At 45.6% G+C, this 53,480-nt stretch carries 40 protein-coding genes and 1 pseudogene; 22 read left to right on the top strand and 19 right to left on the bottom strand.

Annotated elements, in window-relative coordinates; translation table 11 throughout:
* Positions 1–106 precede the first annotated feature (106 nt).
* Together J7545_RS02035 and J7545_RS02040 are read right to left on the bottom strand one after the other, a co-directional pair.
* Positions 107–925 (bottom strand): hypothetical protein, encoded by an 819-nt coding sequence (locus tag J7545_RS02035; RefSeq protein WP_318699303.1) that lies wholly within the window; start codon positions 923–925, stop codon positions 107–109.
* Positions 926–1,748: 823 nt separating this feature from the next.
* Positions 1,749–2,261, bottom strand: a complete 513-nt coding sequence (locus J7545_RS02040; RefSeq protein WP_318699304.1) for an RNA polymerase sigma factor — start codon at positions 2,259–2,261, stop codon at positions 1,749–1,751.
* 397 nt (positions 2,262–2,658) lie between these two features.
* Here J7545_RS02040 and J7545_RS02045 point away from each other — a divergent pair.
* The 4 genes and pseudogenes from J7545_RS02045 to J7545_RS02060 form a co-directional block, all read left to right on the top strand.
* Positions 2,659–3,012: pseudogene (locus J7545_RS02045) on the top strand (DEAD/DEAH box helicase); the annotation flags it as partial.
* A 189-nt stretch (positions 3,013–3,201) separates the two neighbouring features.
* The gene (locus tag J7545_RS02050) at positions 3,202–3,435 is read left to right on the top strand and encodes a HypC/HybG/HupF family hydrogenase formation chaperone (protein ID WP_318699306.1); all 234 of its coding nucleotides are present in this window, start codon (positions 3,202–3,204) and stop codon (positions 3,433–3,435) included.
* A gap of 298 nt (positions 3,436–3,733) precedes the next feature.
* Positions 3,734–7,294, top strand: a complete 3,561-nt coding sequence (nifJ, locus tag J7545_RS02055) for a pyruvate:ferredoxin (flavodoxin) oxidoreductase (protein ID WP_318719066.1) — start codon at positions 3,734–3,736, stop codon at positions 7,292–7,294.
* A gap of 97 nt (positions 7,295–7,391) precedes the next feature.
* A complete protein-coding gene (locus J7545_RS02060; RefSeq protein ID WP_318702123.1) occupies positions 7,392–8,402 on the top strand; it encodes a dihydroorotate dehydrogenase-like protein in 1,011 nt (336 codons plus the stop codon).
* Positions 8,403–8,573: 171 nt separating this feature from the next.
* On the opposite strand, the gene J7545_RS02065 is transcribed toward J7545_RS02060, so the two are convergent.
* From J7545_RS02065 to J7545_RS02085, 5 genes are all read right to left on the bottom strand, one after another.
* Complete coding sequence (locus J7545_RS02065; protein WP_318719067.1) at positions 8,574–9,440, bottom strand: Uma2 family endonuclease; 867 nt, start codon at positions 9,438–9,440, stop codon at positions 8,574–8,576.
* Between the two features lie 40 nt (positions 9,441–9,480).
* Positions 9,481–10,149, bottom strand: a complete 669-nt coding sequence (locus tag J7545_RS02070; protein ID WP_318702125.1) for a DUF4033 domain-containing protein — start codon at positions 10,147–10,149, stop codon at positions 9,481–9,483.
* A 7-nt stretch (positions 10,150–10,156) separates the two neighbouring features.
* Positions 10,157–11,527, bottom strand: coding sequence for an aldehyde dehydrogenase (locus J7545_RS02075; RefSeq protein ID WP_318702126.1), 1,371 nt, complete (start codon positions 11,525–11,527; stop codon positions 10,157–10,159).
* Positions 11,528–12,240: 713 nt separating this feature from the next.
* Positions 12,241–14,718: an AAA-like domain-containing protein gene (locus J7545_RS02080; RefSeq protein WP_318719068.1), complete on the bottom strand. Its 2,478-nt coding sequence runs from the start codon at positions 14,716–14,718 to the stop codon at positions 12,241–12,243.
* Between the two features lie 36 nt (positions 14,719–14,754).
* Entirely contained in the window at positions 14,755–16,584 is a 1,830-nt protein-coding gene (locus tag J7545_RS02085; protein ID WP_318702128.1) for an AAA-like domain-containing protein, read from the bottom strand.
* 507 nt (positions 16,585–17,091) lie between these two features.
* Here J7545_RS02085 and J7545_RS02090 point away from each other — a divergent pair.
* A complete protein-coding gene (locus J7545_RS02090) occupies positions 17,092–17,535 on the top strand; it encodes a rhodanese-like domain-containing protein (protein WP_318702129.1) in 444 nt (147 codons plus the stop codon).
* Between the two features lie 174 nt (positions 17,536–17,709).
* Here the strand turns inward: J7545_RS02090 and J7545_RS02095 are convergent, their stop codons facing one another.
* On the bottom strand, positions 17,710–18,372 hold the full coding sequence (locus J7545_RS02095; protein ID WP_318702130.1) for a PEP-CTERM sorting domain-containing protein: 663 nt from the start codon (positions 18,370–18,372) through the stop codon (positions 17,710–17,712).
* Positions 18,373–19,248: 876 nt separating this feature from the next.
* Between J7545_RS02095 and J7545_RS02100 the strand changes: the two genes are divergently transcribed.
* Positions 19,249–19,410 (top strand): hypothetical protein, encoded by a 162-nt coding sequence (locus J7545_RS02100; RefSeq protein ID WP_318702132.1) that lies wholly within the window; start codon positions 19,249–19,251, stop codon positions 19,408–19,410.
* A 20-nt stretch (positions 19,411–19,430) separates the two neighbouring features.
* Here the strand turns inward: J7545_RS02100 and J7545_RS02105 are convergent, their stop codons facing one another.
* Both J7545_RS02105 and J7545_RS02110 read right to left on the bottom strand, forming a co-directional pair.
* Positions 19,431–20,564: a transposase gene (locus J7545_RS02105; protein WP_318702133.1), complete on the bottom strand. Its 1,134-nt coding sequence runs from the start codon at positions 20,562–20,564 to the stop codon at positions 19,431–19,433.
* A 294-nt stretch (positions 20,565–20,858) separates the two neighbouring features.
* Positions 20,859–21,374 (bottom strand): hypothetical protein, encoded by a 516-nt coding sequence (locus tag J7545_RS02110; RefSeq protein ID WP_318702135.1) that lies wholly within the window; start codon positions 21,372–21,374, stop codon positions 20,859–20,861.
* Between the two features lie 187 nt (positions 21,375–21,561).
* On the opposite strand from J7545_RS02110, the gene uvrB reads away from it, so the two are divergent.
* Positions 21,562–23,550: an excinuclease ABC subunit UvrB gene (gene uvrB, locus J7545_RS02115; RefSeq protein WP_318702136.1), complete on the top strand. Its 1,989-nt coding sequence runs from the start codon at positions 21,562–21,564 to the stop codon at positions 23,548–23,550.
* Between the two features lie 167 nt (positions 23,551–23,717).
* Here the strand turns inward: uvrB and katG are convergent, their stop codons facing one another.
* From katG to J7545_RS02140, 5 genes are all read right to left on the bottom strand, one after another.
* Positions 23,718–25,880 carry a catalase/peroxidase HPI gene (gene katG / locus J7545_RS02120; protein ID WP_413038628.1) on the bottom strand — a complete coding sequence of 721 codons (2,163 nt, stop codon included), beginning with the start codon at positions 25,878–25,880 and terminating at the stop codon, positions 23,718–23,720.
* 233 nt (positions 25,881–26,113) lie between these two features.
* Positions 26,114–26,443 carry a low molecular weight protein tyrosine phosphatase family protein gene (locus J7545_RS02125; RefSeq protein ID WP_318702138.1) on the bottom strand — a complete coding sequence of 110 codons (330 nt, stop codon included), beginning with the start codon at positions 26,441–26,443 and terminating at the stop codon, positions 26,114–26,116.
* An 87-nt stretch (positions 26,444–26,530) separates the two neighbouring features.
* Positions 26,531–27,559 (bottom strand): dihydroorotase, encoded by a 1,029-nt coding sequence (pyrC, locus tag J7545_RS02130; RefSeq protein ID WP_318719069.1) that lies wholly within the window; start codon positions 27,557–27,559, stop codon positions 26,531–26,533.
* 78 nt (positions 27,560–27,637) lie between these two features.
* Complete coding sequence (locus J7545_RS02135) at positions 27,638–29,305, bottom strand: BCCT family transporter (protein ID WP_318735836.1); 1,668 nt, start codon at positions 29,303–29,305, stop codon at positions 27,638–27,640.
* A gap of 295 nt (positions 29,306–29,600) precedes the next feature.
* On the bottom strand, positions 29,601–30,110 hold the full coding sequence (locus J7545_RS02140) for a pyridoxamine 5'-phosphate oxidase family protein (RefSeq protein ID WP_318702141.1): 510 nt from the start codon (positions 30,108–30,110) through the stop codon (positions 29,601–29,603).
* Between J7545_RS02140 and J7545_RS02145 the strand changes: the two genes are divergently transcribed.
* The gene (locus tag J7545_RS02145) at positions 30,085–30,786 is read left to right on the top strand and encodes a PLP-dependent aminotransferase family protein (RefSeq protein WP_318702163.1); all 702 of its coding nucleotides are present in this window, start codon (positions 30,085–30,087) and stop codon (positions 30,784–30,786) included. The genes J7545_RS02140 and J7545_RS02145 overlap by 26 nt on opposite strands.
* 142 nt (positions 30,787–30,928) lie before the next feature.
* Here the strand turns inward: J7545_RS02145 and J7545_RS02150 are convergent, their stop codons facing one another.
* A complete protein-coding gene (locus tag J7545_RS02150) occupies positions 30,929–32,113 on the bottom strand; it encodes a GNAT family N-acetyltransferase (protein ID WP_318702142.1) in 1,185 nt (394 codons plus the stop codon).
* A gap of 91 nt (positions 32,114–32,204) precedes the next feature.
* Positions 32,205–32,900: a RibD family protein gene (locus tag J7545_RS02155; protein WP_318702143.1), complete on the bottom strand. Its 696-nt coding sequence runs from the start codon at positions 32,898–32,900 to the stop codon at positions 32,205–32,207.
* A 368-nt stretch (positions 32,901–33,268) separates the two neighbouring features.
* Between J7545_RS02155 and J7545_RS02160 the strand changes: the two genes are divergently transcribed.
* The 3 genes from J7545_RS02160 to J7545_RS02170 all read left to right on the top strand — a co-directional run bounded on the left by J7545_RS02160 (position 33,269) and on the right by J7545_RS02170 (position 35,915).
* Positions 33,269–34,042, top strand: coding sequence for an RNA polymerase sigma factor SigF (locus J7545_RS02160; protein WP_318702144.1), 774 nt, complete (start codon positions 33,269–33,271; stop codon positions 34,040–34,042).
* Between the two features lie 160 nt (positions 34,043–34,202).
* Positions 34,203–35,075: a hypothetical protein gene (locus J7545_RS02165; protein WP_318702145.1), complete on the top strand. Its 873-nt coding sequence runs from the start codon at positions 34,203–34,205 to the stop codon at positions 35,073–35,075.
* Positions 35,076–35,162: 87 nt separating this feature from the next.
* Positions 35,163–35,915 carry a hypothetical protein gene (locus J7545_RS02170; RefSeq protein WP_318702146.1) on the top strand — a complete coding sequence of 251 codons (753 nt, stop codon included), beginning with the start codon at positions 35,163–35,165 and terminating at the stop codon, positions 35,913–35,915.
* Between the two features lie 299 nt (positions 35,916–36,214).
* On the opposite strand, the gene J7545_RS02175 is transcribed toward J7545_RS02170, so the two are convergent.
* On the bottom strand, positions 36,215–37,393 hold the full coding sequence (locus J7545_RS02175; RefSeq protein WP_318702147.1) for a homospermidine biosynthesis protein: 1,179 nt from the start codon (positions 37,391–37,393) through the stop codon (positions 36,215–36,217).
* 853 nt (positions 37,394–38,246) lie between these two features.
* Positions 38,247–38,606, bottom strand: coding sequence for a Dethiobiotin synthetase (locus J7545_RS02180; protein WP_318702149.1), 360 nt, complete (start codon positions 38,604–38,606; stop codon positions 38,247–38,249).
* Between the two features lie 122 nt (positions 38,607–38,728).
* On the opposite strand from J7545_RS02180, the gene J7545_RS02185 reads away from it, so the two are divergent.
* The 11 genes from J7545_RS02185 to J7545_RS02235 form a co-directional block, all read left to right on the top strand.
* Positions 38,729–39,874 (top strand): DegT/DnrJ/EryC1/StrS aminotransferase family protein, encoded by a 1,146-nt coding sequence (locus J7545_RS02185; protein WP_318702151.1) that lies wholly within the window; start codon positions 38,729–38,731, stop codon positions 39,872–39,874.
* Between the two features lie 57 nt (positions 39,875–39,931).
* On the top strand, positions 39,932–40,849 hold the full coding sequence (gene crtB / locus J7545_RS02190) for a cyanoexosortase B (protein WP_318719070.1): 918 nt from the start codon (positions 39,932–39,934) through the stop codon (positions 40,847–40,849).
* Positions 40,842–41,570 (top strand): cyanoexosortase B system-associated protein, encoded by a 729-nt coding sequence (locus tag J7545_RS02195; protein WP_318702153.1) that lies wholly within the window; start codon positions 40,842–40,844, stop codon positions 41,568–41,570. The genes crtB and J7545_RS02195 overlap by 8 nt, the downstream gene beginning before the upstream one ends.
* A gap of 7 nt (positions 41,571–41,577) precedes the next feature.
* Positions 41,578–42,873, top strand: a complete 1,296-nt coding sequence (locus J7545_RS02200; protein ID WP_318702154.1) for a polysaccharide biosynthesis/export family protein — start codon at positions 41,578–41,580, stop codon at positions 42,871–42,873.
* Positions 42,874–42,948: 75 nt separating this feature from the next.
* Complete coding sequence (locus J7545_RS02205) at positions 42,949–45,231, top strand: polysaccharide biosynthesis tyrosine autokinase (RefSeq protein WP_318702155.1); 2,283 nt, start codon at positions 42,949–42,951, stop codon at positions 45,229–45,231.
* A gap of 153 nt (positions 45,232–45,384) precedes the next feature.
* Positions 45,385–46,413: a permease gene (locus tag J7545_RS02210; protein ID WP_318702156.1), complete on the top strand. Its 1,029-nt coding sequence runs from the start codon at positions 45,385–45,387 to the stop codon at positions 46,411–46,413.
* A gap of 9 nt (positions 46,414–46,422) precedes the next feature.
* Entirely contained in the window at positions 46,423–47,205 is a 783-nt protein-coding gene (locus tag J7545_RS02215; RefSeq protein WP_318702157.1) for a TIGR03943 family putative permease subunit, read from the top strand.
* Positions 47,206–47,224: 19 nt separating this feature from the next.
* Positions 47,225–48,730 (top strand): hypothetical protein, encoded by a 1,506-nt coding sequence (locus J7545_RS02220; RefSeq protein ID WP_318702158.1) that lies wholly within the window; start codon positions 47,225–47,227, stop codon positions 48,728–48,730.
* A gap of 135 nt (positions 48,731–48,865) precedes the next feature.
* Positions 48,866–50,617, top strand: coding sequence for a pentapeptide repeat-containing protein (locus J7545_RS02225; RefSeq protein WP_318702159.1), 1,752 nt, complete (start codon positions 48,866–48,868; stop codon positions 50,615–50,617).
* Positions 50,618–50,768: 151 nt separating this feature from the next.
* Positions 50,769–51,227: a hypothetical protein gene (locus J7545_RS02230; RefSeq protein WP_318702160.1), complete on the top strand. Its 459-nt coding sequence runs from the start codon at positions 50,769–50,771 to the stop codon at positions 51,225–51,227.
* Positions 51,228–51,335: 108 nt separating this feature from the next.
* The coding region (locus J7545_RS02235; protein ID WP_318719071.1) for a hypothetical protein at positions 51,336–53,480 on the top strand (2,145 nt) is incomplete at its 3' end.

Here is a 53,480-nt window from a genome sequence, read left to right on the forward strand (position 1 = left end):
GCTTTTTCCATGAAGTGAAGCTTAGTTAAACTCTTTCTTACATTAGATCACAAATATTGTAAAATAGGAGAATCCGATAGATTAGAAAGCAAGAAAAGCCGTCCTTTTAGGACGGGGTTTTCAACCCATTTTTCTGATAAGCAAAAACTTTATCTTGTTGAAAATTGCTTAAACTTGCCGGCTTTATGCTTAACGACCCAACTAACCTTTCGTAATCTACCAGAGTAGGATTGGGACCAGCACTTTGAGGTGGCTCTGGAAAAGCCGTCGAACTTTCAATTAATTCTCGCCCTAAAAGTTTGGTAATTTCCTGGAGATGTCCGTACAATTCGCGATTGTTTTCCTCGACCTCTTCAGCTTGTTCGATGTCGCCAGCACTTAAAAAAATTGGAGACTCTTCCTCTATCCTCTTGCTTAACCAAGCATCTATTTCTTTATCAATCTTGTCAAACTCATCTTCCTCCCTAAAATTGCCTTCCAACTGAACGTCATTTGCAGCTTTAGGATACCCTTGCCATCCCTGGCCAGTATCTCCTAATCCCAGAGTTGATTTTAGTTTTAAAACAGCATTTTTTAGCTCTTCTTCTCCCTCAGCAGCTTTAATTTCTTCGCTAATCGACTCTAACGAATCAATTTCAGCCCCACTCCAACCAGGTGCACTCATAGGAGGCTTGCTTTTCTGACTCGCAATACTTGCGATTACTGAACTCAGCCATTTTTTATTGGGAAGTTCATCTTTTGCAGGCAGTTTAGGTAGTCCTGGAATTAGGCTAGGTGGTGCATCTGTCATAGCTAGAGGAGCTAGAACTTGGTAGTCGTATTCATATTTATTAGACAAAATAAGCCTATTGGCAAAAGTTCCTTGTGCCAAAAACGTTACAATGCGGTATATCGCTTTGGTAACTTCTCGCGTTAAAAAATTCACCCTTTTACTCCTTAAAAAACCCTGGTTGTCAGATTTGTAGAACCTAAAGCAGATTCTACGCCCTCGGTCAGCAACGTCTTGGAGACAAGCTCTATCGCTCCTTCTATTAATAAGACTATTTTGGGTGGCAGTTTATGAACTTTTCTACCTAAAAATAGAGAAAATTTCTTTCTTAAGGAGGACGACCGGGCCATTTTCCCGATAACAGGGCGATTTTTTCCGTAGGTAAGCTGCTGGGAACCGGAACCCAAGGCCCCCTGAAAGGCAGAGAAAGAAGCTGGGTTTTACCAAATACCGATCGCCCCTTACCGATTAACCTTTTTTTCCCGCGTCCAATCTGGCCTGACGCAAAATAGCACCAGACCCATCTCCCGGGCAATTCAAATTGATATCTATTCTTAATCCCAGGACTTACCCATGGTTGACGAAAATTCGACGTTTGAGATTGCTTCGCTGTCGCTCGCAATGACAGAAATACGTTTTTTTGCGTAAGTCCTACCAAAATAGCCCCGACTGCCTGGGGTCGAAGAATCAAGTCCAACTTACTCCATCGCAATTTAGATTTGAGCCAGGGTTCGGGACTTACGCACAAGGAACAACGTTTGGGCCTTTGAGATTGCTCTCTCCTCGGCAACGACAGAAATGACCGTTGGAGTTCTTCTTTTGGCCTCAGTTCTGCTGGATTAACCCTTGTTGGGTTCCCCTTCGCTTCACCCAACCTACCAGAGGCAGGTTCCCCCACCGACAACTCATCCGCACTCGTCCCTTCCACATCCGCTGCCAACGAAGAACTAGAGTCCTCTGCCACTCCGTCATACTCGTTCTATCGCTCTCGCAAAATGGCCCTGGCATTAGAAACCCGCTTGCGGGCAGTCCCCTGAGAAATGGCCAACCGTTCCGCTATCTCCTTGTAAGACAGTTCCTCCTTCCAGTAGAGAAAAAAAGTCTCCCGCAACTTGGGAGATAAATTATTTACCTCTCCCTCAAAAAAAAATTCGAGATCTTGCCGCGTAGCGGCAAGATCTGGTTCTTCTTCCTGGCTAACCCATAGCTCCTCCACAATCTCGAAGACCAAGCGATCGCGCTTTTTAAGCAGGTTCGTGCAAAGATTATTCACCAATCTGACCAACCACCCCTTCACATTATCAATAGCTTTGCTGCTGGTTCGCCAACCCTCCCTAGCCCTAAGCATAGCCATACTCAGAGCATCTTCCGCCTCCGTTTGGTTCCCTCTCATGCGTCGGAGACAGCAACGGTAGAGACAGCCTTGATACTGTTGCCACTCCCGCAAAAACACCGAATCAATACCTACAGTTCTTTTGTACCTATCTAGCATCTTTGTAACTACGTCTCCTTTCGGATACAAAAAAATTAAGTTAGGCACCCCGGTTTTATCAATTTTCTGTTTGCAATTTTGTTACTTCTATTTTAGGCTCCAGGCTTGCTGTCGTCAACAACCCAAGTCACTGTCAAATTTAAAAAAGTCTTGGCAGAAGTGCCATGGACATTAGTGGAGTCAAGCACCAAACATGGAATCGAGTATTTTGGTGGGCTATTAAACAGTAGACAGTAGTTCAGGCTTCTAGCCTGATTAAGGTTAATCTAAAACTAGCTCGATTTTGAGCCAGACGAAAGAGACAAACTTGACATCGGAATTAACGGGCGATCGCCAGCAGCGTTATAACAACAACGAACTTATGACGTACTTCTACCTCTTTGAGTTGTATATTCATATGCCTAATGAACTCCGACAACAAGCCTTAAACTTTCTACGCATTGCTCTCAACAACCCCGTAGCAGAATTCAGAGAGGGACAATGGGAAGCCATTGAAACCCTAGTCGAAAATCAAGCTCGTCTCCTGGTAGTACAACGCACCGGTTGGGGCAAAAGTCTAGTCTATTTTCTCGCAACTCGCCTTCTGCGCGATCGAGGAAATGGCCCCACCCTCCTCATTTCTCCCCTACTTGCCCTCATGCGAAATCAAATCGCCGCCGCCTCCAGAATTAACATCAAAGCCGCTACCATTAACTCCAGCAATACAGAAGAATGGGAATCAGTAACAACGGAGCTACTCACCGGAAACATTCTAACGAATATAGCATCGCGAAGTGCTGTATTATTCAACTTCTAGGTGCAATATCCTGCCCACCCTACGATAATATTATTAAAAAAAAACTGAATTTTCCTTCTACTTCCCCATTGTATGATACTCCTAGCAAGCAAGCATTTATCTTAACGAATGCTTAAAAGAAGATTAAATCTAAAGAGGTGGAAAATGTGTTTAGCAGTGCCTGGAAAACTTATTAGCATCTCTGGTGAAGATCCCCTGACAAAAATGGGTCGCGTTAGCTTTGGAGGCGTAATCAAAGAAGTCAGTTTAGCCTATGTCCCCGAAGCTCAAATCCATGACTATGTATTAGTTCACGTCGGTTTTGCCCTATCAATTGTCGATCAAAATGAAGCTGAACAAACCCTAGCTGATTTACAACAAATTAATACATTCAGTTAAATAAGATTAAGAACCTATTCCAAACTGTAGGGACTTATTACATGATCGGAAAAGAATTGACTGGACTAGGAACCAAACAAATTACCCGAAAATAATCCCTGCACAATCCTAGGGTTTGCACCATTGAACTTCTCAGGAGAGTGCAAGTTTTCACCCCGATAAAATTCCGATCGAGAAAAACAATGAAATGATTGTTTTAACTCTCGAAATTAGACCCCCAACCTAGGGAAAAAGGTCAACAGCCCCTGAGCTGTGTCCATTCATCTTCAGTCGTAGACCGAAAGGACTCGAATTACCTATGAACACCAAAAACTATGCAACACTAGACGGCAACGAGGCAGTAGCCCGTGTTGCGTACAAACTCAACGAAGTCATTGCCATTTATCCCATTACTCCTTCCTCTCCGATGGGAGAATGGGCAGATGCCTGGATGTCGGAGGGGCGGCCGAACCTATGGGGAACCGTACCCTCAGTCGTAGAAATGCAAAGTGAAGGAGGAGCCGCAGGAGCAGTCCACGGATCGCTACAGGGGGGGTCTTTAACGACGACCTTTACCGCATCTCAAGGGTTGCTGCTCATGATTCCCAACCTCTACAAAATTGCTGGGGAACTAACGGCAGCCGTATTGCATGTTGCGGCTCGTTCGGTTGCGGCTCAAGCTCTTTCAATTTTTGGGGATCATTCCGACGTAATGGCGACGCGTGCCACTGGTTGCGCTTTGCTGTGTTCGGCATCGATACAAGAAGCTCATGACTTAGCGCTGGTGGCTCAAGCGGCTTCCCTGAAGTCCCGTGTGCCCTTTATCCACTTCTTCGATGGTTTTCGGACTTCCCACGAAGTGCAAAAGATCGAACTGCTCGAAGAGAGTGTCCTGCGGGCAATTATTGACGATCGCACCGTCTACGACCATCGATCGCGCGGCCTAACCCCCGATCGCCCCGCTCTGCGCGGAACGGCTCAAAATCCGGATGTTTACTTCCAAGCCAGAGAAAGCGTCAACCCCTTCTATGATGTCTGCGCCGAAGAAGTGCAGAAAGCCATGGATCGGTTCGCCCAACTAACAGGACGCAGATATCAACCCTACGAATACCACGGCGCACCCGATGCCGAGCGCGTTGTCATTCTCATGGGTTCCGGCTGTGAAACCGCCCATGAAACCATTGATTATCTCGTCGCTCAAGGGGAAAAAGTAGGCGTGCTAAAAGTGCGCATGTATCGCCCCTGGGACGGCAGTAAATTCATTAGCGCTCTTCCCGAAACTGTAAAGGCGATCGCCGTTTTAGACCGCACCAAAGAACCCGGCGCATCCGGCGAACCCCTGTACTTAGATGTGGTGACTGCCTTCTACGAAGCCACTTCGACTCCGCTCAGTGAACGGAGTGTGCCTAAAATTGTGGCTGGACGCTATGGCTTATCTTCCAAAGAATTTAACCCAGCCATGGTCAAGAGCGTCCTCGACAACCTCAGCCAAGAGTCACCGAAAAACCACTTTACTGTTGGCATCAACGACGACTTAACCAACACCTCTCTAGAGTACGATCCCAGCTTCTCTATCGAACCCGATAGCGTCGTGCGGGCGATGTTCTACGGTTTGGGTTCCGATGGTACAGTTGGAGCCAATAAGAACTCCATTAAGATTATCGGCAACGATACCGATAACTATGCCCAAGGCTATTTTGTTTACGACTCCAAGAAATCTGGCGCGGTAACCGTCTCTCACCTACGATTTGGCCCCGATCGCATTCGCAGCACCTATCTGATTACCCAAGCTAACTTTATTGGCTGTCACCAATGGACTTTCTTAGAAAAACTCCAAGTGTTGGGATCGGCAGCACCCGGCGCAGTCTTCCTACTTAACAGTCCCTACGGTCCAGAAGAGGTCTGGGATAAACTCCCCTTGGAAATCCAAGAAGTCATCGTGCGCCAAGGTCTGAAGTTCTATGTGATTAACGCCAACCAGGTAGCGCGGGAAACCGGCATGGGAAATCGGATCAATACCATTATGCAGACCTGTTTCTTTGCCTTAGCGGGAATTTTACCCAGGGATGAGGCGATCGCCAAAATTAAGAAGGCGATCGAAAAAACCTATGGTAAGAAAGGGGCAGAAATTGTTCAATTGAATATCAAAGCTGTCGATCGAACCCTGGATAATCTCTATGAGGTCAACGTCGGCGGTGCCAATAGCAATCTGCATATTTTACCCGCCATTGGAGACGCTGCTCCCCAATTCGTGCGGGAGGTGGAAGGGGTAATGCTGGCACGGCAAGGAGATAGCCTACCCGTCAGTAAGCTCCCCTGCGATGGAACCTATCCCACCGGAACCTCGAAATGGGAAAAACGGAATGTAGCTCAAGAAATTCCGGTTTGGGACCCGGATGTTTGCGTGCAATGTGGCAAGTGTATTGCTGTTTGTCCCCACGCCACGATTCGCGGTAAAGCCTATGATGCCGGTTCTTTAGCCAATGCACCGGAAAGCTTCAAGTCTATCGATGTCAAAGATAAGGCCTTTGCCGGACAAAAATTTACCATTCAAGTGGCTCCCGAAGATTGCACGGGATGTGGCGTTTGTGTCGATATCTGCCCGGCGAAGAACAAATCCATGCCCTCGAAACGGGCAATTAACATGGAGTCTCAGTTACCCTTGCGGGAACAAGAGAGCCAAAATTGGGACTTCTTCCTCGGACTGCCCAATCCCGATCGCGCGGCCTTAAACTTAGAACGTATTCGCCAACAGCAATGGCAAGAACCCCTGTTTGAGTTCTCTGGAGCCTGCGCCGGTTGTGGGGAAACGCCTTATATTAAACTAGCAACCCAGTTATTCGGCGATCGCATGGTCATCGCTAACGCCACTGGTTGTTCCTCTATCTATGGAGGTAACTTACCCACCACACCTTACAGTGTGAACAGTGAAGGTCGGGGGCCGAGTTGGTCCAATAGCCTGTTTGAAGATAACGCCGAGTTTGGTTTAGGCTTCCAGTTGGCCATTTCCAAACATCAAGAATTTGCCTGCGAACTGGTGCAAAAATTAGCCGGCATCCTAGGGGATAACCTAGTCAGTCAAATCCTCAATAATGGCCAAAAAACCGAAGCGGATATCTACGAGCAACGGCAATATGTAGCCCAAGTGAAAGAACTCCTCGCCGGTAATACCGACCCAGACGCGCAGCAATTGCTCAGTTTAGCCGATTATTTGGTGAAAAAATCCATCTGGATCGTTGGCGGTGATGGTTGGGCTTACGACATTGGCTATGGTGGTTTAGACCATGTGCTGGCATCCGGCCGGAATGTGAATGTTCTGGTGATGGATACGGAAGTATACTCCAATACGGGCGGTCAATCGTCCAAAGCCACCCCCAGGGGAGCCGTCGCTAAATTCGCTGCCGGTGGTAAACCTGCGCCCAAGAAAGATTTAGGTCTGATTGCCATGACCTACGGCAATATCTATGTGGGTTCTGTGGCTCTAGGGGCGCGAGATGAACATACCCTCAAGGTCTTCCTAGAAGCTGAAGCCTATGACGGCCCCTCCTTGATTATTGCGTACTCCCACTGTATCGCCCATGGTATTAATATGACCACTGGTATGAGCCATCAAAAGGCAATTGTAGAAAGTGGTCGCTGGTTGCTCTACCGCTACGATCCCAGACGCACGGAGGCAGGTGAAAATCCCCTACAGTTGGATTCGCGATCGCCCAAGAAAGGCGTTAAAGACTCCATGTACGCCGAAAACCGGTTCAAGATGTTGACCAAAACCAAACCAGAAGACGCAAAACGCTTATTGAAAGAAGCGCAACAAGATGTCAATACCCGGTGGGAAATGTATAAATATCTCGCCGAACGGAGTCTGAAGTCGGAAGAGTAACTCCCTTGGAGTAGGAGATGGGGAGATAGGGGGAAATTCCCTATTCCCTATTCCCCATTCCCTATTCCCCATTACCCATTACCCATTACCCATTACCATGGATTTAACCACAACCTATTTAGGTCTCAATCTGCGATCGCCGATCGTTCCCAGTGCTGCCCTACCCCTCTCGGAAGATATCGACACCATTAAACGTCTCGAAGATGCCGGTGCTGCTGCCGTTGTCCTCCATTCCCTCTTTGAAGAACAACTGCTGCGAGAAAAATTTGAACTGCACCATCACCTCGAATATGGCACAGAAAGCTTTGCTGAAGCCCTATCCTATTTCCCAGAACCTGACGAGTTTCACGTCGGCCCAGAATTGTACTTAAAGCACATTCGCCAAGCCAAAGCAGCCGTCAATATTCCCATTATTGCCAGTCTCAATGGCTTTTCTTCTGGTGGATGGGTGGAATACGCCAAACTCATGCAAGACGAGGGCGCAGACGCGATCGAGTTAAACATCTATTATGTCCCCACTGACTTTGACATGAGTGGCGCACAGGTAGAACAAAACTATATCGACACCTTAAGCGAAGTCAAAAAAGAAGTCACCATTCCCATTGCTCTCAAACTTAGCCCCTTTTTCAGCAACATGGCCAATATGGCCAAACGCTTTAGTGAAATCGGAGCAGATGGGTTAGTGCTGTTTAACCGCTTCCTCCAACCAGACATTAACGCCGAAGATTTAGAGGTAGAAGTCGGTTCTGTCCTCAGCAGTACCCATGACTTGCGCTTGCCCATGCGTTGGATTGCCATTCTTTATGGTCGTATTGATTGCGACCTAGCTGCCACCAGTGGCGTACAACGGGGTCATGATGCGATTAAACTCTTGATGGCTGGCGCATCAGTCACCCAGGTTTGCTCTACCCTGCTCCGTCATGGAATTCACCATATCCAAGTGATGGAAGAAGAAATTAACCATTGGATGGAAGAGCATGGCTATGAGTCCGTGAAGCAAATGCAGGGTTCTATGTCCCAACTCCATTGTGAAGATGAGTCTGCCTATGAACGGGCGCAGTATATGCGGGCGATTACGTCTTATACTCCAACCCATAGTTTAGTCTAGTTCACAACTCAACATAGACCGCAGGTAGGGGCTTTTTCGCCCCTACAGATTTTGTGTAAACACACCAGCTTAACCTGCTATATAGAACAGCTAAAAGCTCCATCAAGTCTATTGTTTGCTCCCCCTATCTCCCCATCCCCCTATCCCCCCATCACAGCGCAAAGCACTGTATCATTCCCACTGACTCACCTCTTCAACCGATAATCCCAAGGCTTCAGCAACTTGCTTGGTACTCAAACCCATACTCAACAGCCGAGGAATAGCTGCTTGCTGGGCACCTTCAGCACGGTTAGCTCGTTGGTTAGCTCTCTCCGCTTCTTGCTGGGCAAGACTAGCTTCCTGCTGGGCACGATTAGCTATTTCCTCTGGCGTGGGAATCCAATTTCCCTCTGCATCGTACCAGCGTAACCATTGTCGTTTTAATCCATGGTATTTCCCGAACCATAATCCTAGTCCTAATTCTAATTCCGGAAACCAGAATTTCGATTCAGTCAGTTCTTGCTCTTGATAGCGATTTCCTTGCAGTTGAAAAACTTGCAACTTGTCTCGATAGCGGTCAAAAACAATATAGTAGGGAATACCAAGAATTTGCTCATAGACTTCCCATTTGGTTGGCTGTTTTCCCTGTCGCTCGGTTTTACCTAAGTCTTCATTGCGGGTTCCTGGGGAGAGTAGTTCCATCATCACAATCGGTGGCACTTCTTCTTGCCAGAACACATAACTTAACCGAGCTTCGGTTTCATCGTACAGGTGAGGCACTCCTACGACAGCATACCAATCCGGTCGCTTGTACCATAGGGTATGTTCGGGGTCATAGTAGAGATTTAAGTCTCCAGCAACTAAGATTTGTTCGGGGGGATAGGTTGGAGGATGAAATGTGGCACTACAGAGTTCTGCTTGCCACAGATGATACAGGTCAGGCAATCCAGAATCTCCTATTTCTTCACTAGGCAGATCGTACATGGTGGGCAGGGTTCCTTTTCCAGGGAAGGGAGGAGAAACCCGTTTGAAAATAGTTTCGGTGGGAGACATGGTCATGGAGTTTAGGTTGGGTGCTTGTATTGTAACAATTTACTTATTACTTATTATTTAACCTATCGCGCACGCGAGGACAGGGTTCAGGCTTCACGGAGGCGATCGCACAATGATCTTTTAAGCAAGATTGCTCAAAGGCGGCTTCTTGTTCTAAAGGTTGGGGATATTGTCCAAATACCATTTCGCAACTGAAATCTTCAAAGTTGGGAGTCATGGTTAAGGGAATGCCAAATTGCTGGGTAAAAAAGTCTTGAGTCGGGAGTTTGCACATATTAATGCACATTCCCACACATCCGCTTTGTTCTAAATAGCGGCATTTTTTAATCTGAACTGCGCTTTTTTGTTGCCGAATCGTTTGATTTTTATTCTTTATTTCTACTGTCTTCGTTTCACACGGACCAACTAACCATTCAAATAAGAGCGTTGCAAACCAGGCATTGGCTTCACACACCCATTGGGTAGGGGAGGTCAATGTCCGGATAATGGTTAAAATGGGAGCAGGAATCAGGGAATTTAAGACCTTTTTCACCAATTGTTGTTGTTCTAAGGAATTGCGTCCCTGCATGATTTTCTGGGATACATCAACAAAGCCTTCATAGCCTATTTTTGAACTACCTTTACCCACCACAGCAGCCATTTTGCGGGTAAAAAGGGCAATAAACAGGCGATCGCACAGATTATCGTGGTAAGAGGTAGGTTCAGGCACAGTCATGATGCGGTTAATATCTCAGGAGTCTTTTCAACAGTTGGAGCTTGTTGCCATAGGGGGGATATCGCAAGTTGAGATCCAGCCAAAACCAGCGTCTTAAGACACTTTTGTAATGGCTAAAGGTTTGAAAGCTGGCCAATCCATGATAGCGGCCCATGCCACTTTGTCCAACTCCTCCGAACGGCAGTTGGGGAATGTTGAACTGTAAAACTGTATCGTTGAGAGCGACAGTTCCCGATGAAACCTGTTGTAGCACTTGGCGCTGAACTCGGGAGCGTTTGGAGAAGAGATAGAGAGCGAGGGGTTTGGGACGTTGATTGATTTCGGCGATCGCCTCCTCAATCTCACCATAGTCTAGAATCGGTAAAATTGGTCCAAAAATCTCCTCTTGCATCACCAAGGAATCCCAGGTTATTCCATCAATCAAAGTGGGGGCAATATAGCAAGTTTCCGCATTGGTGTGCCCTCCACAAAGAATATTCCCTTCTTGCAGTAATCCCTGGAGATGGTTAAACTGTTTGTCATTCACAATGCGGGCATAATCTGGACTTTCTTCCGGGTTTTCACCATAGAAAGCTTTAACTTCAGACAGCATCGCTTGAATTAGATCGGCTTTAACTCGCCGATCTACCAGCACATAATCTGGAGCAATACAAGTTTGTCCGGCATTGATAAATTTACCCCAAATAATCCGCCGCGCTGTGCAAGCCAAGTTACACTCTCGATCCACAATACAAGGACTTTTTCCTCCCAACTCTAACGTCACTGGCGTTAAGTGTTTCACCGCGGCTTCCATGACGATTTTGCCAATTCTAGAACTACCCGTAAATAAAATACGATCGAATTTCTGGGCTAAGAGTTCTTGGCTGACTTCGGCATTTCCTTCGAGTACAGCAATATAGTTAGGATCGAAATTTTCAGTAATGATTTCTGCTAAAATTCCGGAAGTCTTGGGGGCTATCTCCGAAGGCTTAACCACAGCACAATTTCCCGCTGCTATTGCTCCCACCAGGGGCGTTATCGCTAAATTAAACGGATAATTCCAAGCAGAGATAATCAGCACTACACCTAAGGGTTCCGGATAAATTTCGCCGACAGAAGGCCACATCACGAAGGGAGTGAAGGTGCGTTTCGGTTTTACCCATTGATTTAAGTTCTTTAAGGCATAATCAATTTCGGCGATCGGGCTAAATTCATAATAACCCTCTAATTTAGGTTTATTTAAATCCTCTTTCAATCCAGCCAAGATTTTGGATTTATTTTGCTCAATTACCGCCCTCAGCCTTTGAAGCTGAGATTTCCGAAATTTTAAGTCTCTGGGTTGCCCAGCTTGGAAAAATTCCCTCTGTTTAGCAATCAGTTTTTCACAGTTCATTTTCATAACCAATGCTGGGATTGGGTATACCGGGTTAAATTATCCATCTTCTGAGCATATCTAACCACAAGGATAGCGATCGCCTGTCAGTTTACCATTCAAGCGATCGCTGTTCTGTTATCCTTCATCGCTGAGAGTCCCTTCAAGCCTGGGGATGTCCCTCCTGATGACTCCTCTCCCAGCATCGCTCCAGAAGGATTAATTGATAGCGATACCAAAATTGCTGGGGACTCCAGATCGTGGGAGACTCTGGGTTAAACAAGGGTTGCTGAAGATAAGCCCATAATGGGAGCCAAAAGGTGTAATAGTTAAACTTCATGGTTATCTAAACGGTTAAGATGGTGAGATTTACAATGACAGTCCACCTAGATGGCAGGTGAGTCAGGATTGAGCCGTTATATCCCTTCCTTTCTCTACTGTGCCAAACTCATCGGCAGACTTGCTGAAATGTTGCATTCTTTGACAAAACTTGACATTTAACTTAAAACTCCACCGATCAAGTCGAGAACAGGCGAACCCCTTCCCCAAACAGAAACAGGTTTCAATCCAATCCTCCTGGAGTCACCACCCACAAAAGGCTATAGTCGGACATTGACTTGGAAAAGTTCCCGTAACGCTCCATCGGATAGATACAGAGACAGCTATCTTGCTAATTTCCCCTCTCTATTGTCTATTGTCTAACCTGCACAGCTCATTCTTTCAGCAAACCCTAAATCAAGTTATTTGAGATAGTTTTGAATAGAAGGGACATCGAGGGTTTCATTATTAATCACTAACGCGATATTGATATTTTCCAGGAAATTAACAAACCATTGAATTTGATCCAGAGGCTTAGACTCATAATAATTGAACCACTGAAATAATTGTCGTCCTAAATTAGATTGACTTTGTCCAGAAATCAAAACGATTTTCAGCAACAAAGCGCTAGTTTTGAGTTCCCCTAAGCTCGCAATTAAATTAATAAAAATATAGTGGTTTGGATCGTTGGGACTCTCAATCAAAAACCTCAATAGTCTCTCGCAAGTTTGATTGAGCAACAGTGAATTAAATCCTTCATTATCTTGTTCGGGCAATAAACTTTTGAGTTGTCGTCTTAATTTGAAATTAAATTGCTGAGACCGAAAATCAGCATCAATTGCGGTAATGATATACTGATAAAAATCATCTTTAAATTCTTGATATGACTCAACTTGTTCTGTGTGTTCTAGGAATGCTCTAGCTAAATCTTTATAACTAGAAGTTCCTTCCACTTTTCCTGTAAACTGTTTAATCGCTAAATACAAATCCTGGTCACTAAGCAGAGTAGGATTAGCAAAAGGCTTTTGACTGGCTACACCTGATGTTTTTTTAATTAAATATTTGGCATATTGGGATAGACTAAGTTCAAATTCCCATTGCCGTTCTGCTTGAATTTCTTGCAACAGTTGTTGGTGTTCCCTTGAGCTACTAGAAGACACGAGAGAATAGCGATAGAGATAAGGGTATCGATGAATTTGGGTTTTGAGTGGAGAAGTTAAAATGGGCGATAATTTTGATTTAGAATCAGATTTATTTTTAATTAAAATACGCAGAAATTGATAATCTTCAGTTTCCTCAAACTCTTTAACTGTTGCGTGAATAATCGGCTCAACAAAAAGCTTGTCGATCATTTTGTATTCATGACTTTCGCAAAACCGATCGACCATCTTTTTGAGTTGGTCAACATATTTAGGCAAAGGAGAAGAATAAGAATATTGGTTTTCTTTTTGCTGATTGAACAGGGCAATTAATCCAACAATGGCAATTTTTGATGCAGCGCGCATTTGCCAATGATTGATTAAAATATAAAAACAGCGATTCAAGATTTTGTTAAACTGATGTTGTTCGGGGACTTGAATAACTAGCCGTCGAATAACCGCACTGATTTCAATATCTGGATATCCAATAACTTCAATCAACAATTTATGAACTCTTTGAATCATCACAGCCGGAGATTCTTCTTGCACCCAATACAGAAGATGATCGTAAAGAGTTTGTTCATCTGATAAACATTTCTTGGTCAATGATTTAACGGATTTATCCGGGCTATACCCCAGACAACTCTCCAGCCATTTAAAGTTAAACGTATCGGCATAAATTTGGTTATAAACTCTGAGGATAGGACGAGCATAGTGATGGCCAAATGGTAATTTAATCGCTAAACCACTCAACCGTAGTTCAGTTTGCTGTGGGCTCTCTTCTGATGGAATTTCACCTTGCTTTAAAATTTGCCAATATAACTCTAATAAAGACTTTCGATTGGGACTTTCAAGCAGGCGATCGCGAATAGATCTGAGGTGTTCTGGTTCATCTTGAGTTTCCCAATTATGGAGGATTTTTCTATAAACCAACTGATGGACTGTTTTGCGTTCTTGATTGAGAGAAATAAAGTTATCTCCATTAGCAACTAAATGGCATAATTTTTGAGTTAAAAATGGCTTCCCTCCTGTCCAATTTAAAATGGATTTGAGAACCGTTTTCGGGTCTCTTGCTTTCATAACCAACCCTTCTGCCAACCCTAAACAATCTTGAAATTGAAATCCAGTGAGCTGAATTTCTAGACCCATATCAAAAGGACTAATTTCAGGTTGAGAAGTGAGTTCTGATGGACTGGCAACACCCAGCAAAACCCAAGTGAGGCGGTGATATTCTAGATTTTTTTTTCGATTTTGATAGCAAGATTGAATTAATCCAAAGAATTCATTAATTGGGAATTTTAAGCCCAAAACACTATCAATTTCATCGACAAAAATGACAATATTATGGGGGATATGAAATAAAATGACTTCAGTTAACAATAGACGCAGCCGCTCGACGGGAGGAAAAGAGAGGCGATCGCGCCACCATCTGGGTAAATTTACTTTATCAACTAAATTAAAGCTACTTAATACCGAATAGGCAAAGGCAGCATACCATTCTTCTGTGGTGATATTGCAGCTAAAAATAGCAGTTAAATCGACTACCCCACAAACAATTCCCCGATTTCTGAGTAGCTCAATGGTGCGGACTCGTAAAGAGGATTTTCCCATTTGCCGGGAGTTGAGAACATAGCAAAATTCTCCCGCTAGAACCCCGCGAAATAAATCAGCATCGGCTTGACGAACCACATAAGTTGGAGAATTCAGGGGTAAGCTACCACCAAATTGATATTCATACATTTTTGTAAATGTGTTATTCATGACTCCCCTAGATAAACGCACCACACTGAAAAAAAATCAAGAGAGTTGAACTCGAAAATATTGACGATATAAATTACATCTAGGAATGACATTATGACCTTGTAAATGGATTAAACCCATGCTGTGTAACTTAAATGCTTGGATGGATTCGAGTTGCATTTCTTGGGGACTGATTACCACTTTTTTGAGGGCTTCTTTTAAAACAGAATGGTGATGTAAATTCCATAAGTGTCGCCTTAAATGATCGCTATATAAACCCGCATCAGTAGCCGCTGTTTCTAAGACCGTTTTTAAGGTTATTTCGTGGCGAGCAATATGGTAGAGTGCTAATCGGACTAAATAGGGATGTCCTCCTACCATAGACATGAGCTGGTTTACTTCTGAGATTGTCCAATCTAAGCCATGACGATGAGCGAGTTCGAGAATTTTCTCAGGGGGAAATTCGGGGAGTTCAATGGGTAAGCCGACATTAAAGGGGGATTGGTTAATACTCATGGGAACATAGACTTCTGTGGAATGGACAACGACTAAGCGTAGTTGTTTCCAAATCTCTCGGTTTTTCCCTTCTTCATGCCAGGCTCGCAGGAGACTAAAAAAGTCTGAGGCAATGTCGGGAAAAGAGAAAACAACATCGACTTCATCTAATCCTAAAACTAAGGGAGATTCGCAGTAGGGAAGAATATAGTTCTCAAAGTAGGATTTGCAGGCAACTTTGGCTCCAAAAATGCTGTTCCAATGCTCTTCAAAGTTAACGGGGAGGTTGATTTGCAGGCTAATATTGGCACAAAACCATTTGAGAAAGAGTTCAAGATCGGTGAAGACTTTGCTGTCGGCAAGTTGAAAACTGAGGGGAACGGTGGCATAGTCAACGGTGCAGGCATGGTGTAGAATTCGAGCCATAAGGGAGGTTTTTCCCATTTGTCGAGGTGCTTTGATGCGAATTAAGGCTCCGGGTTTTTCGATCGCCTCATAACATCGTGTTTCAATTCTGGGCCGTTCGATATAAAATGCTGAAGCCAGCTCTACTTGTCCTCTGGGTATTTCGGGTTCGGCAATGGGTTGGGGGGGAGATTTGGGTAAGATAGCGTAGGATTGATTGGTGGGTTGCTCTGGGGGAGAGAGTTCGTTCATCTGCTGGCGATCGCCCTCAGCCAAAAGTTGCAATAGGGTTTTAATTAACTTGGGGGTATCATCTGGCGATCGCCATCTTAACCTCGGTAAGTCCTGTAAATATCCCCGCAAGTCGTGGTTAAGCAAGCTAAATGAATTCTTGATTTCTAACGGAATAATATGGGGGAGTCCCTGCTGACGAGATTCTTGTAAAGACTTGACAATTCGCACCTCTTCGGTAATCATTTCACTCACCGCAGAAAGAGGCGAAAGCAACAGTAATACCTCTTCACAGGTATTCAGTTCTCGGTAAATTTGTTGCAAGCCATTTTTGGCCATCCGCAGGCAATTATCGGCTAAAGTCACCGTATAACCAGAGTTTCTCAGGGTTTCGTAGAGCTGGGAAATCAGGCTTAAAGGCGGATCGGTGGGACTTTGATAGTAACTGAGCAGGATATGATGTTTTTGGGGTTGGAGTTCCCGGTTGGTTTTCAGCGCTTCCCCAATTAACTCTGGACGATATTTGGCGATCAGGGCAACTAATTCCCCACGACGGGAATATCCCGCTTCTTGCGGATCGACATCTCCCAAAAACGCATCACAGATATGTTGGATATGTTTGCGTACCGTCACCGGTTGAATATAAAGCTGTTCGGCGATCGCCGTATCTTCTTCACCGGCTAACACTTTCAGCAGCACTTCTTGTCGCCTAGGGGTAAGATTAGCAAAGGATTGGATAAACTGAATCTGGTTCATCAGATTACACAAAGAAACAACACATCGGGGATGAGACGATGGCTCTAAGAGAACCCGAATCTTCTTCTATTGTTTATTAATATCGTCAGAACTGCCACTGAGGACAATTGTGTATGCAAACACCACATCACAGAGCAATGGGTGAAAATTATCGCTTCTGTGAATCTTGCTTACACAAAACCCCCTCATCTCCCTAACGTCAGTCATAGTAGAAGCATCAGAGTCATCATTGTCCTGTTTGGTCTGACCTTCGGGTTTGCCTATCCTTGAGACGAATCTTTATGAGTTGCTTGAACCTAGGGTGAGTTGAGTTTTTATATAGCGCTCAACTCCTCAGAGATAGTAAGGCTTTGAGGATCTCTGCTCCTTTGATGCTAAGTCGTGTTCCAAACTGATGTGCAGGCTACTTGATTGCAGTCTGCACTATTTTTTTTAAAGGACGTTATAGAATATCGAAACAATCATATACCACAACCCTATTCCCTAGCGCGAAGCACTATATCTCTTATGCAAACGAAACGCTGGATTTTAGTTCTATCAAGTTTATATTTAAGTGCGACGATCGCCGGTTGCGCTCTTCCGGGTAATAGCCAAGAGGCGATCGCCGAAATTAGTGTGACTCAAGTCAGACAACTCGCGGCTGACCAGCCCGGAACTTTAGCCGAACAAGCCCTATTTATTGATGTGCGCACCCCTCAAGAATACGCCCAAGATCGCATTGGAGAGAGTCCTTTAATTCCCCTAGCAGAAATTGAATCAGGAGAAGCGATTGAAAAAATTCGTCAATTAGCCGGCGATCGCCTGGTTATCCTCTATTGCTTCTCTGGAGTTCGCTCCGGTATCGCCCAACAGCTCCTAGAACAAGCCGGTATTGAAACCGTCAGTCTAGAAGGAGGCATTCAAGCCTGGCGGAAAACCATTCCTGCAACCACAGAAGCCAACCTCTTTTAATCGGCAGTCGGCAGTAGAAAAACAACCGGTTTTCCCCTATTCCCCATTCCCAAGGGCTAAAAAATAGGGGGTGAGGTTCACCCCCTCATCCGATCTACAAATTTTACTGAAAGCACTCAACGCATCTATTGTTAATCAGGAGAAATCTATTAAGAACTCAACTATCCCAGAATGTTATTTACTGGATCTTCTCTTCATACCGAACATGCCAGCAGCCAGCAGACCTAAAGCAGCAGCAGCACTAGGTTCAGGAACTTCATTGGGAGGATTATATGGCTCTTCTCCACCATCGTAAGCCCAGAAACTACCATGAGATAAACCTTGAGCTTTACCTTTCTTATTAACTGAAACACCATCAGTGGTGAATGTCCCGTCAAGCCTACCCGAATCGAGTTGTGCTTGACTGATTTGGAAATTTTCAAACAGGTAAACACTGTAGCCTGTAGACGATTTGAAGCTTACGGCGAATGTTGCCGTTAAATCGTTTCCAAACAGTTGGTCTAGATTCTTCGTTAAAGACCATGTGGCATCAGTAGAACCATTATCTGCTTGAAATCCGAAGCTTCCACCATCACCATCTGATTTGCCATTTAGCGACCAGTCGCTGCTAAAACCGTAGGAACCAAATACTGTTCCATCGTTGAGGTAGCCTTCTAGAGTTCCTTTATTTCCTGTATCATTACCTCCAAACTGCCCTCCACAAGCAGTGTAGTTGATACCCTCAAGGGTGATATCGGAAAGCCCGCAGTCGAGGGCTTGAGCATCAACAACAGAGAAGCCAACGAACGTAGTAGCTATTAGTGTAGAACCAATTAAGGTAGAGATAGCAGATTTCATTATTATATAACTCCTAGAACTTAACAGTTGGCATCAGCAGCTCATTTTGCTGTCTTTGCCTCCTGATATTCCTATGATAGGCAAGCAATAGAGGAGTGTCCACAGAAAAAAACACATTTTACTGACTCTTCATGTTAGAGCGTTTTTTTATGATTTTGAGGTTAATTTTCCGTAGTTTACGGATACCTTGAAAAGCTGAAATTCTTGTTTTCTGGGGACTATGGGCAAAGAATTGCTGATTTTTACGGAATTTATCCCAGGGATTTTCAGTTTAGGAAAAGATCTACTCTTTTGGACTCCGTACCTATTCCTGCGTTTCTGCGGATAACCGAAATTAAACATCCGTATTTCTGTATTGAGATCGGATTAGAGTCTGACTGCCTCTTCTGTTGATCGTGAACCTCCCCGTCGCTAGGAGATCTAAAGGAGCCACAACACTGGCTTCAGGAATTGCCTTGGGAGTTGGACTAAAGTCAAAGGAAGCGATCGCTTTCCTCATCATTCTATGGTAGACCGGTCTTTTGAGAACTTCTACCGGGAAAACTCTGGGAAAATCAGAGTTTACAGACTCTTCATATTCATCGATCATTACATAGAGCCATATGAAGTTTTGATGAAGATCGAGACGCTTATAATTCCCTATTCCCAGAGAAAAAACCTGGACAGTACGACTGACTCAGCCACTACTCGGGTCAGGTCGTGCGATCGCACGACCTGCTCAAAAACAAATGAGTAAGTTTTGAGATTTATGAAGAGCTGAATGGGGTAGGATGTACGATTTAATGACTTTTTTGTATTTTGAGATACAGTTTTGAAAATTGATTTATGGTTGGAAAAGATGCAAGTGCCTCTACCCTGAGGTCAGGAGTTTGAAGGATGTCCATCTTAACTCAATCGCCAAAGGCGATCGCCACTCAATCCGGTTTTACTTCCTTTTCGAGTCCCCTCCAGTCCGATTCCTGGATTATGCTAACGGAACGCCCCAGCCATTGGGCCGCAGATGAAGCCCTATTATTATGTAACCAATCCCCGGGCTAAAGCGACGGGGCTTTCTAGCCCTAACCTGTTACTCTGTCTAGCAGAGAGCAAGACAGCAGGCTGGCGCTTTCGAGGCGGGTTACAACGCCTCCAAGACGTTTGATATTGTTGGCTCCATTCAAGTCAGCGTCACCTTTCCATCCGCAATACCCACACTTGAAAGTCTTGCCAGAACGGTAAGACTTTCCTTTTTCGGGGTGGATGTGCAGGCATCGATGACAAGTCTGGCTGGTGTACGCAGGATTCACCAGAACAACGGGGACACCTTTAGCCGCTGCTTTGTAGTCGATAAACATCCTGAGTTGATAGAATGCCCAACTATTGGAACGCCTACGCTCAGTTTTGCTTCTTAGCTGCTGGTTGGTACGCTCCCGAATCCCGGTCAAGTCTTCCAGCGCAATCGCTTGATTCGCTGAGTATGCACACTCAACAATCCGTTTACTAATGTTGTGGTTTACCCATGTCTGATAACGCTTCTCTCTGCCAGATAGCCGTTTCAGCAGTCGCTTACTGCTCTTTGTGCCTTTCCATTGGATAGAAGCTCGACGAAGAGCAAACCTATCTCGCTTCGCTTTTACCTCATTCCCTGAAAACCTCTCCCCCTCTGAGCTAATCGCTAAGTCTGTACGCCCCAGGTCAACGCCTTTAACCCCCGAATCATTGATCGGCTCAGGGGTTTCGTCCTTGACCTGGACGTGCAGGTAGAACAGTCCATCCCGGTGTTTGCAAAGCGTGGCTGACGTAGGGGTATGTCCCTTCAGTTTACCGATCTGGTAGTTACCGAGAACCATTGGCATAACCAATCTGCCATCGACTGTTGTCAGGCTGGCAGATTGGTCTTTTTCTCGATAGCTAAAGATACGAGCGTCATAGTCCGCTGATGTGGACTTGAAACTCTTCACTGGCTTGCCTACCTTACGGTTGGCAGCCACCCTTGCACAAACCCTTACAGCCAAATTCGCCGACAAGCCAAATTGACTGCGGATTTCTTTATAGGTCTCTGCCTGAATCCGGTTCTTATTCTTGATTTGGGGGTTTACAGTTTCATTGACGTAGTTGCAAGCCTCAGCAAACGCCACCAGAGTTTTATCAAGCTTTTGAGCTTGTTCTGGCGTGGGGTTAAGCTGGCAAACTATCGTCAACGTTTGTTTCATGGCTATATTATTAATTCACCTAGGTGAATGCAGGCGACTAAACTCGCCGTTCGTTTTTCCTCCCCGCGAAGACAGCGACGGGGAGGAAAAACGTATCGGAGGCTTTACGTGAAGTTTCGCCAGGTGAATGGATGAGCTGGGTTCCCAACTATGGAGAATATCTGATTCATTTTGCTTAAGCCGTTCTCATTAACCATTATCAGCGCAAAGCGCTATACACAAAAAAACCTGGGCAGTACAACTGACTCAGGTTTGTGCTTGTAGACTAACAGATGGCTGGTTATGCGGAAATGTTTAGTCAAGATATCCCATTAAATCGGGCCCATCAATATTGTTATCCGCAACCGGGCGATTTCCCATTACCGTAATGGTTTGGCTGATTTTTAAATCGGTGGTAGATACGGGACGATTCCCAGACGTGGCGAAGGTTTCCTTAATCTTCAGTCCAGTGGAGATGATGGGACGAGTACCAGCAGAAGATAGGGTACTGTTCACTTGCAGATGACTCGCTTCAATGGGTCGATTCCCCGGAAGGGGCCCCACTTGGAGAGCATTACTAATTTTCAGATCCGTTGTCCCCACCGGACGGTTTCCGGGTAAGGGTGACAAACGAGTCGCTTGCTCGCTAATGGTAGCTGTTGCTTCTGGCTTAGAGCCAAGTTTCAGGGGTTGAGTCATCGGAGTTTTTTCCTTATCTTGAGATGTCACAGGTTTGGGAGTCTCAGCGGCACTGGATGAAGCCGGTTCGGAGGATTGGTCTGGAGTTGCACTGCTGCTGATCGTTGTACCGTTATTGGTTTTATCGCTCATAACCCATTGCCTTTTTACCGCTCACAGAGGTTTGTCTATATAGGGGCAAATGATAGACGTAAGAAACTTTAAAAAAAGTTTAAACTCTTTCTAGTTTACGAAAGACTGTGCAAAAACACAAAAATCTGTAAATAAATGTAATCATAGATTAAGCTGGTTGTTTTGGTTTCTTAATCGGTATCATTAAATGGACGGATTTAAGCTAGATGCACCTTTTGAGCCAACGGGAGATCAACCCCAGGCGATCGCCCAATTAACCCAAACCCTAAACGGCCGACATCGCTATCAAACCCTTTTGGGAGCTACGGGAACGGGAAAAACCTATACCATTGCCCAGGCGATCGCTAAAGTCGGCAAACCGACGTTGGTTTTAGCCCATAACAAAACCCTAGCGGCCCAACTTTGCCATGAATTGCGTCAGTTTTTTCCCCACAATCCTGTGGAATATTTTATCAGTTATTACGATTATTATCAACCAGAAGCCTATCTTCCCTTAAGCGATACCTACATTGAAAAAAGCGCCGCTATCAATGAAGAAATTGATATGCTCCGTCATTCAGCAACCCGCTCTTTATTCGAGCATCGATATGTAATTGTTGTCGCTTCTATTAGCTGTATTTATGGTTTGGGAATGCCAACTGAATACCTCAGAGCAGCCATTCGCCTAGAAATCGGACAAGAAATCGATCAACGGCAACTATTGCGAGAACTCGCCACGATTCAATATACCCGCAATGATACCCAACTAAGTCGCGGAAATTTTCGGGTAAAAGGGGATATTTTAGAGATTGCCCCAGCCTATGAAGACTGGATTATTCGAGTTGAGTTTTTCGGCGATGAAATCGATCGCATCTACTATATCGATCCGACCACCGGAAATGCCTTGGAATCCTGCAATAGTCTGAGTATTTATCCCGCTCGTCACTTTGTCACTCCCAAGGAGAAAGTTGACATCGCTTGCGAACAAATTAGGGCAGAATTAAAAGAGCGCATTCAACATTTAGAAACCACCGGGAAATTAGTGGAAGCCCAACGCTTAGACCAGCGCACCCGTTATGATGTAGAGTTATTACAAGAAGTCGGCTATTGTAATGGAGTGGAAAACTATTCCCGCTATTTAGCCAATCGGCAACCAGGAGAACCCCCAGAGTGTTTAGTCGATTATTTCCCAGAAGATTGGCTCTTGGTGATTGACGAATCCCATGTCACCGTGCCCCAAATCAGAGCCATGTATAACGGCGATCGCGCACGGAAAAGTGTGTTAATCGATCATGGTTTTCGCCTCCCTAGTGCCGCCGATAATCGCCCCCTGAAAGCGGAAGAGTTCTGGCAAAAAGTCAATCAATGTGTCTTTGTTTCCGCCACTCCCGGAGATTGGGAATTAGACCTATCGGAAGACCGAATTATTGAGCAGATTATTCGCCCTACAGGAGTAATTGATCCAGAAGTTTTAGTTCGTCCCATAGAAGGACAAATTGATGATTTGCTTGGTGAAATTAAAGCACGAGTTAAGCGCAAAGAACGGGTGTTAGTAACGACGTTAACCAAACGGATGGCGGAGGATTTAACCACCTATTTACAAGAGCGCTCTATTGAGGTGCGCTATCTGCATTCCGAGATTCAAGCCATTGAGCGGATTGAAATTTTACAAGACTTACGGGAAGGGAAATTTGATGTTTTAATTGGGGTGAATTTATTGCGAGAAGGTTTGGATTTACCGGAAGTGTCCCTAGTCGCTATTTTGGATGCCGATAAAGAAGGCTTTCTACGGGCCTATCGTTCCCTGATTCAAACCATCGGTCGGGCGGCGCGTCACGTAAATGGACAAGCAATTTTATACGCCGATCGCCTGACAGACAGTATGGAAAAGGCGATCGCCGAAACCGAACGTCGTCGTGGCATTCAAATGGCCCACAATCGACTCCATGGCATTACCCCCAAACCGATCAAAAAATCTGCAGACAACAGCATCCTGGCGTTTCTAGACATCTCTCGTCGCCTCAATGCCCAGGGGGTAGACCCCGGTCAAGTTGCTCAAGATGCAGTCCCCTTAGAAGAGATTCCAGAACTCATTCACCAATTGGAAACCGAGATGAAAACTGCTGCCCAGAACTTAGAGTTTGAAAAAGCGGCTCAATTGCGCGATCGGATTAAATCCTTGCAAATGAATAATTAACAAGGCATATCAAGTTGCGATCGTTAGATAACGTCAGTTTTGGTTAAGGGCATTTTGTGGCTGATTTGATGAAAGAAGGGGAAGTGCAGCCCAAAACAGAATAAGGGTTTCAGCTTATCCAAAACTGACGATATTTCCCTCAACAGCGCGGGAAGGCATCCCCAAAGTTAGGCTAATTCAAAGCGGTCAGCATTCATGACCTTTGTCCAAGCTGCCACGAAGTCTTGCACGAACTTGGCTTTGTTGTCATCCTGGGCATAAACTTCGGCATAGGAACGAAGGATTGAGTTGGAGCCGAAGACCAGATCCACTCGTGTCGCCGTCCACTTAACCCGATCGGTCTTGCGATCGCGGATTTCATACCGGTTCTTACCAACAGGTTTCCACAGATAGTTCATATCCGTTAGGTTTGCAAAGAAATCATTGGTTAATACCCCTTCTCGCTCCGTGAACACACCATGCTTAGTGTCGCCATAGTTGGTTCCCAGCACGCGCAGACCGCCAACCAGCACCACCATCTCAGGAGCAGTTAAACCCAACAGTTGGGTGCGATCGAGCATCAACTCTTCGGCGCTAACAGCGTAGTCCTCCTTGAGCCAGTTACGGTAGCCGTCATGGATAGGTTCTAGCACAGCAAACGATTCGACATCAGTCATCTCGTCCGTTGCGTCGCCACGACCTGGAGAAAAGGGAACCGTAACCTCAAAACCAGCCGCCTTGGCCGCCTGTTCGATACCGACGTTACCAGCGAGGACAATGACATCGGCAACACTGGCACCCGTATCGGCTGCGATACCTTCCAGGACAGCCAGCACTTTGGCCAAACGCACCGGTTCGTTGCCTTCCCAATCCTTCTGCGGGGCCAGACGAATCCGTGCCCCGTTAGCCCCCCCGCGCTTGTCCGATCCCCGGAAGGTTCGGGCGCTATCCCAGGCAGTAGAGACCATTTCGCTAATGCTCAGACCACTAGCGGCAATTCTGTCTTTGACTGTCTGAACATCATAGTTTGTGTTTCCGGCAGGAATCGGATCTTGCCAGATTAAGTCCTCTTGCGGCACATCAGGGCCGATGTAACGAGTTTTTGGCCCCATGTCACGGTGGGTCAGTTTGAACCATGCCCGTGCAAAGACTTCAGAGAAGTATTCGGGGTCGCGATAAAAGCGTTCGGAAATCTGCCGATATTCAGGATCGATCTTCATCGCCATATCGGCATCCGTCATGACTAGGTTGCGGCGAATTGTGGGGTCTTCAACATCAACAGGTTTGTCTTCTTCCTTGGTGTTGATGGGTTCCCACTGCCACGCACCTGCCGGACTTTTCTTCAGTTCCCAATCATAATTGAGGAGCATCTGGAAATAGCCGTTATCCCACTGGGTAGGATAGGTCGTCCAGGCTCCTTCAATACCACTGGTTACGGCATGGCGACCTATACCGCCATTGGTCTTGTTGACCCAACCCAAGCCCTGTTCTTCGATATCGGCGGCTTCGGGTTCTGCACCAACCAACGCAGCATCACCGTTACCGTGGCATTTACCTACTGTGTGCCCCCCAGCGGTAAGGGCGACGGTTTCCTCATCGTTCATGGCCATGCGACCAAAGGTCACGCGCACATCATGGGCGGTTTTGAGGGGATCGGGATTGCCGTCTACGCCTTCAGGGTTGACATAGATCAGCCCCATCATCACGGCAGCCAACGGATTTGCGAGATCGCGATCGCCAGAATAGCGACTTTGGGGATTGTTGCTGGGGGCGAGCCATTCCTTTTCTGCACCCCAGTAGATATCTTTTTCGGGATGCCAGATATCTTCCCGTCCAAAGGCAAAGCCAAAGGTTTTTAGCCCCATGGATTCATAGGCGATGGTACCTGCGTAAGCAATCAGATCCGCCCAACTGAGCTGGTTACCATATTTCTTTTTGATCGGCCAAAGCAGACGACGTGCCTTGTCCAGGTTGGTGTTATCCGGCCAGGAGTTGAGGGGTGCAAATCGCTGATTACCCGTACCCACACCACCGCGACCATCAGCAATACGATAGGTCCCGGATGCGTGCCAGGTCATGCGGATCATCAACCCACCATAGTGACCCCAGTCGGCTGGCCACCAGTCCTGGCTGTCGGTCATCAGGGCATGTAGATCTTGTTTGAGCGCAGCTACGTTAAGTTTCTTCACTTCTTCCCGATAGTTAAAGTCTGCCCCCATCGGATTGGTCTTGCGATCGTGCTGACTCAAAATATCGAGGTTGAGGGCCTTGGGCCACCATTCTACGTGGGCCACACTAGTTGTGGTCATACCCCCGTGTACCACCGGACATTTACCGCTGGTGGTTGTCACATTGTCATTCATTATTCTATTTCCCGGTGTGGCTTACAATATGTATATTATAGTTAATTCGATTAACACTAGGTTTTTCAAAACACATACAGCGGTCGCCAATCAAATGCCGTTTTTCCATCAGGATCGACAATACCCACTCACTTAAACTGTTGTCTCTCAACCTAACGTTAGACAGAATCATGGCAATGGATTCGTCTTTATCCTCACACCCATAACGCCAGACTATCTCATCAAAAAGTTCCCAACAGAGGTAGAACTTTCCGCTTCAATAATTCTACTAAAGCTGGCTCCATATATTCGTACTCATCAGCAATATCCAAGCAGACTACTCGTTTATTCTTGAGCCACGGCTGGAATTTTTTTGAGAGTTTTCTGCGATGAGACTCCTCCATAACAAAAATAATATCGGCCCACTCGATCTCTTCAGTACCCAGAGGGATTTCAGCTCCTCGATCTATGCCGGCTGAATCGACCTCTAATCCTTCATACTCAGCGAATATTGCTTCGGCTGTAGGACTGCGTAGCTGATTTTTACTGCAAACGAAAAGTAATTTCACCATTGACACCGAGCAAGCTTATCTTGATTGGATTAGCAATATCTGAAGCAATATGGCGCTAAAACCTATATTACGAAACAATATATCCCGTCAAACCATTTTCCAGGTCATCTCCTGTCCTGCGCGTAAAGGTACTAGCCCAGATTTGGTAAAGGGGACTTCATCGGGAATGCGCCAAGTTGTTTTGGTTAAGGTAATCTGTTCGGTATTGCGCGGAAGTTGATAAAAATCTGGCCCGTAGAAACTGGCGAAGGCTTCTAGTTTATCGAGGGCATTAACGCTCTCAAAGGCTTCTGCGTATAATTCCAGGGCGTGGAGGGCGGAAAAGCAACCAGCGCAGCCACAGGCACTTTCTTTACTGGTGCGGGTATGGGGGGCGCTATCTGTGCCGAGAAAAAATTTGGGATTGCCGGATGTGGCGGCTTGTAGAAGGGATTGACGATGGGTTTCCCGTTTCAAAATGGGTAGGCAATAAAAGTGGGGATTAATACCGCCTTTGAAGATGCGATTGCGGTTAAATAAGAGATGTTGGGGGGTGAGGGTTGCGCCGATATTGTCCGCTTCGAGGACATATTCCACGGCATCTGAGGTGGTGATGTGTTCTAGTACGACGCGCAGTTGGGGAAATCGCTGTCTGAGGGGAATTAAATATCGCTCGATAAAGACTTTTTCGCGATCGAATACATCCACGTCTGGATCGGTGACTTCTCCATGGAGTAATAAGGGCAAGTCTACTTGTTGCATGGTCTCAAAGACGCGATCGCACTTCCGAATATCTGTAACCCCGAATTCTGAATTGGTTGTTGCCCCAGAGGGGTAGTATTTCACCGCTTTCACAAACCCGGAGTCCTTCGCTTTAACCATCTCTTCTGGGCTGGTATTATCCGTGAGGTAGAGTGTCATCAATGGCTCAAATTCTTTGCCTGGGGGAATGGCAGCGAGAATGCGATCGCGATAAGCGGCAGCATCGGCGAGCGATCGCACTGGGGGCTTCAAATTAGGCATAATAATCGCACGGGCAAACTGTCGCACGGTATAGGGTAAAACGGCTTTTAGCGCTTCACCATCCCGCAGATGGAGATGCCAATCATCAGGTCGAGTCAAGGTAAGCTGTTGCATCTTCCCATCATAAACTGGATTGGATCTCCATGGATTAGAGATCCCTAGTTCCAAAATCGAAACTAGGAATCAAACTGGCTAGTAAATGGGGCCCTTTTCAATCGGTTTCTGTACGGTTTCAATCTGAGTCTGCCCTGTAGGGGCTGCTGCTGAACTTGATTTCAACTTAATCACAGCGTATTCTTCCCCAAGTCCTCGATAAAGGCTGTAGCACATTACCAGCAGAACAATCGCAAAGGGCAACCCAGTGGTAATTGCAGCCGTCTGTAAGGCCGTCAAACCTCCTCCTAAAAGCAACACGGCTGCTACCACACCCTCCATTGCCGCCCAGAATACTCGCTGAGGCACAGGAGAATCTAATTTTCCACCCGATGTTAAGTTATCGACAACCAGGGAACCGGAATCAGAGGAAGTTACGAAAAACACAACCACCAAAATAATGCCGACAAAAGAGGTAAGACCTGTTAAGGGCAGTTGCTGTAGCATCACAAATAGGGCTGTGGCTACTTCAGCATTAACAGCATCTGCAATAATGCCAGGACTATCACCCAATTCCAGGTTTAGTGCAGTTCCCCCAAAAACTGACATCCAGAGGAAGGTGAGCAGCGACGGCAACAGCAACACACCTAAGATAAATTCCCGGACTGTACGCCCTTTGGAAATACGGGCAATAAAAATCCCCACAAATGGAGACCAAGAAATCCACCATCCCCAATAGAAAACGGTCCAGCTATTTTGCCAACTCGTAGATTGGAAGGTTTCAGTCCAAAAGCTGAATGTGGGTAAGGATGCCAGATAAAATCCTGTGGTTTGTACAAATGTACCCAGCAGGAAAATGGTTGGCCCAGCTAATAGCACAAAGACCATCAGGATGGCAGCCAAAATCATGTTTAATTCACTCAACCGACGGACTCCAGCGTCGAGACCTGACACAACTGATGCGGTAGCAAATCCAGTGATAATAGCAATCAGAACAACTTGAACTGGAGCGTTAATGGGAAGATCGAATAAGAAATTGAACCCAGCATTCACCTGTTGTACTCCAAATCCCAGGGAGGTGGCTAAGCCGAACAGGGTTGCCGTGACAGCCAAGACATCAACAACATTGCCCATCCAACCATAAATGCCATCTCCCAATAGAGGATAGAATACAGAGCGGACGGTCAGGGGCAATCCACGGTTATAGGCAAAAAAGGCCAGTGCCAGGCCAACTAGAGCATAGATACCCCAAGCATGAAATCCCCAATGGAAAAAGGTAATACTTAGGGCCTGTTGCGCTGCATCGTTGGTTCCTGGTTCAATCGTTCCTAAAATCGTCGGTGGCGATTGGAAGTGGTAAATCGGTTCAGCCACACTCCAAAACATTAACCCAATCCCCATGCCAGCGGACAGCAGCATGGCAAGCCAGGCAAAGGTGGGAAACTCAGGACGAGCATCCTGGCCACCGATGCGGACTGAGCCAAAGCGACTCAGGGCCAGCAGTATGGCCACACTCAGATAAATACTGACGGCTAAGATCAGAAACCAGCCCATTCCTTCAGCAATAAAGGTTTGAATTTGTCCAAATGCCGTTTCAGCCGGTTCTTTGAACAGAACAGTCAACAGGACAAACAGTAGGATTAATATCCCGGAGGTGATAAAAACCTCTGGATGAAAATCAAATCCAGGAAAGCGGGTAATGTTGGTATCTCCGGGTGTTCGGTGAGGGTTGGACAGATGAGATCGCTTGTTTGATGGATCGTGCATGGAAATTTCAGTCAATCCTCCTTAAAGTAGTTGCATGTTGGCTACAATGTATCATCTTTACGGGATTTCTCTGAAATTAAACTCTGCTCACTCCTAATCTGGTTTTTTGCCAACAATGAAAACGCCTTGATCTTTGGCTGGTTGCCATTGATAATCATCTAAATCTTCACTGGCACAATCAAGCATTGCAGTGTCTTCCAATACCCATTACCTAACGCGAAGCGCTATAGTTTTGAGCAATCAACTTATGGTTGGAGCGATCGCGCACCAGAACAGAGCAAACAAAGTTATGCTGTTATGCACCTCGATGATAATTCAACAGGTTCTCAGGGACGGTAATATCCGATCGCAGTTGAGAATCGGGAATGGGAACGCCAGAGGACAGTTTCAGGGGTAATTGTCCTGCCCAGATCGGTAGCTCATAGTCGGCAGTATCATCCTTGGGATCTCCACTGCGGACTTTGGCAGAGCCTTCTTCAATGGGGAAAGCCAATACCGTTGTTGCTTTCATTTCAGCCGGTGTCGGTTGGCGGGCTTGTTCCCATTGCCCGGGGACAATGTGTTCGGATAGGATTTTGAGAGCGTGCCGCTTTTCCTGCTCATCATCAACCAATGTGGCACGACCAAACAACATCACCGAGCGATAATTCATGGAATGGTGAAAGAGCGATCGCGCAATGACAATGCCATCCAATATAGTGGCACTCACGCAAATCTCAATGCCCTGCTCTAAATTCTTGAGCATTCGACTGGCTACGGCTCCGTGGATATAGAGGCGACTGGATCGAGATCGCCATCGATTCAAATTTGTCTATGTCACGCCGTCCCATCAATTTCCCACTGGGGCAACTCTCTCGCTTTCTCGACGACTCGCTCTACTGCAATGGGCGCAACAAACCGAAACCCTCGTCCTCGAAGATGACTATGATGGTGAATATCGTTATGGCGATCGCCCCATTCCTGCCTTACAAGGACTCGATCGCCACAACACCGTCATTTATGTGGGGACTTTTTCTAAAATTCTCTTTCCTTCGTTGCGCCTGGGTTATCTAGTCGTGCCAACGGCTTGGATACCCCTGGTGAGTCGGGCAAAATGGCTGTGCGATCGCCATTGTTCCATGCTAGAGCAATATGCCCTCACCGATTTTTTTACCGAAGCTTACTTTGAACGACATATTAGACGAAGGCGACATCTTTACAATAAGCGCCGCCAAGTATTAGTAAAAGCCTTGAACGAGAATTTTGGGAGCAGAGTTTCGATTTTGGGAGACAATGCGGGGATTCATTTAATGGCGAAATTAGAAACCGATTTGCCTGACGATCGCATCATTCAACGGGCAGCAAGTGTAGATGTCGGCTTGATTAGCGCCCGGGGTTATTATTTGGCTGCTCCTAACTCAGGGGAGTTTATTTTTGGCTACTCTCAGCTCAATGAAACTCAGATCGAAGAGGGGATTCGGGCGATCGGCCAAGTTCTATAGCCGTAAAGACATTACAGCACTTTTCTCTTCTATGAGATGCATTAATGACTGTTTTTAACGATCGCTAAAATAGCAAAAAGCTCCATCAAGTCTGTTGTTTACTCCCCCTATCCGTCCATAACAGCACTTTGCGTTCTATCCCTCAATAGGGGTGTTGAACCCAGTCTTGAGTCTGATTAAACGGTAACTCTTCATTAATGGCATCAATTTGTAATTGCTCGGCTTCATTGATTTGATCGATGTGGGTTTTCATGATTTGCATTAATCGTTGATTGTAAAATCGATGCAGGCTATGGTGAGGAGTCGCGGGGAAGCCGCGCCGCTTCTTGTGTCGTCCTCCAGCACCGGGATCGAAGCGTTGAATGCCGTTGGCGATCGCCCACTCAATAGGTGTATAATAACAAGCATTAAAGTGCAGGCAATCCAATTCTTCAAAACTGCCCCAATAGCGTCCATAAAGTTGATCGGCTTTAGTGACACAAAAAGACATCCCCACCGGTTTGCGATCGTTCCCTTCCCGATAAGCAGCACTTAATACCAGGCGATGGCGATAATGATCGTAAAGGCGCTCAAAAAAGGTCTTGGTTAAATATTTGCTCCCCCACCAGCCAAATTGATCGCAGTGATGGCTATAAAAATGGTACATATCCGAGAGCAGATTATGGGTAATTTCTTCTCCATTGTGGACTTTCATGGTTAATTGGGCTTTTTGAATGGCTTTACGCTCGCGTTTAATGTTGCGCCGTTGATTGGCATTAAACATGCCCAAATAATCATCAAACGTCTGGAAGCCTTGATTATGCCAAATACTGCTATGGTGCAACCAGCCAGAAAAGCCATATTTTTGAATCATTGGTTTCCATTGAGGATCGACATACAGGAAATTACAACCGGAAATCTGATGGCGATCGCAAAATTGGTCAATGGCAGCAACCATAATCTCCGTTAAGCTCTCCTCATCCTCGGCAGGATCGACCAAAAACCGATAGCCCAATGCGGGTGTAAACGGACTCATCCCCAACAACTTCGGATAATATTCAATTCCCAGACGATAAGCCAGATCTGCCCATTGGTGATCGAAGACGAACTCACCATAGCTGTGACCTTTGACATATAATGGAGCCGCAGCGACCAGAGTGCCATCGTGCCATACTGTTAAATGACAAGGTTGCCAACCCGCTTGCGCCGTAGCACTCCCCGACGCTTCCATATTATGTAACCATTCCCACTCCAAAAACGGTGTTTTTAACGGTTGCGCCAAAGCATCCCATTCCTGTTGAGACACTTCAGAAATTTGTGAAATCCAGCGAATTGAATATTGACGCATGAGACAACTCAATCATTAATCATTAATAGTTAAACAATTAAACAATTAGGGGAATCGACTATCCGCCCCATCCTCTCCTATGACCTATTACCTAATTTAATTGATAGTGTAAAAACACCTCTTGTCCTACAGGGTGAGCCGAGAGGAGAGTTAGGGATTTGGGTACACTTAAGCCTAACCCATCTACCGGAGTAGGGGCAGTTGCGCCACCTAAAAGGACTGGGCATACGGTTAACCATAATTCATCAATCCAATCTCCCGCGAGTAAACTTGCTACTAGCGCTCCTCCTCCGAGGATAGCCAAGCGCTTGAGATGTAATTGGGCGAACTGGACAAAAATCCCATTCCAATAGAAGCCCCCTTCATGGGTAGGAGCGGTGAGAATGCGGTCAAATTGTGGTGCTAATTCGGGTTGATTTTGCCAGGGAATGGCTCCCTCTGGGGTGGTGAGCAGCCATCGGGGAACGGATTGTTGAAAAAAGCGATAGGAAACATCAAGATTGCCAGTTTGAGACACTACAATTTGTACGGGTTGGGGCGGCTCTTGCTGTTGCTGGCGTTGCTGTAGAAGTTGGAGATCGGAAATACTCAGAGTTGTGCCATAGGCGCGTAGGGTTCCTGCACCGAATAAGACAGCATCCACTTTAGCAATTTGTTGTTCGAGATGGGCTTTATCCGCCGTAGAACCAAACCGGGCAGGAGAACGGTCTATGTCAGAGATTTTGCCATCGGCACTCATGGCAAGAATAGCTGTAATGTGGGGGCGATCGACCGCAAAACCCGTCATAGTATAGTCCTAAGTATAGGAGTAAGAGCTTTCAGAAAGTATACAATATGTTGCTTAATGTTGCTCTACAGAAAAATTTGCTTGCCTCCAAGGGAAGATGCTTGATAGGCTAGGGATGGGAAAGTAAATTCAGGGATTAAGCTTCTTATCCCTCAATCCCCATATCAGAAGCAGGGTGCAAATGATCTCGAGTAATCCTTAACCTCAAAATTGTGATGAAGAACACAGTTAGGTCTATGGTGAAATCATAGCCTAAATTACAAAAATCTTTAGACTATACAGTGAGTGCTATATTAATCATATTTTAGGATGACCTCGTAAATTAATGTTCTAACGTTCAAACATCTACCAAAACCCAACTCAAGATAATGGCAACTCCAGCTTCCCAAGATATAAAATATGAAAATATTGATTGGCTCTCGGCTTATCAACAAAATCCTTCCCTAGAATTGCGGAATAAAATTGTCAAATCGAATATTGGTTTAGTCAGGAAAGAAGCCCATCACTGGATGCACCAATGCAGTGAAGGATATGATGATTTACTTCAAGTTGGGTGTATTGGTCTCATTCGAGCTATAGAACGATTTGAACTGGGCAAAGGCCATGCCTTTAGTTCTTTCGCGATTCCCTACATTCGGGGTGAAATTCAACATTATTTGCGCGATCGCAGCAATACTGTCCGTATTCCTCGACGCTGGTTAACGATACAGCGCCAAGCTGAAAGTACGATTCGGGATTTACAAGTTAAACTCAACCGCTATCCCAAAGATCTAGAAATCGCTGAAGCTATGGGCTTATCAGTAGCAGAATGGCACGAGGTGAAACTTGCTTCTAAAAATCGCTCGCTACTCAGCCTAGATGCTCCCGTCACAGATGAAGGCGAACAAGCCACCAGTTTAGGGGAACTGGTTCCCGACCATCGCTATCGCAGTTTCCAGTTAGCCATGGAAGACCAAATCCGTCTCCAACAAGCCCTAGTAAACTTAGAAGATCGTACCCGCAAAGTCTTGGAATTTGTCTTTCTCTACGACCTCACCCAAAAAGAAACGGCTGAACGGATGGGCATTAGCGCCGTTACTGTCTCTCGACAGGTCAAAAAAGGTCTAGAGCGGTTGAAAAAAGTAATGATGACAGAGATCTGAAGCCCTCATCCCCCAAACCCGTTCGACAATCTCAAAGTGGGGAGAGAGGGAGAAGAGCCTATTCCCTATTCCCTATTCCCCCAAAATCAGCCTAAAATAGCAGTACCATTAACCCAGTTGCTCAATCGTCAGCTAATCGTGCTAATCGTGGGGGGTTTCCATGCGTTCATCATTCTTAGTCCTATTCCTTAGTATCTTAAGCCTAGGCTTATCCAGTTGTGGTTTAATTGGAGGTGGAGGAGAAGAACCTGCCGCAGAAGCCCCTCCACCCGAACCCGTAGCGGCTGCACCCCAAACCACTCCCCCTGAAGGAACTGAAACGGAAGGAACTGAAGGCGAAGCTCCGGCAGAAGTGTTTCCAGAAGAAGAGGAACCGGAAGCGCAAGAACCGCCCGCCCCACCTCCCCCCCAATCGACTCTGGAACAATCCACCAATGTTGAAGATCGAGTACAGTCCGTGAGCAATACAACAGGGCAAAAAGATCCTTTTAATCCTCCAGGCATTATTATTACCGGAGGATCAGAAAATGGTGGTGCAGACAATGGCGGTCCAGCAGGGGGTATACCGCCCATCATCGTCGAAGCTTCCCCACCTCCTCCACCTCCTACACCTCCTAATAATGCTGGTAGTGGTTCAGGTAATGGAGCAGTAGCACCAGCGATTCCTAAAATTGCACCTCTATCAATACCAGAACTGCCACAAGTGGAACCGCCCCCAAATTTAGGGATAGATCCGAGGTTTCAACCCGTACCTGCTGCCCCAGCAGGGCCAATAGGGCCACCGCCTCCGAATACGGCTAGAGCGGTGGAAGTGTCGGCTGTGGTACAAGTGGGACAGGTGGTGAAGGCTATTGTGAAATCCCCTGGTGAAGACACCCGTTATGTAGGAGTAGGGGATTATATCGGCGGCGGTTCGGTATATGTGAAAAATATTGATGTCTATACCCCGGCCGAACCGGTGGTCGTTTTAGAAGAGAATGGGCAAGAAGTGACCCGTCCAGTGGGGGCAGCTCCCTTACCCCCAGAGATATAATGCCTCATCAATTGGTCGCTATTATTTTAGACTGGGAGTAAGATTATGGGGGTACTGATGAACACTAATCAATCCTGCCTAAAGCTTATGGTTAGATCCTTACAAACCTGGGGATATTCTTGTTTAGCTGCGTTAAGTTTGAGTGGTTTAAGTATGACACTGATGATCGAGGGGGCGATCGCCCAATCGGGAGGAGATTCTCTTGGCACACCAGACGAAGAGCTAACGCCCTCTTGTCTTCCTCGAGTGGCCAATGGGATAGCAAAATGTAATTATCCCAATGGAGATAATTATCAGGGGGAACTTCAGGGAGGATTACCTAATGGTCAAGGGGTTTATGTCCATGCAGAAGGCGATCGCTATCAAGGCGGCTTTCTCAACGGTAAACCCCACGGTCGAGGAGTCTTTATTAAAGCTGATGATGCCCGTCTAGAAGGAGTCTTTGAAAACGGAATTTTAAAGAATGGCCGCGCTGTATTTCCTGATGGAAAATACTATGAGGGAACCTTTGGATTAGTCACGAATCTCAGTACCAATGTAACCAGCAGTCAGCCTGAAGGCAAAGGACGGTTTGTTTATCCCGATCGAAGTCGCTATGAAGGAGAATTTTTTGCGGGTGAACCCTTTGGTCAAGGTGCACTCATTCGTCCGGATGGAACCCGTTGTCAAGGTCGTTTTTTTAATGAAGCATTAGATGCTAATGTTCAATGTGTCTTTTCCGATGGTACAAGATATGAAGGAGAATTACGCGGTGGTATTCCCCATGGTCAAGGTGTACTTATTTCTCCTGATGGTCAGCGAACCTCTGGACGCTTCCGCGATGGTGAGTTCGTGAATTAATCTTGAGATCGTGAAACATCGTTTTCCCCAGAAATATTGAATATTAGCTCAATGCCGAAAACAAGAGGATAAAATATGGTATTTTATCCTCATTCAAGATCTTGAACCCAATAAAATTGACATTCTCATCGGACTCAATGCACAGTGATTCCTAAAAAATTTTGCGTTTAATTCTAGTCAATATTTTAGCGATCGCACTGTGCAAAAGTCATAGAAGCGGGGCATCAAGCAAAAAAATCCTTCTCCAGAAAATAGAGAAGGATTAGGGTGAAGAAAAGGTTATTCTTCAAATAGTGACGTTATTTACGGATAGGAGTGCCGCACGGATAAGTGACGACCGGAGCAGCAGCACTCATTTCTTTCGGTTGAGCCACCCCAGAAGCCTTTGGTTGCGCCTGATAGTCCGCCTTTAAGCGATCTAACAATTCCTGACGGCGATCGTACAGCCGTTTCAGGGGACGGGGTGTAGATTTTTTACTCACATAGGAGCTAATCAACGGTAAGGCGATCGTGCTATCGGTATAGCACACAATACTATTGGGTAATTCGTTCGGGTCTACTTTCCCCCAACTCACTGCTTCTGAAGGAGTTGCTCCCGATAATCCTCCGGTATCGGGACGAGCGTCGGTAATCTGGATAAAATAATCATGACCCCGTTCTTCTAAACCCAAAACCTCATGAATCTGGGGTTGAGTTTGCAACAGGAAGTTTTTCGGCGAACCGCCACCAATCATCAACGCCGCACTTCTCCCCATCACATTGGGAATACCGGAATTCCGAGCGCCATAGACAATGGCTGCGGTTTCATTAACATCAATGGCTGGATCAATCATGAGATCCGATCCCTCTAATGCCAAAGCTGCCACATTCATACCGATGGAACTATCCCCAGGAGAAGAGGTATAGATAGGAACGCCACATTCATAGGCTGTGGAGAGTAAGCAAGGATTTTCAATGCCTAAACGTTGTTCAATTTCCCAGATATACCGCCCCAAATGATAATGAAATTCAGCCGTTCCCATCCGTTTTTGGAATTCTGGCGCTTTCAAGGTTTGGCGGATAAAGGCATCGGTTTCTAATAGCACATCGTAGTCGAACACAATGTCATAAATGCGGATATGTCCCTCTTCTCGCAATTTCACATCATCTAAGAAGGGACTGCCTGCATACAGACTCATTCCCAAACCATAATGCAGATCGTGATATAAATTAGCTCCCGTGCTAATCATCCAATCAATATAGCCTTGTTGCATGAGAGGTGCTAGAATTCCCACCCCAAATCCGGCTGGAGTCATGGCTCCAGAGAGACTTACACCGACAGTGACTCCCGGCTGCATGACTTTCTGGGTGAGCAAGTGGCAAATTTCCCGCAGTCGTGCTGAATTGTAGGCGGTAAAGTAGCCATCAATCAGATCGACTACACTAATTTCTGTGGGCAAAGGAGCAGGTGCAATTTTGTTTTTGAGTAAGCGAGACATGATAAATTATCCTATTTTCTAATCTGCTTGATTGGGATACCGATTCTCTATCATTCTTTGAGCAAGACATCGAGAATTCCCAGGAAGAATCAACCCCTAATTTGGAGTTTTTTTATCCCTTCCAGTTTTTGGCAATCATGGGAAAATACCCTCAAAAACCATGTCTAGAAATCCATTTCTAGCTGGCTTTGGGTTTGTATTCCTGGATTTTTAGAGATCGTTAAAGCTTAATTAGGGTTCAATTTCTGAGCAGCTAAATCACTGTCCATTTACCTTGGGTTTTTCTTTCCAAGGGGTCATGTTCAGGACTTACAGCACTTCTGCTATGAGGAACGGACTCAAAGGCTCTAAGCATCAATACTACAAGTGTTTGCCTAGGGTGTTTATGTTTGCAAAGCAGAATACGCTGTATTTAGCTGATTGACCGGCCCAGTTTGCCAACTTCAGTTGAGGGTAGGGCAAACCTAACAGTTACAGACCGGTCAGATCGGACTAGGGGGTTCACAGCCATCCACCCAGGAGATCGTGGGGTCAGACTTACGTCTACGCTTGAGTTTCATTTCTAGATACCACAAGCCTTGCCAGGGGTATCCAGTCAGGGGAGGATAGTTCAATTTTCTTCTTAGCACCTATTAGAGACCGCCTATTTCAACTATAGCAGAAGTTTAAGAAAACTGTATTTTTTGGAATTTAGTTATCTAGATTGCCATTAAGGGAATATCCTAGGGGTCTATTCAAGGCTTAAAGGCTGCTATACATTCTCATTATTTTTACTAAGATTTGGTCAAAATCAGGTTAACAAAAGGCAAATATTTTTCAGGATCAATTTCACACAAACAATTAGGAATGGCTATTATTGTCCAGGACGAAGGGCGATCGCCTGCTGGGGGGCGAAAATTTTCCCCACGGCGATCGCGATCCGGGTCAGATCCGGGTCTAACAAGGGCGGCCAAATGAGACCGGACTGTTTATGTTGCACAAAAGCCTGGCGACTTTCCATGGCTAACCGATGCAGGGCACATACCAAGCGCCGCTCTAATAACTGCTGCTCCTGGGATTGTTCAGCAATAATACTGAGTGCTAACAATAAAGACGTAACTTGCCCCGGAACGGGTGGCTCTCCCGCTTGCAGGCGTAGTAAAAATGCATCAGGATTTTCGCCAGTAGGTAACCCTTGGGCGATCGCAAACTCACAAGCCGTCTTATAGTCCATCTAATACTCTCCCAAAAACGATAAATTTTGATATCAGCACATCACAAACTCCAGTAATTTGCCACTTCCTATCCCTTAATGCCAAACTCGGAAAAGATTAAACTTGCGATCGTCATTAGCGAATGAACCCATCCTCTACAACTATTCCCTTTGTGGATCTCTCGATCCAACACCAACCTCTGAAAACCCAGTTTGATGAAGCCATGTTAGCGGTTCTGCGGCAAGGGGACTTTATCTTGGGTCAAGCTGTCAAAGACTTTGAAGTCGCATTTGCTCAAAAATCGGGAGTTCAGTATGGTATTGGAGTCGCTTGTGGAACCGATGCGATCGCCCTTGGCTTAAAAGCCTGTGGCATTCAACCTGGAGACGAAATCATCTTACCAGCTAACACCTTCATCGCCACCCTCATCGGTGTTTTACACTCAGGAGCAACCCCTATTTTAGCCAACTGCGATCCCAAGAGTGCCCTAATCGATCTACAAGCAGCCGAAAAGCTAGTTACTCCCAAAACCAAAGCCATTCTTCCCGTTCATCTCTATGGTCAAATGGTCTCCCCTCAAGCTCTCCTAGACTTTGCCCAAACCTATAATCTGTTTATCTTTGAAGATGCTGCCCAAGCACATTTGGCCCATCGAGAAGGGTATACGGCAGGTTCTGTAGGTAAAGCGGCTGCCTATAGCTTTTATCCAAGTAAAAATCTTGGCGCATTTGGAGATGGAGGTATGGTCTTAACCAACGATCCAGAGGTGGAGAGCAATATGAAAACGCTGAGAAATTACGGAGCGCCGCGCAAATATTACCACACTGAACTGGGAACTAATAGCCGTTTAGATACCCTCCAGGCCGCTATTCTAAACGTGAAGTTACCCCACTTGCTCACCTGGAACCAACAGCGCAACCAAGCCGCACAAGAATACGATCGCCTCTTCGCTCCCTTGGCTGCATCCGGTCTTGTCCCGATCGCCAACTTCAGTGGTGCCGGCCATGTTTATCACCTCTATGTGATTCGCCTCTTAGAAAGCTGTCCCCTGAGCCGAGATACGCTACAAGAAGAACTCAAACTTGCTAACATTCAAACCGGTATCCACTATCCAGTTCCCTGCCATCTACAGCCGGCTTATGCCCATCTAGGTTATCATGCGGAAGACTTTCCTGAAGCCGAACAACTCTGCGAGTCTATCCTCTCCCTACCCATGTTCCCAGGGATTACTTTAGAACAAATCGAGCGAGTTGTTGAGGCGATCGCCTTAGCAGTTAAGAAAAACTAAATAAAACCCCGTATTCCCCATTCCCTATTCCCTCAAAAAACATTCCCTAAAAACACGATGACTCAACCATCTTCCTTTCCCAGTTCCATACCCAAATCTTGGCTCAATTATGCTCTTATCGCCCTGTTCATCCTTCTCTATGCCCCCTTGCTCTTCCATTGGTATGATGGCTGGATCAATAAAAGTATCAGTATTGAACACGAATACTTTAGCCATGGGTTAATTGGCTTACCCTTTGCCGTCTACATTGCCTTCTGGGAAAAACGCCAGCAATGGACACAACTGCCTGACGATTTCCATCCCCTAGGTGGCTTTTTCCTCGGACTCGGTGGAGTGTTCTACATGACTGGACTACCCGATATTGTTAATCTCTCCTTTCCCCTGATGCTCATTGGGATTTGTTTGTGGTTAAAAGGTATTCCAGGTCTGAAATTACAAGCTTTTCCCCTCATTTTAGTTGCTCTGGCCACTCCCACAGAAATCCCTTATTTAATCGAGCCTTATATTCTCCCCTTACAAAGCTTTATTTCTACCATGGCAGGATTTATCCTCTCTGGTATTGTGGGAATGGATGTTACCGTAAACGGGATTTATCTCTCCACCGGCGGAAGACTGGTAGAGGTTGCGCCCCACTGTGCAGGATTGAAAATGCTCTTTACCAGTCTCTATGTAGCGTTAATGCTTCTTTACTGGACGGGTGCGATCGCCTCTCGACGTAAAATCATCTCCTTATTAGCCGGGTCAATTGTTATTAGTGTGGTAGCCAATATTATCCGCAATAGCCTACTCACCTACTTTCATGGTACAGGCAATGACCCAGTATTTCATTGGTTACATGAAAGTTGGGGTGGAGATTTATACTCCGCAGGGATGTTAGGTTTGGTGGTGCTTCTGTTGAATTGGATCAATCGTGACGACTATTTAGAGTTAGAAGAGTCTGATGAAACCCTTGAATCCCTTAACTCAGATGAATGATCAGCCGCCTCCTCAAACGGAAAAACAGTCTTTGCTCCTATGGGTATTGCTCGGCTTTATGGTGGTCATTTTAGCCATAGGTACGATTCCGGGATACTTCAACGGATCGTGGCAATGGCAGGCTCCTCCCAAAGTAGTGGCCTTAAAACAGTTGCGACAAGTCCGTAAAAACGGATTAACCCTCTCAGGTTGGGAAACCCTTGAGCAGAGAGAACTCGGTTTAGGAGGTCATAAATGGTCTTATCAACAACTTCAAGGCAACTGGGAAGAACCAGTCATTCTGTTGTTTTTAATTCAAAATTCAGACCTAGACCAACCCAGAGTGGAATGGGTGGATGTGAATGGGTTTGTGCAACAGGTTTTCAGGGACTGGAAAACTGATTCTTATCAAATGAAGACGTGGGAAGTCGATACAGAGTCTGGTCAAGGGGGGAGAGTGCGATCGCGGTTTTTTCGCGGCTGGAATCCTACACAAACCTATGCTCTGGTGCAATGGTACGCTTGGCCCAATGGGGGAGATCCAGCGCCAGTCAATTGGTTTATAGCCGATCGCCTAGCCCAAACCCAAGGCGATCGCGCTCCTTGGATGGCCGTTTGTCTAATGATTCCCATTGAAGCCCTAGGAGATATAGAAGAAGCAGAGAAAATCACCCATTCCTTGGTACAAACGATCCAAACCACTCTAATGGAAACCGTCTTTAGTCAATCCCCTGTACAATAAACTTCCTATGGCTCCCTCACGGCATTTTAACATTACCATTAGTTTGACATTAGGTGTGGGGTTGTTTCTGCCTTCTCAGGCCAACGGACAACTCCCCCCTATTGATGTGGATCAACCGGCCTCTGTCGATCAACTCCTCGAAGACGCACGAGAGAGATTGAGAAACCAAGGGGAAATTCTGGAACTCGATAATCAATTACCCACAGCTCCCCCTCCAGAATTTGATGTGTATCGCCTAGGCTCTGGAGATTCGATTACAGTTAATGTGACCAATTTTCCCGATCTGAATTTTCAAGCTCTACTGGATTTAGAAGGGAATATTATTGTCCCCTTAATGGGACGATTGACCCTCAAAGGTTTAACCCTAGAAGAAGTCGAGGAAAAATTACGCTTTGGCTTAAATCAATTTGTGATTGAACCGGATGTCTTGGTTACTCTAGGCAATCGTAGACCCGTTGAAGCAATTATTACCGGTGAAGTCTTGCGACCAGGAACCTATCCTCTGCCTTCTGCTCCCCTTCCTTTAGTGGCTGATGCTCTGGTAGCGGCTGGAGGATCTACTCAGTCGGCTGACCTGCGTAACATTATTATTCGTCGAACTTTGCTAGATGGTTCAGTCCTAGAAGCTTCTGTCGATTTACTCACTCCCCTTAAATATGGGCAGCGAATCCAAGACCTGCGGCTTGAAGATGGCGATATCATTATTGTGCCTAAAATTGATTTTAATGATATTGACTACGATCATCAGTTAGCGGCAGAATCCAATTTATCCCAACCGACGATTGCTATTGATGTCGTGCGCTATACCACCAATAATGTGGGGTCAATTACATTACCGAATGGCAGTACTTTTGCTGATGCGATTACGGCGATCGGGCCCAATTTTGAACAAGCTAAATTGAGTAAAGTGGGGTTAATTCGCTTTGACCAAGAACAGGGACGAGTGGTAACCAAAGTTATTAATGCTCGCAGTGTCATATTAGGAGATGTTTCCCAAAATATTCGCTTGCTAGATAATGACATTATCGTAGTCAATCGCAACTTATTATCGAGACTGAGCATAACTCTAACTCGAATTACCCGACCGTTTCAAGATGTCCTCACCTTTCTTCTGTTTTGGCGGCAATTCCGAAATAACGTCACCAATGTCTTTACAGTTGATACCAACTTGAATAATCGGTCTCCCTCTCCTGCCCGCACTCCTACTCCCACCCCAACACCCGGGACTACCCCTTCAGCTACTCCAGCACCATCGCCCGCACCGTCACCCGCACCAGCACCATCCCCATCTCCAAGCCAGTAAATCCCTTTTCTTCAAGCTGGCTTAGGTTAAAGTAGAAGTGAGGGACTTGTATTTGTAAGTAGCCTGGATAGAACCATGACTTCACCGCTGATCAAAAAATATAAAATTGCCTTTGGAAAATATTGGTTAACTATTCCCATTGGCCTGATGATAGGGGCACTTGGGGGTGGAGGATTTGCGGTGCTTCAACCCCCACAAGGACTTCCCAGTTATCGATTTCAATCTGTCTTGCAAATTACTACTCCTCCCATAACGATTTCGGAAACCGGAACAGCTATCCAGGCCCAAAGTGAACAGCTTGAAGAAAATGCCCAAGAGTTACTCCTAACGAATGAGGTCTTACAAACAGTTGCCGAGTCTCCTAAAATCCAGATTGACCCTAGGGATTTACGGAAAGGATCTTCAATTAGATATAACAGGAAAACCCCATCCTTTTTATATGTATATGTGACCTGGGATAATAAGTCTCAGGGTAAACAAATCACTGAATTGTTAGTGCAGGAAGTAATTCAGCAAAGCCGTCGCCTTAATACCAGTCGCTTGCGAGCGATTATTGAAACCCTAAATGAGCGCTTACCGAAGGTAGTAGAAGAGCTACGCAAGGCGGAAAATGAGCTAGAAGTGTTTATTCGGCAAACGGAGTTTGCTGAAATAAAACGGACTCAACTTCCCGGATTAATTACGCAAAATGAGCAGCAGCAGCGACAGTTAGAATTGCAAATTCAGACTGTGACAACCCAAATGGCGAGTCTGCAACAGCAGTTGGGTTTAAATCCCGATCAAGCCTATGCTTCAGCCGCCTTAAGTGCCGATCCGATTATTGGCCGGTTGCGCACTCAGCTCTATGAGTTAGAGTCTCAAGAATTATTGCTCAGTCAAACCCTGCGCCCGGATAATCCACAAATGATCGAGTTAAGGCGACAATTGGCATCAACAGAAAATTTGTTAACGGTGCGAGCGACTGAGGTAGTCGGAGGAGATGGATTGGCTGCACCATTGAGAAGTGGTGAGCAAATTCGTAAGGATAGTAGCCTCGATCCGGCTAGGCAGGCGATCGCCCAAGAATTGGTGGGACTCAAAACCCAGAAAGAAACCTTAGAAAAAGAATTAGCAGTGGCTAAAACTATTGCCACAGAATTAATCGAGGAATATGCTGGGTTGCCCAACACGCAAGCAGAACGGGCAAGATTAGAACAACAGGTGGTCTTGACCAAACAGTTTTATGACACGATTCAAGCCAAACTGATTGATGCTCAAACGGCTGAAGCGGAAACCGTGGGCAATTTAAATATTGCCCAACCTCCCAGACTAGGCGAAAAGATTACCCCTCCAGCCCCTTTACCCATTATGCTGCTCCTACCGGCAGGGGCAGTCGGGGGTATGATTTTGGGTGCAGGAGCCATCTTTGGTTTGGGTATAGTTTTAGCCAGCACTATGCAAACGCTGGAAGATATTCAATCGTTTGTCACCGAGCGTGAAGTACAAATTTTGGGGATTTTACCCTTTGTGGAAGAGTGGGATGGTTCTGGGGGAGAGGTTCCCATGATGCTCTCTCGCCATTCCCCCTATTTGGATAGTTATGAACGGTTCCGCTCTACCCTGCGGCAAGTGGAAGAAAAACCGAAAGTGGTGCTAGTTACCAGTTGCGATCGCCAGGAAGGAAAAAGTGTGACCGCCTATAATTTGGCGATCGCCTCCGCCAGAGCCGGAAAACGTACCCTCCTCATCGAAGCCGACTTACGCAACCCGTCCAATGCCGAAATCCTCAAAATTGTTCCCGATTCCAACTCCACCCTTGAACCCCTGCGCTACTATAGCCAAATTAGTGACTGTATTCGCCTGGTTCCCAACATTGAAAACCTCTACATGGTTCCCAGTTTTGGCCCCTATGAATATGCAGCCGCTGTAGTGGAATCAGCAGAAATGCGTCTTCTCCTCGAAGATGCCCGTAAACGGTTTGACTTCGTCGTCGTTGATGCTTCTGCCCTCAACCTCTGTAACGATCCTCTAATTCTAGAGCGCTATACCGATGGCATAATCCTCGTCACCCGTGCCGGTTATACCGTCAGCAACGATTTAGCCGACAAAATTGACCTCCTAGAAGATTCGGAAGACTACCGTTTATTGGGCGTTGTCATTAATGCAGAAGAAATGAATATTCAACCCCTACCTCCACCTCCGATTATCGAAACGGCTGACCTCAATAAAGAGGCTGACTCTGAACCTATTCTCAATGGTTATAAGGGAAGTTATCACTCTTATAGTAATGGTCATAACGGCCATAACGGTCGTAACGGTCATAATGGTAATGGCAAGACTCCCACATCACGACCTGGAGAAAAAAGCACAAAACCATAACCTCACCGAACCGGATGCAGGAACTCATTGGAGAAAGAACCGACAGGGGTTTGATATTCTATGAAGAATTTTCAGATACAATAACTGGGCAAACCCTTTCCTCCCCTTTGATCCTGAAGGAGCGCTCTTCACCCATTTGAACCTTTGAACCCAATGACTCAGTTCAAAACTGCCTTTACGATTTTTTTAAGCCTCATTGTTGAAGCTTTTCCTTTTCTCTTACTGGGAGTCATCCTCTCTAGTGCGCTCCTGTTTTTTGTCGATGAGCGCAAACTGCTACAATTGATTCCCAAACAACCCTTACTCGGAGCGCTAGCAGGAAGTGCGATTGGCTTTCTGTTTCCGGTGTGTGAATGTGGTAACGTACCCGTTGCTCGCCGGTTCTTGCTTCAGGGATTTCCCCCTTCAGTGGCAGTGGGCTTTTTGCTGGCTGCACCAACCATTAATCCGGTGGTGATTTGGTCAACTTGGACAGCCTTTCGAGACCAACCGGAATTGGTCGTATTTCGGGTCATCTTTTCATTGCTCATTGCGACAGGAATTGCTTGGATCTTCAGTTCACAAGCAGATTTACGCCCTTTGTTGCAGCCGGCTATGGTGCGCTTAATGCCGGCTTGCGATCTTAAAGATTCTGACTGGGATGAACAGAAAGATGAATCCTTGTCCCTCTTGACATCAGGAACCTATATTATTGGCGAGCAAGGCAAACGGCTAAAGCTGGATGAATCGAGTTGGGAAATGACCCAATTATCCCAGGATTTAGTCAAACAGCCTTGGTCTTATCGCTGGCGCTTGTTTATGGATAATACCCTACAGGAATTACGGGAGCTGGGGGGAGTATTGGTGATTGGCAGTGCGATCGCCGCTTTGATTCAAGTAGGAATGCCTCGCGATCTCATCCTAGCGGTCGGTACCGGCCCTGTCACCTCAATTGTTGCCATGATGATTTTAGGGGCAGTGGTCTCGATTTGTTCTACCGTTGATGCCTTTTTTGCCCTCTCCTTTGCCTCCACATTTACCAGCGCTTCATTATTAGCTTTTCTGGTCTTTGGGCCGATGATTGATATCAAAAGTGTAGGCTTGATGTTATCGATGTTCAAACCCAGGGCGATTATCTATTTATTGGTTTTAGCAGCCCAGTTAACTTTTGTGTTGACCTTTCTATATCACATGGTTGATTAATTTTCAAGAATGATGAATCAATTCCGTTTGCCTCAGCGTTGGCTTCCCACCTTAGATGTGGTCACCACCGGATTATGGGGATTTTTATTAATTAAATTATGGATCAGTGGAGAATTGAATTTACTGATTCACCCAGCCTACCATTGGCTGATCATTATTGCTGGAGCATGTTTACTTGGACTCAGTGGAGTGAAGGGATGGCAACTGTGGAAGCATTACCAAAAAAGTTTGGTTGAGCGTCCTCGAAATGCCGCCAATGTGAGAGAGCATGTGAGCTTATTACCCCAGAGCTTAAGCTGCTATCTGTTATTATTTACCGCCATTGTGGGTCTAACCGTTAGACCTCAAGCGTTTACTTCAGAAACGGCTTTGAAGCGGGGAGTTAATGATTTTATCCCGATTACTGAAATTACACCTCAGTCATTTACAAATGTGACTAAACCAGAGGATAGATCTTTGGTGGAATGGGTGAGAACATTGAATGTGTATCCTGAACCCGATGCCTATACAGGGCAAAACGTGCAGGTGAGTGGATTTGTGATTCATCCTCCAGATTTTCCGCCCGAATATGGATTAGTGTCTCGATTTATTATTACGTGTTGCGCGGCAGATGCTTATCCTATTGGTTTACCAGTCAAATTTCCAGAATCTCGCGAGACCTATGCTCAAGATAGTTGGGTAGAAATTAAGGGAGCAATGGCGACTGAAGTTTTGAATGATAACCGCAAGTTGGTGATTGTGGCTCAGGAGGTGCAGCCAATTCCAGAACCCAAAAACCCTTATAACTATTAATTAAGAAATTGATTAAAGAATGAATATTCCCAACTATTTAATGGATTTTTACGCCGATAAAATCCAGCCTAAAGTCAAGGATTGGCAACCGCTCGATCGAGTTGTAGTCAGTGTGGTCAGCGTTCTTTGTGTCGTCATGTTGCTTTTGATTATTACAGGCAGCAATGCGGCTCCTAGAGTAAGAGCTTTCACCTGGAACGATCAAGTTATTACAGCAAAAGACAAGGCATTTATTCTGCAATTTAGCCATCCCATGGATCGGGAAAGTGTAGAGAATAATCTTAAAATTGAACCGTCTTTATCAGGTAAAACGAGTTGGGCTGGTCGGCGAATGGCTTATACGTTAAATAAGCCTGCGCCCTATGGCACTCAATTCAAGATACAAATTGAAGGGGCAAAAGATCAATATTCTGATGTTAGAAAAGGAACTATAATTCAACCCTTTGTTGGTGAATTTAGAACTCGCGATCGCGTGTTTGTCTATATTGGCAATGAAAATGAAGAGTCTGGGCGCTTAATTCTGTATAACCTGACCCAGAATCATCTAGAGATTCTCACTCCTCCTAATCTGGTTGTGATGGACTTTAAGCCTTATCCCGATCGCCATCGCATCCTATTTTCCGCCCGAGATACGGAAGAAGCGGCAGATGAAATTATTGAGCAAAAACTCTACACAACCACTACGGGCTTAAAATCCGAGGAAAATGCTGGTATTGTGGATGAAGTTTTAGACAACGAAACCCATCAAAACCTGGCCTTTGATCTGTCTCCTGACGGTAAAACCATTGTGGTACAACGGGTGAATCGTGAAGATCCGAGCGACTTTGGACTATGGCTAATTCCAGAAAAAGGAGACCCCTATCCCCTTGAAAATCAACCGGGAGGAGAGTTTTTAATTACTCCCGATTCCCAGGCGATTGCCCTGCTCCAAGGAGAAGGAGTTGCTCTGCTTCCCCTCTATCCGGATCAATCTGAATCGACGAACCAACCGTTAAACTTTCTGCCCAAATTTGGTCAAGTTCTCAGTTTTGCGCCAGATGGTTCAGCCGCTACAATGATCAAATTTAATCCCGACTATACGCGATCGCTCTATCTAATTACCAACCAAGGAACTGAAAAAGAACTGCTCAAAACCAATGGCTCAATTCGAGAATGCGAATTTGATCCGACCCAAACCACGCTCTACTGTCTACTCTCCAAACTGTTACCTGGAGAACTCTACCAAGAGCTGCCCTATATTACTGCCATTAATCTAGAAACTACTGAGCAAATTCCCTTAATTGGTCTACCGAATCAACGGGACATCGAGATAAGTTTATCCCCTGATGGAGTCGCTCTTCTATTCGATCATAATCAAGCTGATATCCTTGAAGAACCCCCTCCGCCTACCCCAGATAACTCACAGAGCAATAACAGTAATCTTTGGATATTACCGATTATCGATGCTCAAAAACTGATGGAAGACCCTCAAATTAAGCCTGAAGTTCTTCCCTTAAAAGGCTTCTATCCCCAATGGTTGCCTTAAGGGACTGAGCCAATTGGGTTCTAATTTCCTCCTATGGTAAACCGGTTGAAAGTACACTAAGGGGGATTGGAGTAAAAGCTCCGGTCAATTTTAACCCGATTTTACTCCAGTTCAGGGAACTCATCACCAGTTTTCATGGAAACACAAGAGCTACTCAATCGCTATCGACAAGGAGAACGGGATTTTGCCCATGTAGATCTCAGTGGAGCTAACCTCAGTGGCATGAATCTGCGTCAAATTGATTTGACTGGAGCAGATTTAACCGGAGCCAATTTAACTTGGATATCCCTTAATGAAGCTAATCTTACAGGTGCTTGTTTTCGACATGCTGATTTAAGTAATGCCGTTTTAACCAGTAGTCAGTTAAAGGGTTGTAATTGTAGTGGTGCTAATTTAACGAAGGCAGATTTACGGTTATCTCGAATGCAGGAGGCAGAACTCAATTGGGCAATCCTCACAGAAGCAGATTTAACGAGCGCAGATTTACAAAATTCCACCCTAGATCAAATTAATCTAGAGCGGGCAAAAATGACGAGTGTCAATTTAAGTAAAACTGAGTTAATGGAAGCGAATCTTCGTTATGCGAATTTAACGGGGGCAAATTTAACGGGGGCGAATTTACGGGAGAGTCACTTAGAGGAGGCGAATTTACGCAATGCCATTTTAGTTGAGGTGAATTTAACGGAGGCGAATTTACTCAACTGTTGTTTGCGATCGACTAATTTAACAGGAGCAGATTTACATCGGGTGATTCTGACGGGGGCGGATTTAAGTGATGCCATTTTGGATCAAGCCGATTTGAGTCGGGCAGATTTAGCGGGAGCTTATTTGCTGAAAACAAGTTTCAAGAATGCCCATTTATTGCGTACTAATTTAGAAGATGTTTATTTATTACAGGGTAATTTGAGTCATGCTAATTTACGCGGCTCTAATCTCAGAAGGGCGGATTTAAGTGGCTCTTATTTGAGCGATGCCAATTTGGGTGAAACCGATATGACGGATACGTTGTTACTAGAAACTCGATTAATCCGGACGATTTTAGATGGTGCAAATTTAAACGGTGCTTGTATCCAAAATTGGAAAATTGAGGGCGTTGATTTATCGAAGGTTAGTTGTCATTATTTGTGGAGACGGTTTAATTTTACAACCAAAAGTCCAGCCAGTCGCTATCCAGTCGATCGCAACTTTGAGCCGGGAGAACTGGGTCAAGAATATCAAGAAAGTAGCACCACGATTGAAGTTTTGTTTAGTGAACCGCCCAATTGGGAGGTTTTGATCCTCACTTTGGCAGAGTTGCAACAGGAAAATTTGGAGTTGCACTTAACGATTGAGTCCTATGTCCCGATGGATCATCAGTATTTGCTGCGATTATTGGCTAATCATGTGGTCAATGCCAAAATTATTTCTGAACAAATCCTAAATTTATATCCAGAAGTTAAAGAACGGTTTACGTTGTGTCGCCATCAATTGTTGGCTATGCTTAAGCATCCGAATTTACCGGTGTCTCGGCCGGTTGTGAATCAGAGTCCGCCCCCACCCCCTCCTCCTAAGCCGATGGCCGATCGCCAGCAGCAGTTGTATCAGGAAACCTCGAAGCAAATTAAGTCCATCCTGTTTTCACAAATGCCGGAGCAGTTTGTGGATAATATCCAGCGGCTATTGAATTATTTGAAACAGGAAGGGATTGCCCTAGAGCAGCTCCAGAAAAAGGTGATTGTGTCAGCTATTGTGCAACGATCGCAGCAAGATGAAGCCTTTCGAGAGAGTTTGATTCAATGGGAAAAGAAGGCTTCTCCAGAAATGCGACTTTCCATGATGGGGAAGTCGGTGCGGGTGGCGATCGCGATTTTGTGGAAAAAGCAGAAACAGGACAATTCCTCCGAGTAGACAGGCATCGAGGCGATCGCCCGATCGAGCCTCTATTCCCTGCCGCTTAATGAGCAACCCCCTTGATCATTCATGCTCAATCGCGGATAATTATTCTAAAGCGGGCTAAAAAGCCTAATCAGAGACACAAAATCGATAGGGGGATTGAGTCATGGCAGCCAGTGATGACTTCAAAGCCGCGCTCAAAGCCGGAAAGATCAAAGATGCTCTACAAATCGCTCTGAGCGAAGCGATCGAACTTGATATTAAAACTTGGGTTGCTGACGGCGTTCACTATGAACGTACGGCTCAATCTCATCCCACTCACCCAAATGCTCCAGAGCCTTCAACATCGGGTTATCGGATGCGGACTCGCATCAATATTGTTGAAGGCAAAATCGATACCGAAGTAGGGAGCCACTTTGTAGGTAATGGCCCTTATACCGATCTCAAAGACTTTCACATAAGTCAAATAGACGAAAGCCGCGATATTCTGGAACAAAACTTAGATAATCTAGAGCAACTCTTTGCTATCTTGGCAGCAAGCATGAAGAAAATCTCTTCTGCTCAAGCAGCCCAACTCTCTAGCTCGAAATCATCTAACCTACTCAAGAGTCAGATAGATTCCTAAGAAGGGTATCAAACCTGTGCAAATTCAGATAGCATAGACAGAGGTTCAGGTTTGCTCAAGTGGGGTCGAGTATCGGCTTCCGGCATCGATTAACGAGGAACTATCATCATGGCAGCCACTGACGACTTTCGGGAAGCAATTAAAGCTGGGGAACTCCTTGAGGCTTTGAAAACCGCCTTAAGTGAATCAATAGAACTGGAAATCACCACGTGGATATCCTTAGCCGATCCCTATAGTGCCAACCCAGATGAGCAACCCGAAGCCCAGCCCGGTTATCGGATGCATAGCCGAATTAATATCGTTGATGGTGAAATCGATACAGAAGTCGGTAGCCACTTTGTGGGAAATGGGCCATTTACAGAATTGCGAGAATTCCATATTAATCAGATTCGCTCCAGTCGGCAAATTATTAAACGCAATCTCAACAGTATTCAAAAACTCTTTGGCTTGTGGGCGGAGATGCAACAGCAAGAGTTTGAGACGGTGGTTACTCATCTCGAAAGTGTGGCGGCTCAAGACACAGAGAATAGTTCTTCCTCTTTAGAAGAAGTCGCAGAAGTGGAGTGGGAGGTAGAAGTCCCTCCAGTGGCAGAAACAGTAGAGGAAAGCATCCAGGAAAAAGGTGATCGCCACCCAGAAACTTCCCTACCTCCATCAGAAGAACTAGAAGATGACTTTTTTGACTCCTTCGATACTCAGCCCACGGAAACTAAGCCCCAACCCCCCTCAGACCCCCTGGATGACATTTTTGGGGAAAATGAACCCGAATCGCAATCAGAGAGCCAAAAACAAACCGATCTCAGCCTAGAAACTATTGCTGCTGCTGCCGGATTTACAGCCGCCGCCGTTGCTATCACCTCATCCGCAGAAGCCTCTGAACCAGAAGATCCACTCGCGCCAGAACCTCCCAATGAAGAGAGTAATCTTCTAGATATCGAATCTGAAGAACCTCTAGATGATGAAGAACAGGAGATCATGAGTGCCTTTGATGCCACCTACTCAGATTCGGTTGTATCAGATTTAGAAACAACCGAAGAAATCATTGATGCTGGGGCGATCGAAGAACCACCCTTAATTCCCATTGAAGACTCTCCCGAAATTCCCGAACTCAACACAAACTTATCCACTCCAAACCTAGATTCTTCAGAATCAGAAACCGATTCATCTTTCTCCAGTTTTGATCCCGAAGAAGATGAAATTATGGCAGCCTTTGATTCTGACATAGACACTCAAGAATTAAGCACAGAAACTAACGACACAGTAGAAGAATCCGCCAATCTAACTAACTCAGAATTAGAAACTTTTCCAGTTATTGATGTAGTCTCATCAGAAATGGAAAGCGCCGATCTACCCATCTCGGAAGTATCTGAAATTACTGCATCCAACGATCAAGATTTCATCGGTATATTGGACGCAGATGTCGAGGGTGCTGATTCTTCAAGCAATTTAGGGCTAACCGACCTGCAAGAATCCTCTGTTGAAAGTTCTGAACCCCCCGAAGAAAGCTTACCGAATTTTGAATTTTCTGACGAAGATAATATTATGGCAGAATTTGATGCCCAATATGGAGCATCAATAGAAATCCCCACTGAATCTGCCGATAAAACCCCTTCTGAAGAATCCTTAGAGGAAGCGATTCTAGAAGAAATAGTTACTGAAAGCCACGACCAAGAACAAGAGGAACCCTTTCCTACCTCAGAGGAAGTATCCATAGAGAAGGAAGAATTGGTAGAAACAGAAGAACTTTCAGAGAATCCTGCATTAGAGGATTTTTTAGAAACAGAAGAATTAGCGGAAATGGAAGAAGATCCATTTGCTAGTTTAGAAACAGAACAATTGTGGGAGACAGAAGAAACATCAGAGAGTTCTGCATTAGAAGAATCCTTAGAAACGGAAGAACTGGTGGAAACGGAAGAAGATCCATTCGCGAGTTCAGAAACAGAACAATTGTGGGAAACAGAAAAGCTGTCAGAAACTCCCGTATTAGAAGAATCCTTAGAAGTGGAAGAATTGGTGGCAACGGAAGACGATTCTTTTGCCAGTTCAGAGACAGAAGAACTTTTAGAGACTCTCCCATTAGAGGAATCTTTAGAAGAAGAATTGGTAGAAATAGAAGAAGATCCATTCGCGAGTTCAGAGACAGAAGAATTGTGGGAGACAGAAGAAACTTTAGAGCCTCCCGCATTAGAGGAATCTTTAGAAGAAGAATTGGTAGAAATAGAAGAAGATCCATTCGCGAGTTCAGAGACAGAA

The organism is Roseofilum sp. SBFL, assembly GCF_017746885.1.
Taxonomy (GTDB): domain Bacteria; phylum Cyanobacteriota; class Cyanobacteriia; order Cyanobacteriales; family Desertifilaceae; genus Roseofilum.

Bases quoted from the DNA above. Each gene is read 5' to 3' on its own strand.
- crtB (WP_318719070.1), top strand. From the start codon at position 39,932: ATGACTCAACCATCTTCCTTTCCCAGTTCCATACCCAAATCTTGGCTC.
- J7545_RS02070 (WP_318702125.1), bottom strand. From the start codon at position 10,149: ATGACTGTGCCTGAACCTACCTCTTACCACGATAATCTGTGCGATCGC.
- J7545_RS02105 (WP_318702133.1), bottom strand. From the start codon at position 20,564: ATGAAACAAACGTTGACGATAGTTTGCCAGCTTAACCCCACGCCAGAA.
- J7545_RS02230 (WP_318702160.1), top strand. From the start codon at position 50,769: ATGGCAGCCAGTGATGACTTCAAAGCCGCGCTCAAAGCCGGAAAGATC.
- J7545_RS02095 (WP_318702130.1), bottom strand. From the start codon at position 18,372: ATGAAATCTGCTATCTCTACCTTAATTGGTTCTACACTAATAGCTACT.
- J7545_RS02175 (WP_318702147.1), bottom strand. From the start codon at position 37,393: ATGTCTCGCTTACTCAAAAACAAAATTGCACCTGCTCCTTTGCCCACA.
- J7545_RS02040 (WP_318699304.1), bottom strand. From the start codon at position 2,261: ATGCTAGATAGGTACAAAAGAACTGTAGGTATTGATTCGGTGTTTTTG.
- J7545_RS02060 (WP_318702123.1), top strand. From the start codon at position 7,392: ATGGATTTAACCACAACCTATTTAGGTCTCAATCTGCGATCGCCGATC.
- J7545_RS02210 (WP_318702156.1), top strand. From the start codon at position 45,385: ATGACTCAGTTCAAAACTGCCTTTACGATTTTTTTAAGCCTCATTGTT.
- uvrB (WP_318702136.1), top strand. From the start codon at position 21,562: ATGGACGGATTTAAGCTAGATGCACCTTTTGAGCCAACGGGAGATCAA.
- J7545_RS02200 (WP_318702154.1), top strand. From the start codon at position 41,578: ATGGCTCCCTCACGGCATTTTAACATTACCATTAGTTTGACATTAGGT.
- J7545_RS02205 (WP_318702155.1), top strand. From the start codon at position 42,949: ATGACTTCACCGCTGATCAAAAAATATAAAATTGCCTTTGGAAAATAT.
- J7545_RS02185 (WP_318702151.1), top strand. From the start codon at position 38,729: ATGAACCCATCCTCTACAACTATTCCCTTTGTGGATCTCTCGATCCAA.
- J7545_RS02165 (WP_318702145.1), top strand. From the start codon at position 34,203: ATGCGTTCATCATTCTTAGTCCTATTCCTTAGTATCTTAAGCCTAGGC.
- J7545_RS02155 (WP_318702143.1), bottom strand. From the start codon at position 32,900: ATGACGGGTTTTGCGGTCGATCGCCCCCACATTACAGCTATTCTTGCC.
- J7545_RS02110 (WP_318702135.1), bottom strand. From the start codon at position 21,374: ATGAGCGATAAAACCAATAACGGTACAACGATCAGCAGCAGTGCAACT.
- J7545_RS02160 (WP_318702144.1), top strand. From the start codon at position 33,269: ATGGCAACTCCAGCTTCCCAAGATATAAAATATGAAAATATTGATTGG.
- J7545_RS02150 (WP_318702142.1), bottom strand. From the start codon at position 32,113: ATGCGTCAATATTCAATTCGCTGGATTTCACAAATTTCTGAAGTGTCT.
- J7545_RS02065 (WP_318719067.1), bottom strand. From the start codon at position 9,440: ATGACCATGTCTCCCACCGAAACTATTTTCAAACGGGTTTCTCCTCCC.
- J7545_RS02085 (WP_318702128.1), bottom strand. From the start codon at position 16,584: ATGAACCAGATTCAGTTTATCCAATCCTTTGCTAATCTTACCCCTAGG.
- J7545_RS02050 (WP_318699306.1), top strand. From the start codon at position 3,202: ATGTGTTTAGCAGTGCCTGGAAAACTTATTAGCATCTCTGGTGAAGAT.
- nifJ (WP_318719066.1), top strand. From the start codon at position 3,734: ATGAACACCAAAAACTATGCAACACTAGACGGCAACGAGGCAGTAGCC.
- J7545_RS02215 (WP_318702157.1), top strand. From the start codon at position 46,423: ATGATGAATCAATTCCGTTTGCCTCAGCGTTGGCTTCCCACCTTAGAT.
- J7545_RS02135 (WP_318735836.1), bottom strand. From the start codon at position 29,305: ATGCACGATCCATCAAACAAGCGATCTCATCTGTCCAACCCTCACCGA.
- J7545_RS02225 (WP_318702159.1), top strand. From the start codon at position 48,866: ATGGAAACACAAGAGCTACTCAATCGCTATCGACAAGGAGAACGGGAT.
- J7545_RS02080 (WP_318719068.1), bottom strand. From the start codon at position 14,718: ATGAATAACACATTTACAAAAATGTATGAATATCAATTTGGTGGTAGC.
- J7545_RS02220 (WP_318702158.1), top strand. From the start codon at position 47,225: ATGAATATTCCCAACTATTTAATGGATTTTTACGCCGATAAAATCCAG.
- J7545_RS02195 (WP_318702153.1), top strand. From the start codon at position 40,842: ATGAATGATCAGCCGCCTCCTCAAACGGAAAAACAGTCTTTGCTCCTA.
- J7545_RS02180 (WP_318702149.1), bottom strand. From the start codon at position 38,606: ATGGACTATAAGACGGCTTGTGAGTTTGCGATCGCCCAAGGGTTACCT.
- J7545_RS02170 (WP_318702146.1), top strand. From the start codon at position 35,163: ATGGTTAGATCCTTACAAACCTGGGGATATTCTTGTTTAGCTGCGTTA.
- J7545_RS02075 (WP_318702126.1), bottom strand. From the start codon at position 11,527: ATGAAAATGAACTGTGAAAAACTGATTGCTAAACAGAGGGAATTTTTC.
- J7545_RS02125 (WP_318702138.1), bottom strand. From the start codon at position 26,443: ATGGTGAAATTACTTTTCGTTTGCAGTAAAAATCAGCTACGCAGTCCT.
- J7545_RS02090 (WP_318702129.1), top strand. From the start codon at position 17,092: ATGCAAACGAAACGCTGGATTTTAGTTCTATCAAGTTTATATTTAAGT.
- pyrC (WP_318719069.1), bottom strand. From the start codon at position 27,559: ATGCAACAGCTTACCTTGACTCGACCTGATGATTGGCATCTCCATCTG.
- J7545_RS02100 (WP_318702132.1), top strand. From the start codon at position 19,249: ATGTCCATCTTAACTCAATCGCCAAAGGCGATCGCCACTCAATCCGGT.